The sequence below is a fragment of the Pseudomonas sp. NPDC089395 genome, from assembly GCF_044749525.1.
GTDB lineage: Bacteria > Pseudomonadota > Gammaproteobacteria > Pseudomonadales > Pseudomonadaceae > Aquipseudomonas.
On sequence record NZ_JBIVID010000007.1, the window covers coordinates 283,300 to 340,923 of the forward strand.

Here is a 57,624-nt window from a genome sequence, read left to right on the forward strand (position 1 = left end):
TGCCCTGGGCCATGCTCAGGGCCGAGATGAACAGCACGCTGCCGGCGCCAATACGAAAGGCGTCGGCGGTGATGCCAAAGATGCCGAAGATCACCCGCCCGAACAGGTACAGCAACACGCTGGCGACCAGCGCGGCAAAGGCCACCTTCCAGGCCAGTTGCTTGCGCTCCTTGCTGGAGTGGCCACGGGTCAGGCTGATGAAGCACGACAGCACGAAGAACGGGCTGTAGAGCACGAGCATCTTGAGGTAGACACTGAACAACTCATGGAGCATGAGCGAGATTCCTGGCTGGGCCGTCGGGGGGAGGACTTACCCGTGAAACGGTGGATCCAGCCACTATAGTTCAGGAGGTGTGCAGCGGATCGTCAGCCTTTGCTTCGCGCTGTTTTGCCCAATACTGAATCAGCTCGCGCAGTTGCGACAGCTCCACCGGTTTGGCCATGTGCCCGTCCATGCCGGCCAGCCGTGCGCGCTCTTTGTGTTCTGCCAGGATATGCGCGGTCAGCGCCACCACCGGGGTGCGCTGGCGCTGGTTGGCGGCTTCCCAGTCGCGTAACTGCTGGGTGGCCGAGAACCCGTCGAGTATCGGCATTTCGCAGTCCATCAGCACCAGGTCGTAGCGCCGCGCCTTCATGGCCTGCAAGGCCTCTTCGCCATTGCTGGCGGTGTCCGGTTCGAGGTTCAGCTTGCCCAGCATGCCCCGGATCACCTTGGTCGAGATGCTGTTGTCTTCGGCGACCAGAACGCGGAAATCACCTGGCAGCTCCGTTGCGCATGGCGTGCCCGGCAGGCTTGCCGGCACGGCCTGCTCGCGGCCGCGCTGGGCCAGTTCTTCGGCCAGGGTGGTTTTCAGGGTGTAGCCGGCTACCGGTTTGGCGAGGATGCGTTTGACCCCGGCGTTACGGGCGATGACCTTGCTCGGGGCATTGCTGATGCCGGTGAGCATCACCACCAGGATATCGTGGTTGAGGCTCGGGTCTTCCTTGATCTTGGCGGCCAGTTGCATACCGGTCATGCCTGGCATGTTCTGGTCGAGCAACACGGCGTCGAAGTAGTCGCGCAGGTGCGCCTTGGTCCGCAGCAGCGCGAGGGCTTCCTTGCCAGAAGGCACCGCGCTGACATTCATGCCCCAGGCGCTGCACTGTTGTACCAGCACCTTGCGACAGGTGTCGTTGTCATCCACCACCAGCACCCGCGCATCGCGCAACGGGCCGTCGAGGTCGGCTGGGGGTTGCTCCAGGCGCGAAGGGTCCAGCGGCAGGGTAAGCCACAGGGTGTTGCCCATGCTGGTGCTGCTCTTGATGCCGAATTCACCCTGCATCAGGCCGATCAACTGTTTGGCGATCACCAGGCCGAGGTGGCCGCCGAGTTTGTTGCTGGAAAGGAAGTGGTGGCTGTGCAGCTCGGCCTGCAGCAATGCTTCGCGCTCGGCGGCAGGCAGCGGTTCGCCACTGTCCTGAACGGCGATCCGCAGGCGCGGCACCTCGCCGCGTTGATCCAGTGCAACCACCAGCAGGATCTCGCCGTGGTCGGTGTTCTTCAGCGCATTTTCCAGCAAGCTCGACAAGGCCTGGCGCAGGCGCGTCGGGTCGCCGCTGATGACGCGCGGCACTTGCGGCTGGGTAAAGCTGATCAGCTCGATGTTCTGTTGCTCGGCCTTGGCCCGGAAGATGTTCAGGCAGTCTTCGATCAGGGCGTTGAGGTCGAACTGCACGTCGTCCAGCTCGATCTGGCGCGACTCGAGCTTGGAGATGTCGAGAATCTCGTTGATCAATGTCAGCAGTTCGTTGCCGGCGCTGTGGATGGTTTGCACATAGTCGCGCTGCTTGACTGACAGCGGTGTGCCAAGCAGCAGCTCGGTCATGCCCAGCACCCCGTTCATGGGGGTGCGGATCTCGTGGCTGATCTTGGCCAGGAACTCGGCCTTGGCATTGATTTCGGCATCACTGGCAGCCAGGGCGCGGCTGGCGCTGAAACGTTCTTCGCTCATGCGCCGCAGGCGCTCGCTGACCGCCAGGTTGAGCAGCAGACCGCACGCCACGGTCAGCCCCATGAGGATGCACAGCAGCCAGGGCGTCGAGGTGCGGGTCAGGCCGAGCAGGGCCGGTAGCAGCACCAGGCCGCCCAGGTTGAACACCAGCATGGCGATGGAGAACAGCCGTGCCGGGGCATAGCCTTTGTACCAGTGATAGCTGCTGACCAGCAGCATGGTCATGCTGCCCAAGGCCAGCAGGGCGTAGGTCATCAGGTTGAGCGGCAGAGTGTCGACGAACAGCAGGATCAGCCCGCTGACTGCAGTGACCAGCATTTCGCCATGCAGCAGGCGGTTGAGCCGGGGCGAGTTGCAGGGCGAGAAGAAGTGCTGGGTGAAATACAGGCCCGACAGGCCAGCCAGGACCAGGGTCAGGTAGGCGGCCGGGGTTTGCGCGCTGTGCCACAAGTGCCACCAGGGGCCGCTGAGGTTGAGCAGGATCAGGCCGCTGAGCAGCATCAGGCCATGGTACAGGGCGAGAATCAGGGTGGTGCTGGATCGGCTGTAGAGGAAGCGGATCAGGTTGTGCAGGATCAGCATCAGCAAGCCGCCGAAGAGCATACCGAACAGCAGCGACTCGCTGTGGTCGGAAGCGGCTACGGCCGCAGGCTCCAGGGTGATGGCCGGGCGCAACTGGTGCTCGGAGACCAGGCGCAGGTAGATATCCAGGGTGTGCGTGCTGTTGGGCAGGGGCAGTATGTGGTCGCTGCCGCGCAGGGTCGGGCTGGCGTTGCCGGCCTGGCGGCCATGGCGCAGCTGGCGTAGCAGCTTGTCACCGTCGAGGGCGTACAGGTCCAGATGGGAAAGGTCGGGGGCGAAAATCCGCAGCAGTTGCTCTTGATCGCCCGGCTCCAGGCGGTAATGCAGCCACAATGCCTGTTCCGCAGGGGCGGCATCGAGCTCGCCGAGGGTGATCGGGCTGAACTGGCTGCGATAGCGATCGGAGCGAACGTCGCTCAATTGCAGACTGGCCTGTTCGTCGAGCAAAACGGACCAGCTTCCGCCTTGCTCGGCTGAAGCCGGGAGCAGGCAGAGCAGGGTCAGCAAGCTGACGATCAGGGCTATGGCAATCCGAAGCCGACGCACTACGAGATCCCTTCCTAGCTGATGTGCCGGGTACTAACTATGCGCGGCGCGCCAAGTCGAAGGCAAGGCCCACAGGGGGCCTTGTCGACGAGCCGAACGCCGCACGCACAACGCGTTGCGGCGATCCGCAAAAGCTTACTGCTGGTGTTCACCGCGCTCGCGGGCGATGGCCCGGTAGCCGATGTCGGTACGGTAGAAGCTACCGTTCCAGTTCACTTCCTTGGCCAGGCGGTAAGCCTGCTGCTGAGCGTCGGCAACGGTGCTGCCCATGGCCGTGGCGCAGAGCACGCGGCCGCCGTTGGTGACCACTTGGCCGTCCTTGAGCGAAGTGCCGGCATGGAACACCTTGCCTTCGATCTTGGCCGCTGCATCCAGGCCGCTGATCACGTCGCCCTTGGCGTAGTCGCCCGGGTAGCCGCCGGCTGCCAGCACCACACCCAGGCTCGGGCGTGGGTCCCACTGTGCTTCGACCTTGTCCAGGGCCTTGGCGAAGGCTGCTTCGATCAGCAGCACCAGGCTCGACTCCAGGCGCAGCATGACCGGCTGGGTTTCAGGGTCGCCGAAGCGGCAGTTGAACTCGATGACCTTGGGGTTGCCCGCCTTGTCGATCATCAGGCCGGCGTACAGGAAGCCGGTGTAGACGTTGCCTTCTTCGGCCATGCCGCGCACGGTCGGCCAGATCACCTGGTCCATCACGCGCTGGTGCACGTCGGCGGTGACCACTGGCGCAGGCGAGTAGGCGCCCATGCCACCGGTGTTCGGGCCAGTGTCCTGGTCGCCGACGCGCTTGTGGTCCTGGCTGGTGGCCATGGGCAGCACGTTGTGGCCGTCGACCATGACGATGAAGCTGGCTTCCTCGCCGTCGAGGAACTCTTCGATCACCACGCGCGAGCCGGCTTCACCGAACGCGTTGCCGGCGAGCATGTCACGCACGGCGTCTTCGGCTTCCTGCAGGGTCATGGCGACGATCACGCCCTTGCCTGCGGCCAGGCCATCGGCCTTGATCACGATCGGTGCGCCTTTTTCCTGCAGGTAGGCCAGGGCAGGCTCGATCTCGGTGAAGTTCTGGTAGTCGGCGGTCGGGATCTTGTGGCGAGCCAGGAAGTCCTTGGTGAACGCCTTGGAGCCTTCCAGCTGGGCCGCGCCCTTGGTTGGGCCGAAGCAGTCCAGGCCGCGGCTGCGGAACAGGTCGACCACACCGATGACCAGCGGCGCTTCTGGGCCGACGATGGTCAGGTCGACGTTCTTTTCGGCGAAGTCGGCCAGTTGTTCCAGGGCGGTGACGTCGATGGCAACGTTCTCGCACTTGGCTTCGGTGGCGGTGCCGGCGTTGCCGGGGGCGACGAAGACTTTCTCGACGCGTGGGTCCTGGGCGACTTTCCAGGCCAGGGCGTGCTCACGGCCGCCGCTGCCAATGATCAAAACTTTCATGTCAAAACCTCTGTTTGGCGGTGATCATCGTCCTTGTAGGAGCGGATTTATCCGCGATTGCGGTGGTGAATCCAGCATCGCAATCGCGGATAAATCCGCTCCTACAAGGCCGAGGATCGCCCGGCCATCTTGATTAGTGGCGGAAGTGGCGCATGCCGGTGAAGACCATGGCGATGCCGGCTTCGTCGGCAGCCGCAATGACTTCAGCATCACGCATCGAGCCACCTGGCTGGATCACGGCGCTGATACCCACTTTAGCCGCATTGTCGATGCCGTCACGGAACGGGAAGAACGCGTCCGAGGCCATGACCGCGCCTTGTACCTGCAGGCCAGCATGCTCGGCCTTGATGGCCGCGATGCGTGCGGAGTTGACGCGGCTCATCTGGCCGGCGCCGACGCCGATGGTCTGACGCTGCTTGGCATAGACGATGGCGTTGGACTTGACGAACTTGGCCACTTTCCAGGCGAACACCAGGTCGTGGATCTCTTGCTCGGTCGGCGCACGCTTGGTGACGATCTTCAGGTCATCGGCAGTGATCATGCCGTTATCGCGGCTCTGCACCAGCAGGCCACCGTTGACACGCTTGAAGTCCCAGCCGGCAGCACGCTCGGCTGGCCACTCGCCACATTCCAGCAGGCGCACGTTCTGCTTGGCAGCGACCACGTCGCGAGCAGCCTGGGAGATTTTCGGGGCGATGATCACTTCGACGAACTGGCGATCGACAATGGCCTTGGCCGTTTCGCCATCGAGTTCACGGTTGAAGGCGATGATGCCGCCGAACGCCGACTCGGTGTCGGTGGCGTAGGCCAGGTCGTAGGCCTTGCGGATGCCGCCTTCGTCTTCAGGGACCACGGCCACGCCGCACGGGTTGGCGTGCTTGACGATGACGCAGGCCGGCTTGACGAAGCTCTTCACGCATTCAAGTGCAGCATCGGTGTCGGCCACGTTGTTGAACGACAGCTCTTTGCCCTGCAACTGGATGGCGGTGGAAACGCTGGCTTCGCCTTTCTTGGCTTCGACGTAGAACGCCGCGCTCTGGTGCGGGTTCTCGCCGTAGCGCATTTCCTGGGCTTTGACGAACTGGCTGTTGAAGGTGCGCGGGAACTCGCTGCGGCCTTCGGTCGACAGGGCCTCTTTGGCCTGGTCGATGGTGCCCATGTAGTTGGCGATCATGCCGTCGTAGGCGGCGGTGTGCTCGAACGCCTTGAGCATCAGGTCGAAGCGCTGGGCGTAGGTCAGGCCGCCGGCCTTGAGGCCTTCGAGGACGCTGGCGTAGTCGCTGGCATTGACCACGATGGCCACGTCCTTGTGGTTCTTGGCAGCCGAACGGACCATGGTCGGGCCGCCGATGTCGATATTCTCGATGGCAGTCGGCAGGTCACAGCCAGGCTTGGCGATGGTGGCTTCGAAGGGGTACAGGTTGACGGCGACCAGGTCGATCGGCTTGATGCCGTGCTCGTTCATGATGGCGTCGTCGACACCGCGACGGCCGAGGATGCCGCCGTGGATCTTCGGATGCAGGGTCTTGACCCGGCCATCCATCATTTCGGCGAAGCCAGTGTAGTCGGCCACTTCCACCGCGTTGACGCCGTTGTCCTTGAGCAGCTTGTAGGTGCCGCCGGTGGACAGGATCTCGACACCGAGCTGTTGCAGCTCACGAGCGAATTCGAGGATACCGGTCTTGTCGGAGACGCTGATCAGGGCGCGGCGGACTGGCAGGCGGGTAGTCTGGTCGGTCATTTCGGGTTCCAATAACGCGGTGGAGTCAGCAAAAAAGGCGTTCCTTCGCAGGAGCCGCCTTTTCTGATTGGGATTCTGGCCTTACAACAAGTCGTACTGCTTGAGCTTCTTGCGCAGGGTGCCACGGTTGAGCCCGAGCATCTCGCTGGCTTTGGTCTGGTTGCCCTTCACGTAGTTCATCACGCTTTCGAGCAGGGGCGCCTCGACTTCGGAGAGCACCAGGTTGTACACGTCAGTGACGGTAGCGCCTTCCAGGTGTGCGAAGTAGTTGTGCAGCGCCTTCTCGACGCTGTCGCGAAGGGTCTGGCCCTCTTCGCTAGGCGTATTGAGGTGCTGTTTGAGGTTGGCGTTGTCGCTCACGGGCGTTGTTCCACTCACTAATGTCTCGGTCATCATCGTCATGCGGCCACCCCTTGTTCGTCCTCTGTCTCAAGGCTCTGTCGACGTTCGTTGAAATACCCACGAACGTTGGCGCACTGCGCTTGTGTGTCTTCCAAAGCGTTGAACCGGGAGCGAAACTCCTTGCCGCCGGGTCGTGTTGCCAGGTACCAGCCAACGTGCTTGCGGGCGATACGAACGCCCATCACATCGCCATAGAAGGCGTGCAGCGCGGCCAGGTGCTCCAGCAGGATGCGTTCCACTTCGTCCAGCTTGGCGGCTGGCAAATGCTCGCCGGTCGCCAGGTAATGCGCGATCTCGCGAAAGATCCAGGGACGCCCTTGGGCAGCCCGGCCGATCAGCAGACCGTCGACCCCGGTGGCGTCCAGCACCGCCCGGGCCTTTTCTGGCGAAGTGATATCGCCATTGGCAAAAACCGGGATAGACACCGCCTGTTTGATGGCAGCGATGGTGTCGTATTCGGCTTCGCCTGTGTACAGGTCGGCGCGTGTGCGGCCATGGACCGCCAGCGCCTGGATGCCTGCCTGTTCGGCGATCTTCGCCACGTTCAGGCCGTTCTTGTTCGCCCGGTCCCAGCCGGTACGAATCTTCAGGGTCACCGGGACGTCCACCGCGCCGACAACGGCGTGGAGGATCTCGCTGACCAGTGCTTCATCTCTCAATAAAGCAGAGCCTGCGGCTTTGTTGCAGACTTTTTTCGCCGGGCAGCCCATGTTGATATCGATGATCTGGGCACCCGCTTCGACGTTGGCCCGGGCCGCCGCCGCCATCATCTGCGCGTCACCACCGGCGATCTGTACCGAGCGGGGCTCGGGATCACCTTCGTGGATGCGACGCAGGCTCGACTTGCGGCTGTTCCACAGGCTCATGTCGCTGCTGACCATCTCCGACACCACCATGCCCGCGCCCAGGCGCTGGCAAAGTGTACGGAAAGGCTGGTCCGTGACCCCGGCCATGGGCGCGAGGATCAGGTTGTTGCGTAGTGTGTATTGGCCGATGCGTACCGCCGACATAGGTGTTCCCTGTTGTGGGGCCGAATCATTGGAGTCGAAAAAGGGTTGGCATGATACCCGCTCTCGGTGACCGGATAAAGATGGATTTGGATAAATTCTGAACAGTTGTCGGCTTATGCCGATAGTGCTGCATGCCGCCTGTGCGGGCCTCATCGCCGGCAAGCCGGCTCCCACAGAGCCGGCAGTGCGGCAATGGGTTATTCGGGGGAGCGGAAGCTGAGGCTGTAGTTCACGGCCTTGGGGCCCGGGTCGAGGATGTCCAGGGCAATGTGGATCGGCGTCTGGCTGGGCATTTCGCCACGGCCGGCCAGCTCGCCAGAGAGGTATTCGCTGGGTTTGAAGCGACGGCTGGCGATCAGCTGGCCATTGAGGTCGGCGAAACGCAGCTCCAGCAACGGGAACGGTTGGGCGAAGGGGGCTCGGTTGTAGATGATCGCGTCGACGATCAGTGCGCCCTTGAAATCCGGGTGGCTACGCACCACCAGGTTGCTGCTCTTGATCCGGCCGATATCGACGCGGGTCGGCACTTCGCAGCCAAACACTGGGCACAGCTGCTGGAAGATCGGGCGGTACTGGTCGTGGCGGGCCAGTTCGTCGAAATGGAACCACACGTACTGGAAGGCCAGCAGGCCGGCGGCGAGCAGGGTCAGCACGCCCCACAACAGGCGCTTGCCCCAGTTTGCCTTGGGCTTTTCCCAACCCAGTTGCAACGGGTCGTCGACCACATCGACCAGTGGCTCCTTGCGGGACGGGCGCTCGGCCTTGGCGGCAAAGCCAGGTTCCAGGCGCTCGCCGGGCAGCGGTTCGACAGGGTCGTCGTCACGGGCCGACAGTTGGATATCGATTTCGTCGTCATTACGGGCGCTCAGGCCCTTTTCGTGAATGATCGCGTCATCGTCAGGCAGCGGCTCGGAGAAGTCGCGGGCGTCGTCGTGCTCGGCTGCACGGTGGGCCGCAGGCTCATCCTCTAAGTCCAGGTCGAGGCTGGCGCCCAGCGTCGGCTCGGTGCGGTCCCCGGGTTCTGGCTCGAGTGCCAACAGCTCCTGGTCCATCAGGACCGGCGCGGGCTCGTCCAGCGCTTGCGGCTCGGGGCGATCGTCGGTTGCGGTGCCGAACGGTGCTGCGCCGAGGTGGTCTGCTTGCGGCTCGTCTCGGCGTGCCTGCAGGGCGTCGTCTGCAGCGGCTGAACGGGGTTCGGCGGGCTGGTCGCGACGCTCCAGGCGGGCAAGCTCCTCGTCCAGGTCCAACTCATCCAAGGCCTGGACGGTGGCCGCCCAGTCCTCGGGTTCGACCGGTGGCCGCTCGCTGGGTACAGGGGCGGGCACAGACGGCGCCTCGGCGGGCAGTTGCGCAGGCAACGCAGGTGCGCTGCCGGCCTTGGCACGATTCTGCTCCAGCAACTGTTTTGCCGCATTGAACACCTGCAGGCAGTGGCCGCAGCGCACCACACCGCGCGCTACGCTCAGCTGGTGATGAGTGACGCGAAAGCTGGTCTGGCAATGCGGGCACTGGGTGACGAAACTGTCGGTCATGCGGCAATCCGGGAGCTGTGCAGAGGTTAATTCTAGGCCCGCTTAGCGGCGGCGACCACTGATGCGCACCCAGCCGTCGCGCACGACGATCGGGTCCAGCTCGAAGTCGGCGGCATAGGCCGCGGCCACTTCCTCACCCTGTTCGGCGAGGATGCCCGACAGTGCCAGCAGGCCACCTGGGCGGACCAGGCCGGACAGTTGCGGCGCCAGGGAGACCAAGGGGCCCGCGAGGATGTTGGCGACCAGCACGTCGGCCTGCATTGCTGGCATGTGTTCGGGCAGGTAGAGCGCGAACTTCTCATCCGCGATGCCGTTGCGCTGGGCGTTGTCACGCGAGGCTTCGAGCGCCTGCACGTCGATGTCGGTGCCAACGGCTTCACGGGCGCCGAGCAGCAACGCGGCGATGGCCAGGATGCCCGAGCCGCAGCCGAAGTCCAGCACCTGGGTGCCTTCGAGCTGCTGGCCGTCGAGCCATTCCAGGCACAGCGCGGTGGTCGGGTGGGTGCCGGTGCCGAAGGCCAGACCCGGGTCGAGCAGCAGGTTGACCGCGTCCTTTTCCGGGGCCTCGTGCCAGCTCGGCACGATCCACAGGCGGCGGCCGAAGCGCATCGGCTGGAAGTTGTCCATCCAGCTGCGTTCCCAGTCCTGGTCCTCGATCACCTCGGCATGGTGCTCGGGCAGTTCTGCGCCAGTCAGCAGGCGCAGGTGGGCGAATACGACGTCTGGCACGGCATCGGCTTCGAACAGCGCCAGCAGGTGGGTGTGCGACCACAGCGGGGTGGTGTTGAGGTCGGGCTCGAAGATCGGTTGATCTTCGGCGTCCATGAACGTGACCGAGACGGCGCCCACTTCGAGCAGGGCGTCTTCGTAGGTTTCGGCTTGTTCCGGGCTGATGGCCAGGCGTACTTGCAGCCAAGGCATGGCGGGCACCTTTGGTAAATCGACAGGGGCAGCCCGAGGCTGCGCGAAGGCTGGCAGTTTACGCGAGTGCGGGGCTTTGTGCATGAATTGAGGGGGGGCTGCTTTGCAGCCCAATCGCCGGCAAGCCGGCTCCCACAGATACCCCACCGAACCTGTGGGAGCCGGCTTGCCGGCGATTGGGCCCTGACAGGCAATAAAAAACCCCGGCACTGGGCCGGGGTTTTCATGCATCACGCTAACGCGATCACTCCTGGTTGGCCAGTTTGTGCTCGAGGTAGTGGATGTTGACGCCGCCTTTGCAGAAACCTTCATCACGCACCAGGTCGCGGTGCAGTGGGATGTTGGTCTTGATGCCGTCGACGACGATCTCGTCCAGGGCATTGCGCATGCGCGCCATGGCTTCGTCGCGGTCCTTGCCGTAGGTGATCAGCTTGCCGATCAGCGAGTCGTAGTTCGGCGGAACCGAGTAACCGCTGTACAGGTGCGAATCGACGCGAACACCGTTGCCGCCCGGGGCGTGGAAGTGCTTCACCTTGCCTGGGCTCGGGATGAACTTCTTCGGGTCTTCGGCGTTGATACGGCACTCCAGCGAGTGGCCACGGATCACCACGTCTTCCTGGCGGATCGACAGCTTGTTGCCAGCGGCGATGCTGAGCATCTCCTTGACGATGTCGATACCGGTGACCATTTCCGAGACCGGGTGCTCAACCTGCACGCGGGTGTTCATCTCGATGAAGTAGAAACGGCCGTTCTCGTACAGGAATTCGAAGGTGCCGGCACCGCGGTAGCCGATCTCCACGCACGCATCGACGCAACGCTTGAACACTTCCTGGCGGGCGTTCTCGTCGATGCCCGGGGCAGGTGCTTCTTCCAGTACCTTCTGGTGACGGCGCTGCAGCGAGCAGTCGCGGTCGCCCAGGTGGATGGCGTTGCCCTGGCCGTCGGACAGCACCTGAACTTCCACGTGACGTGGGTTGGTCAGGAACTTCTCCAGGTAGACCATCGGGTTGCCGAAGGCGGCACCGGCTTCGGTACGGGTGAGCTTGGCCGAGGCGATCAGGTCCTCTTCCTTGTGCACCACGCGCATGCCGCGACCACCACCGCCACCGGCGGCCTTGATGATCACCGGGTAGCCGACGTCACGGGCGATCGCCAGGGCGACCTCTTCGTCTTCCGGCAGCGGGCCATCGGAGCCCGGTACGGTCGGAACGCCGGTCTTGATCATCGCGTCCTTGGCCGAAACCTTGTCGCCCATCAGGCGAATGGTGTCGGCTTTCGGGCCGATGAAGGCGAAACCGGACTTCTCCACCTGCTCGGCGAAGTCGGCGTTTTCCGCCAGGAAGCCGTAACCCGGGTGAATGGCGGTGGCGCCTGTCACTTCAGCCGCGGCGATGATCGCCGGGATGTGCAGGTACGATTCCTTGGACGAAGCAGGACCAATGCAGACCGACTCGTCTGCCAGGCCCAGGTGCATCAGTTCGCGGTCGGCCGTGGAGTGCACGGCGACGGTCTTGATGCCCAGCTCTTTGCAGGCACGCAGAATCCGCAGGGCAATTTCCCCACGGTTGGCGATCAGGACTTTTTCCAGCTTCCCAGACATCGTTGGCTCTCCGCGAATCAAACGATGGTGAACAGCGGCTGGTCGAACTCAACCGGCTGACCGTCTTCCACCAGGATGGCGTCGATGACACCGCTGCATTCGCATTCGATGTGGTTCATCATTTTCATCGCTTCGACGATGCACAGGACGTCGCCTTTCTTCACGGTCTGGCCGACTTCAGCGTAGTTCGGCGAGGTCGGCGAAGGCTTGCGGTAGAAGGTACCGACCATTGGCGACTTGATCACGGTGCCACGCAGGGCCGGGGCGGCGGCTTCGGCAGCCGGTGCGGCAGCGGCAGCGGCAGCGACCGGGGCGGCGGCTACAGGGGCAGCCATCGGTGCTGGTGCGTAGAACTGTTGAGCTGCTGGGGTCTTGCTGTGACGGCTGATACGGACCGACTCTTCGCCTTCCTTGATCTCCAGCTCGTCGATGCCAGACTCTTCCAGCAGCTCGATCAGTTTCTTGACTTTACGGATATCCATTAATCATCAACTCCCAAAGGTTCGGTCAGGGGGCGTAATTTAAAAAACGTATCTGAACGTTTCTCTCGAACCTCGGCCCACTCGGGCCAAGGTCTCAATCATCAGGGCTGTGCGTTGGCAGCCAGCTGTTCCAGTGCGGACTCCAGGGCCAGGCGATAACCGCTGGCGCCCAGACCGCAGATCACCCCTACGGCGACATCGGAGAAGTAGGAGTGGTGACGGAACGGTTCGCGTTTGTGCACGTTGGACAGGTGCACTTCGATGAATGGGATGCTCACCGCAAGCAATGCGTCACGTAATGCGACGCTTGTGTGGGTGAAAGCAGCCGGATTGATCAGGATGAAGTCCACACCCTCGTTGCGTGCGGCGTGAATACGGTCGATCAGTTCGTACTCGGCATTGCTCTGCAGGTACTGCAGATGATGGCCAGCGGCGCGGGCGCGCTGCTCCAGGTCCTGGTTGATCTGGGCCAGGGTCACGGCGCCGTAGTGGCCCGGCTCGCGGGTACCGAGCAGGTTCAGGTTGGGGCCATGAAGCACCAGTAGGGTTGCCATCTGCGTATTTCCTTGGATTTGTAGGGCAATTCGACACAGCGCGGCGAGTGTGCCGTAAAGCGACGGCAAGTGTCCAGTTCCCCGCAATAGGCAGCACGATGTCCGAGGTTCGCGCGAAGTATGTGACCAAATGATTAAATCTGGTCACTCATTGGCAGAAATTTCCCGGCACGCGGGAAGTTATAGACGCAGTTTGCCGCGCACGCGCGTAAGAACTTCGGCGAATTCCCCGGCGTTTATCTCGCCAATCACCCGATCAGTGGTCATTTCGCTGCCGTTCGCGGCAAAGAACAACAGCGCGGGTGGGCCGAACAACTGGTAGCGGTCGAGCAGGGTGCGTTGTTCGGCATTGCTCTGGGTGATATCGAAACGCAGTAATTTGAACGCGACCAGCTGGGACTGGACGTGTGGGGCGTTGAGCACTTCGTGCTCGATCACCTTGCAGCTGATGCACCAGTCGGCGTACCAATCCAGCAAAACCGGCTGGCCGTTGGCTTTGGCGTCCGCCAGCGCGGCGTCCAGGGCGGCAGGCGTGGTGATGGTCTGCCAGGCGCTTTCGCGGGCTTCGGCACCACTGTTGGCGCCAGCGACGGCGGGCGGTGGCAGCGGGCGCAGGGGATCGCCCTGGCCATTCAGGGCGCCATACCAGCAGGCCAGGGCGTACACCAGCGAGGCCAGGCCAAGCAGTTGCGCCAGGCGCTGGCGTGGCGTCTTGATCACGAACTCCAGGGCGCCGAGGAACAGCGCCACGCCGGCGGCCAGGAAACCCACCAGCAGCAGGGTCACCGGCCCCGGCAGCACGCGGCTGAGCAGGCCGATGGCAAGGCCCAGCAGCAAGACGCCAATAGCGTTCTTCACGGTGTTCATCCAAGGCCCGCTCTTTGGCAGCCAGGCCGCGCCGCCGGTGGCGACCAGCAGCAGCGGTGCGCCCATGCCCAGGCCCAGGGCGAACAATTTGAGCGCGCCGCCCACGGCGTCGCCACTGGCGCTGATGTACAGCAAGGCACCGGCCAGGGGCGCTGATACGCAGGGCGAAACCAGCAGGCTCGACAACACGCCCAGGATCGCAGCGCCCAGCAGCGAGCCGCCCCGGGTGTGGTTGGCCACGTTTTCCAGGCGATTGCTCAAGGCGTGCGGCAGCTTGAGTTCGAACAGGCCGAACATGGCCAGGGCGAACAGCACGAAGAACAACGCGAAGGGCACCAGCACCCAGGCTGACTGAAGCCGCGCCTGCAGGTTCAGGCCGGCACCGAACAGGCCCATCAGCGCGCCCAGCACGGCGAAACTGGCCGCCATCGGCAGGATGTAGGCCAATGACAGCGACAGACCGCGCAGGCCGCCGACCTGGCCTCGCAAGACCACGCCGGAAAGGATCGGCAGCATCGGCAGCACACAGGGGGTGAAGGTCAGGCCAACCCCGGCGAGGAAGAACAGCAACAACGACTTCCAGTTCCAGACCTGTTCGCCACTGGCCGGCAGTGTGCCAGGCCCTTCGCCGTCGATGCTCAGGCGCTCGGTTTCAGGTGGGTAGCACAGGCCTTTGTCGGCGCAGCCCTGGTAGCCCACCAGCAGGGTGAAGGCGCGGGCGTCGTTGCGCGGCAGTTCGATGTCGAGCATGCCGTGGTAGACCTCGACGTCGCCGAAGAACTCATCGTGCTTGGCTTCGCCCTTGGGGATGTTCGGTGTGCCCAGGGCGACGTCCGCAGGTTCGGTGCGGAACTGGAAGCGGTGGCGGTACAGGTAGTAGCCGTCGGTGGCGACGAAGCGCAACTTGATGGTCTGGGCGTCGGCCTGGACCAGGCTGAGCTTGAAGGCCTCGTGCACCGGCAGGAAGTCGGCACCGTTGGACAGCGAGGCGGCGCCGAGGGTAGCGCTGGGGCGGTTGTCGAGCAGGCCCGTGGCGAAGGCTGGGCTGGCCAGCAGCAGGAACAGCAGGAAAAACAGGCGGCGCATGACGGACTCGCGAGGTGGAACATGCGGGGCATGATAGCGGAGATGAAGGGGGTTGGGAGATTGGGGGGTAGCAGGGCGACACATGGCCGCTGATAGTGTTTCGCCAGTAAGGGCCCTATCGCCGGCAAGCCGGCTCCCACAGGTACCCCACAGATCATGAGAATTGTGGGGTACCTGTGGGAGCCGGCTTGCCGGCGATAGGGCCAGACCTGTCAGACCCTGAACGCGCGAACAGCTCGGTTCAACTCACCACCCAGGCTCAGCAACTGCTCCCCTTGCTCGCGCCCTTCGCCAATACGCTGCAGGTTGTCCTCACCCAGTGCATGAATCCGCTCACTGTGATCGCGAATCTCGCTCACCGCGCCACTCTGCTGCGCCGTGACATCGGCGATGCGTACCGCCGTAACGGCAATTGTGCGAATCGCGCTGACGATGTCATCCAGCGCGCCATCGGCGGCCTGGGCTCGACCGGCAGTCGCTTCGGCATGTTCGAGCTGAGCCCGCATGCCCACCACAGACTCCTTCGCGGCCTGCTGCAGGCGGTCGATGAGCGCCTGGATCTCGCCGGTCGCCCCGGTGGTGCGCTGCGCCAGCGAGCGCACTTCGTCCGCCACCACGGCAAAACCGCGGCCCATCTCGCCGGCGCGAGCGGCTTCGATCGCGGCGTTCAAGGCCAGCAGGTTGGTCTGCTCGGCAATCGAGCGGATCACCGTCAGCACCCCGCCGATGGTCGCCGACTCTTCGGCCAGCTGCTCGATCGTGCGGGCATTGCCCTGTACCTCGTCGACCAGCGTGCGCAGGCCCGACAGGCTCTGCCCGATCACGGCCTGGCCCTGTTCCACGGCGCGGCCGGCGTCGCGGCTGGCGTCGGCTGCGGAACTGGCGTCGCCGGCCACCTGTTGGATGGTCGCCTCCAGTGCGCCCAGGGCATCGCGGATCTGCCCGGTGTCACCGGCCTGGCGTTCGGCGCCTTGGTGCAGGGCGGCGCTCATGCCCGCCAGGGCGTGGCTGCTGCCGGCGACCTGCTCGGCGTTGTGGCGGATGGTGCCGACCAGTTCCACCAGGTAGTGGCGCAGGCGGTTGAGCGATTCCTGGATGTCGTGCAGCTCGCGGTTGGTCCGCCCCAGGGCGATGGGCTGGGCGAAGTCACCTTCGGCCCAGCGCGAAAGGGCCGGGGCAAGGCCGGTCAAGGTGCGTGCCAGGCGCCGCTGCAAGGTGTCGATGAGCAAGGCGATCAGCAGGATCAGGCCGATCATCAGGCCTTGCATGATGCGCACCTCGCTGGCGATTCTGGCGTGTTGGCCACGCACGTGCGGCTCCAGGCCGGCAATGGCCCGTTGCACGGCGTCGAGCCGGTCATGGGTACTGGCGGCCAAGGCGCTTCGCCGCTCGATCTGTTCGCGGGTGCGTTGCAACTCCGCGGGGTAGCGGTTGAGCAGGCTCTGCAGGTCGCGCTTGAGCGCAACCGCGACATCTTCCTGTTGGGTATTGGCCTGGGTTTCCAGGCCCATCATGGCGGCGAAGTCGTCGGCGCTGGATTCGGCTGTACCGGTCACGCCCAGCAACGGCAGGCCGTCGATGACCTGGGCCTGGGCGCGAATCAACTGCAGCTCGCGCTCCACTTCGTCGGCCAGCTCGGCACGGCCGCTGCTGACCAGCTTGTCACGGGCCAGCGAAAGGCGGCCCAGGTGTACGCTGGCATCGATCAGGGGCTGCAGATAGCCGTTGGCAGCAGCGCTGCCGCTGTCGCGAGCATAGCGGGCCAGTTGTTCGAGGTTGGCCCCCAGTTCCCGTTCGGCCTGCAGCAGCAAGGCTTGCGGATCGCCAGCCAGCTTGCCGGCCGCCAGCAGTTCGTTGGCGGTGAAGGCGCTCAGTGTGTCCAGGCCAGGTCGCAACTGGCTGGCCAGTTCGTCAGGCAGCTCGGTCAATGCCGCTTGCAACTGCTGGTTGGCCTCCATGGCCGCGGCGTGGCGCACGGCGTCGCCGTTGCCCAGGTAAGCCTGGATATTGCGTGCGGCCTGGTTCTGAAACTGCTGGGACAGGCTCAGGTAACGCTCCATCAATTGATAGGGCCGTTCCAGGGCACGCTGCGACCACCACAGGGTCGCGCCCAGGGCAATACACACGGTAACCAGCAACAAGGTGTTGAAATTGGTCAGCCACTTCAGGCGCATAGCCGCGAACTTCCTGCGGGGGAGTGGAGGTAGGGGCCTGAAGTTATTGCCATTTCATGACAAGGTGATGACGCTAGTGGCTTGATGCCATATCTGCGCTAAGGCGCCGGCCTCGCGCCGCATGCTTGGCCCGAAACAATGCGGATATTCAGTTCGCGACTCATTGGTCGCTTATGCGTAAGGCGGTGTCTGCTTTATAGTGCTGCGACACGGGCTTGCCGTGGCACCCTGGCGCAGGCCTGTGGTCCAAGCCCTGAACCGTCGTGATTGATTAAGGACAAAGCCATGCTGGACTGGAAAAACCGTGAGGCAAAAGCCGAGCCCCGCGAGCGTGTCGACGGCCGCGGTGCTGCCGCCCGCAGTTACCTTGGCGGCCTCTGGAGCCGTGCCCTGGGGACGCTGATCGGCCTGTATCTGCTGGTCTGCATCGGCCTGGGCTGGTACTGGAGCCAAGAGCCGGAACTGTTCCCGGTGCAACAGAATGCCCAGGCTGCGGCCGAGCGCACGGGCCAGCAGATGGTGGTCGGCTATACCACCCTGGAAACCCTCAAGACCGTGGCCGGCACCTTGCTGAACAAGCCGGGCGGCTATATCTCCAACGACCGTTTCCCGCCAGGGCTGTGGATGGACAACATGCCGAGCTGGGAATACGGCGTGCTGGTCCAGGTGCGTGACCTGTCCCGCGCCCTGCGCAAGGACTTCGCCCGCTCGCAGTCGCAGTCGACCGAGGACGCCGACCTGGCCAAGGCCGAGCCGCGTTTCAACTTCGACAACAAGAGCTGGATCCTGCCATCGAGCGAATCGGAGTTCGAAGAAGGCATCAAGTCGCTGACGCGTTACCAGACCCGCCTTGCCGCTGGCGACAAGGGCGCGATCTTCTACACCCGCGCCGACAACCTGAACAACTGGCTGGGCGATGTCGCCACCCGCCTTGGCTCGCTGTCCCAGCGCCTGTCGGCCAGCGTTGGCCGGGTCAAGCTCAACTCCTCGCTGAAGACCGAGTCGGTGGTCGCCGGCCAGGCCCCGCAGCTGGACGAAGAGCTGGTGGAAACCCCGTGGCTGCAGATCGACAACGTGTTCTACGAGGCCCGTGGCCAGGCCTGGGCGCTGTCGCACCTGCTGCGTGCCATCGAGGTGGACTTCGCCGACGTGCTGGCGAAGAAGAACGCCACGGTCAGCGTGCGTCAGATCATTCGTGAGCTGGAAGCCTCGCAAGAAGCGCTGTGGAGCCCGATGGTGCTCAACGGCAGCGGCTTCGGCATGTGGGCCAACCACTCGCTGGTCATGGCCAACTACATCTCCCGGGCCAACGCCGCGGTCATCGACCTGCGCCAGTTGCTGTCGCAGGGTTGAGCATGACCATCAGCCCCGACGAGGCCGCCCACCGGGCGGCTTCCGACCGCGAACTGGTCGCCTGGGTGGACGAAGCCGATCAGGTGTTGGGCGCGTTGCCCAGGGCTGAGCTGCGCGAGCGGGGCCTGATCGGCCGTTGTACCTTCATTCTGCTGTTCAACAGCGCCGGGCAGCTGTGCGTGCACCGGCGAACCTTGAGCAAGGCGCTGTATCCCGGGTATTGGGATGTGGCTGCCGGCGGCATGGTGACGGCAGGCGAGGGCTATGCCGAATCGGCGGCGCGGGAGCTGGCTGAAGAGCTGGGGATCGACGGCGTGCCGTTGAGGTTCCACGAGCGCTTCTATTTCGACCAGCCGGACAACCGTTTGTGGTGCGCGGTGTATTCGGCGGTTTCCGATGCGCCTTTGCGGCTGCAGCCGGAAGAAGTGATCGAGGCGAAATTCGTCAGCCTTGCCCAGGCAGAAGTCGATAGCCTGGTCCAACCCTATTGCCCGGACTCGTTGGCGGCGTTGCAGCGGTACAAGGCTAGTCTTGGGTAAGTTGGGGCCGCTGTGCGGCCCTTTCGCGACACAAGGCCGCTCCTACAAGCGCAACGCGGACCGTCTGAAGGAGCGACCTTGTGTCGCGAAAGGGCTGCAAAGCAGCCCCAGCGCCATTGAGTCGCAAATCATTCGCAAAATGGCGCAATCCAGTACTTAGCAACGGCGTGATTTATCGTTAAACTGCGCGCCCTTTTCGGGCTGCCGCAGGTCTTGTGGCAGTAGCGCCGCCCCTGCCAGAGTGGGGCTTCGCGGTCGGCTCCCGCCGACCAGTTTTTGTCCTCAGCACCGAGGAACAAAAGTGGCCAAGAAAGCTTCTTCCTTCGCCGCCCTAGGCGGTCTCGTTTACTCCACCGATGCCGGTCGGCACTGTCCTGACTGTGGCCAGCCGGTGGATGCCTGCACCTGCAAGCAGCCAATCATCCCCGAAGGCGATGGCATTGCCCGTGTGCGCCGTGAAAGCAAAGGCCGTGGCGGCAAGACCGTGACGACCGTCACCGGCGTGCCGCTGCCGGCCGACCAGCTCAAGGAGCTGGCCACCACCCTCAAGCGCCGCTGTGGTACCGGCGGTGCGCTGAAGGATGGGGTCATCGAGATCCAGGGCGATCACGTCGAACTGCTGATCGGTGAGCTGACCAAACAGGGTTTCAAGGCAAAAAAATCCGGCGGCTGATGCCTGCCCGCGCTTTTTTGCCCAGCGCTTTCTAAACTCGTTGCCGTGGCCAGGGTCTATCCCTGGACACGGGCGAATCGTCATTTTCAGCTTTTACACTGCAGCCGCCTGCTGGCGGGGCAGTGTCTTCGACTTATCTATAGGGGACTTGAATGTCCGTACGACGCACACGCAAAGACGATGGTAGCCAATGGACCGTGGCCGACAGCCGCAGTGTTTATGGCATCCGCCATTGGGGCGCTGGTTATTTCGCCATCAATGAAGCCGGGCGCGTCGAAGTGCGCCCCAACGGGCCCAATAGCGCACCGATCGACCTGTTCGAACAGGTCGACGAACTGCGCCAGAGCGGCTTGTCGCTGCCGCTGCTGGTGCGCTTCCCCGATATCCTGCAGGACCGCGTGCGCCAGCTGACCGGCGCCTTCGACGCCAACATTGCGCGTCTTGAATATCAGAGCCAGTACACCGCGCTGTACCCGATCAAGGTCAACCAGCAGGAAGCGGTGGTCGAGAACATCATCGCCACGCAGAACGTCTCCATCGGCCTGGAAGCCGGCTCCAAGCCCGAGCTGCTGGCGGTGCTGGCGCTGGCGCCGAAGGGCGGCACCATCGTCTGCAACGGCTACAAGGACCGCGAGTTCATTCGCCTGGCGCTGATGGGCCAGAAACTCGGCCACAACGTGTTCATCGTCATCGAGAAAGAGTCCGAAGTGGCGCTGGTGATCGATGAGGCCGCCGACCTCAAGGTCAAGCCGCAGGTGGGCCTGCGTGTGCGCCTGTCGTCGCTGGCATCGAGCAAGTGGGCCGATACCGGTGGCGAGAAGTCCAAGTTCGGCCTCTCGGCCGCCCAGTTGATCTCGGTGGTGCAGCGCTTCCGCGATGCCGGCCTGGATCAGGGCATCCGCCTGCTGCACTTCCACATGGGCTCGCAGATCGCCAACCTGGCCGACTACCAGCACGGTTTCAAGGAAGCCATCCGCTACTACGGCGAGCTGCGCGCGCTGGGCCTGCCGGTCGACCATATCGACGTGGGCGGTGGCCTGGGCGTGGACTACGACGGCACCCACTCGCGCAATGCCAGTTCGATCAACTACGACATGGATGACTATGCCGGCGTGGTGGTGGGCATGCTCAAGGAGTTCTGCGACGCGCAGGGCCTGCCGCATCCGCACATCTTCTCCGAGAGTGGCCGTTCGCTGACCGCGCACCATGCGATGCTGGTCATCCAGGTGACCGATGTCGAGAAGCACAATGATGAAGTGCCGACCATCGAGAACAAGGAAGCCCTGCCGGAAACCGTGCAATGGCTGGTTGACCTGCTGGGCCCGACCGACATCGAGATGGTCACCGAGACCTACTGGCGCGCCACCCACTACATGGGTGACGTAGCGGCGCAGTACGCCGATGGCAAGATCACCCTGGCCGAAAAGGCCCTGGCCGAGCAGTGCTATTTCGCCGTGTGCCGTCGCCTGCACAACTCGCTGAAGGCCCGCCAGCGCTCGCACCGCCAGGTGCTGGACGAGCTCAACGACAAGCTGGCCGACAAGTACATCTGCAACTTCTCGGTGTTCCAGAGCCTGCCGGATACCTGGGCCATCGGCCAGGTGCTGCCGATCATTCCGCTGCACCGCCTCGACGAAGAGCCGATGCGCCGCGCGGTGCTGCAGGACCTGACCTGCGACTCCGACGGCAAGATCAACCAGTACGTCGACGAGCAGAGCATCGAGACCAGCATGCCGGTGCATGCGGTCAACGAAGGTGAGGATTACCTGCTGGGCGTGTTCCTGGTTGGCGCTTACCAGGAGATTCTCGGCGACATGCACAACCTGTTCGGTGACACCGATTCGGTGAACATCTACCAGAACGCCGATGGCAGCGTGTACCACGCCGGTATCGAGACCCACGACACCATCGAAGACATGCTGCGCTACGTGCACCTGTCGCCGGAGGAGTTGATGACCCACTACCGTGACAAAGTGGCCAGCGCCAAGATCAGCGCGCGTGAGCGAACCCAGTTCCTCGATGCCCTGCGTTTGGGCCTGACCCGCTCCTCGTACCTGTCGTCGTAATCGCCGGGGCCGCTCCTGCACGTTTCCTGTAGGAGCGGCCTTGTGTCGCGAAATGAGGGCGCAGCCCTCACCAGCCCCACACCCGGAAACAGTCCAACCCTCCCCCCAACCCCCCCCGCCAACTACCTTTGAACACATTGCTCAAAGGAAACCGACATGGACAGTCAAGGTAATCATCGCCTGCGCCAGGGCCGCTACTCCGAGCCAGGCAAGCTCTACCTGCTCACCACCGTTACACGCAATCGCGCCCCGTTGTTCAAGCACCTGTTGTTTGCCAGAACAGTCATCCAGCAGCTACGGCTAAGCGACCATCAGGGCAGTTGCCGATCGCTGGCTTGGGTACTGATGCCAGATCATTTGCATTGGTTGATCGAACTCGGGCCGGTGAACCTTGGGGATCTGATGTGTGCCTTCAAATCGCGAAGCAGCTGTGCGCTCTATCGAGCAGGTGCCGATCGGCGGCATATCTGGCAGCCAGGCTTTCATGACCGGGCATTGCGTAGGGAGGAGGATGTGAAAGCTGCTGCGAGATACATTATTGCCAATCCTGTTCGAGCAGGATTGGTGCTGCGTGCTGGTGAGTATCCGCATTGGGATTGTGTGTGGTTGTAAGGACGTAGGTGAGGGCTGCGCCCTCATTTCGCGACACAAGGCCGCTCCTACAGGGGGCGCGCAGTTGCATCAGTGGAGCCACAGATCTTTTTTGTGCAATTGCCATGCAACCCACCCCAGCGTCACCGCCCGCAACGCCATGAACCCAAGGAACGCCAACCACAACCCATGGTTGCCAAACCCGCTCATGGCCCACGCCAGCGGCAGTGCTATCAGCACCGCCAGGAGCATCGCATTGCGCATCTCCCGCGCCCGCGTCGCACCGATGAACAGCCCGTCGAGCAAGTAACTCCACACCGCAATCAATGGCAATACCGCCAGATACGGCAGGTAGGGGTACGCCGCCGCCCGCACGCTGGCGATATCGGTCTGCAGGTCGATGAACAGATGCCCACCCACCAGGAACACCCCGGCAAACCCCAGGCTGGTGATCAACGACCAGCCGCACGCCACCACCAGTGAGCGGCGCAGGGTCTGGCCATCACGCGCACCAATGGCATGCCCGCACAGGGCTTCCACGGCATGCGCCAGGCCATCGAGGGCATAGGCGGTGAGCAGCAGGCCGTTGAGCAGCAGTGCGTTGGCCGCCACCGTGGCCTCGCCCAGGCGTGCGCCCTGCACGGTGATCAGCAGGAACACCAGTTGCAGGGCCAGGCTGCGCAGGAAGATATCGCGGTTGACCGCCAGCAATGGCCGCCAGGCTTGCCAGCGCTTGAGTGCGGCCCAGGCGATTTGCCCGGGGTAGGCGCGCAGGGCGGGGCGGGTCAGGGCCAGGCCGAGCAGGGCGGCACTCCATTCAGCAATCACCGAGGCCCGCGCCGAGCCCAGCACGCCCCAGTCAAGACCCAGGACGAACCACAGGTTCAAAGCGATGTTCAGCAGGTTGGTGGTCAGCAGGATGGCCAACGGTGCTCGCGCATTCTGGGTGCCGAGGAACCAGCCCACCAGCGCGTAGCTGGCCAGCGCCGCCGGCAGGCCGAGCAGGCGGGTATGGAAGAAGGCTTCGGTGGATTGCTGCAACTCGGCACTCGGTTGCATGGCATGCAGCGCCAACTGGCTGAAGGGCAGGGCGAGCAGGCCGATGAGCAGGGCCAGGCCCAGCGCCAGCAACAGGCCTTGCACCAATACCTGACGCAGCGCGGCGCCATCGGCACGCCCTGCCGCCTGGGCGGCGAAGCCGGTGGAGCCCATGCGCAGAAAGCCCATCAGGCCGACCATGAAGGTGAACAGCGTGCCGCCCACGGCCACCGCGCCGAGCTGGTGGGCGTGGGGCAGGTGGCCGATGACCGTGCTGTCGACCAGCGCCACCAGCGGGACCGAGATGTTGGACAGGATCATCGGGGCGGCCAGGGCCCAGACTTTTCGGTGGGTGAGGCGATGGTGCCAGTCGCTGGCAATTTGAGACATGTGAGTTCCTGGGAAAAGCAGGGCCGCTTTGCGCCCCCTTCGGGTTTCCAATTGGCCGCATTGTACCGGCCAGCCATCGGCCATTGCGCTATAGTTGCTGCCCTCAAGCACCGCTGCCAAAGAGTTCCCACTCCATGTTCAACAAAGGATTGTTGCTGGCCTGCGCGCTGGCCTTGCTCAGCGCCTGTGACTCCTCGACACCCGACAAGCCCGCCCCCGCCACACAAACGCAGGCGAGCGCGCCGGCCGAGGCCCCGGCTGCCCGGCACGAAGATCCTACCGTGCTCGCCAAGCGCTTTGAGGGCCGTGAGCTGAGCGTGCTGGATGCCTCGGAAGTGCAGCTCGACGGCGCCAGCACCCTGTCGGTCAGTTTCTCCGTGCCGCTGGACGCCAAGCAGGACTTCGCCAGCAAAGTGCACCTGGTCGACACCGTGAAGGGCAAGGTCGACGGCGCCTGGGAACTCTCCGATAACCAGATGGAACTGCGCCTGCGCCACCTGGAGCCACAGCGCAAACTGGTGCTGACGGTCGACAAAGGCCTGCTGGCGGTCAATGGCAAGCCGCTTGCCAGCGAGTCGGTGACACGCCTGGAAACCCGCGACATGCAGCCCACGGTAGGCTTCGCCAGCCGTGGCTCGCTGCTGCCCACACGCCTGGCCGAAGGCTTGCCGGTGATCGCCCTGAACGTCGACAAGGTCGATGTCGAGTTCTTCCGGGTCAAGCCAGGTAGCCTGTCGGCGTTCCTGGTCAGCTGGGGCCGCAACAGCAGCCTCTACTACTACCAGTCCAAGGAAACCCTGGACATGGCCGAGCTGGTCTACAGCGGTCGCTTCGATCTCAACCCGGCGCGCAACACCCGTGAGACCGTGCTGCTGCCCATCGCCGGGATCAAGCCGCTGCAGGAACCAGGTGTGTACCTGGCGGTGATGCGCGCGTCTGGCACCTATGATTATTCGCAGCCCGCGACCCTGTTCACCCTCAGCGACATCGGCGTGTCCGCCCACCGCTACCGCGACCGCCTCGACGTCTTCGCCCAGGCCCTGGAAGGCGGCAAGGCACTCAATGGCGTCAACCTCGAACTGCATGACGACAAGGGCAAGCTGCTGGCCCAGGCCAGCACCGACGGCGCGGGCCATGCCCAGCTGCCGATCACTGCCAAGGCCGATACCCTGATCGCCACCCAGGGCGTGCATACCACGCTGCTGCGCCTGAATACCGCGGCCTTGGACCTGGCCGAGTTCGACATCACTGGCCCCCAGGCCAACCCGTTGCAGTTCTTCATTTTCGGCCCCCGCGACCTGTATCGCCCCGGTGAGACCGTGCTGCTCAACGGCCTGCTGCGCGACCAGGACGGCAAGCCGGTCAAGGCCCAGCCAGTCAGCGTGGAAGTGCGTCGTCCCGACGAGCAGATCAGTCGCAAGTTCGTCTGGGAGGCCGATGGCAATGGCCTGTACCAGTATCAGCTGCAACTGGCGACGGAGGCCCCGACCGGTCGCTGGCAGCTGTTGCTCGACCTGGGTGGTGGGCGCAAGCAAGTGTACGAGTTCCTCGTCGAAGACTTCCTGCCCGAGCGCCTGGCGCTGGAGCTCAAGGGTAGCAGCACGCCGCTCGCCCCCGAAGACGCCGCGAACATCCAGGTCACCGGCCGTTACCTCTATGGTGCTCCGGCCACGGGCAACCGCCTAAGTGGCCAGGCCTACCTGCGGCCCCTGCGCGAGGCGGTGCCGGCGCTGCCGGGCTATCAGTTCGGCTCGGTCACCGAGGCCGACCTCAACCAGGACCTGGAGCTTGATGAAGTCACCCTCGATCAGGCCGGCAAGGCCGTGGTCGCTATCGAAAGCCACTGGGCCGAGGCCCGCTCGCCGCTGCAATTGACCGTGCAGGCCAGCCTGCAGGAGTCGGGTGGGCGCCCCATCACTCGGCGTCTGGAGCAACCGATCTGGCCCGCCGAGCGCCTGCCCGGTTTGCGGGGCCTGTTCGAGGGCGAGGAAACCGACAGCGACGGGCCGGTGCAATTCGAATTCCTGGTGGCTGACCGTGACGGCCACAAGCTGGCCGCCGACGGCCTCAAGGTGCGCTTGATTCGCGAGCGCCGCGACTACTACTGGAACTACTCGCAGAGCGATGGCTGGAGCTACGCCTACAACGAGAAATTCCTCACCCAGGATGAGCAGACTCTCAACGTCGAGGCCGGTACTACCGCTAAACTCAACTTCCTGGTGGAGTGGGGCCCTTACCGTGTCGAAGTGGAAGACCCACAGACCGGCCTGGTTTCCAGCGAACGCTTCTGGGCCGGTTACCGTGCCCAGGACAACGCCGAAGGCGGCGCGGTGCGGCCAGACCAGGTGAAGCTGGCGCTGGACCAACCGGCCTACGCCGACGGCGCCACCGCCAAAGTGACCGTGACTCCACCCGCGGCCGGCAGCGGTTACCTGATGGTCGAGTCCAGCGAAGGCCCGTTGTGGTGGCAGGAAATCGAGGTGCCCGCCGCAGGCAAGACCTTCGAGGTGCAGCTGGACAAACAATGGGCCCGCCACGACCTGTACCTCAGCGCCCTGGTGATTCGCCCTGGCGAGCGCAAGGCCAACGCCACGCCAAAACGTGCAGTCGGCGTCCTCCACCTGCCCTTGGCCCGCGCCGAGCGCAAGCTGGCGCTGAGCCTGCAGGCACCAGAGAAGATGCGGCCCAAGCAACCGCTGACGGTCAGTTTCAAGGCCGTCAACGCCGATGGCAGTGTGCCCAAGCAGGTGCATGTGCTGCTGTCTGCGGTGGACGTGGGCATCCTCAACATCACCGACTTCAAGACGCCCGACCCCTTCGCCAGCCTGTTCGGCCGCAAGGCCTATGGCGCCGATCAGCTGGACATCTACGGCCAGCTCATCGAAGCCGGCCAGGGCCGCCTGGCCAGCCTGGCGTTCGGTGGCGACGCAGCGATGGCCAAGGGCGGTAAACGGCCGAACACCACGGTGACCATTGTTGCCCAGCAGAGCCTGCCGGTGACCTTGGACGACAAGGGCGAAGGCCAGGCGACAGTCGATATTCCGGACTTCAACGGTGAACTGCGGCTGATGGCCCAGGCCTGGACCGAGGAACATTTCGGCATGGCTGAAGGCAAGACCGTGGTGGCCGCGCCGCTGATCGCCGAGCTTTCCGCACCGCGCTTCCTCGCCGGTGGCGACCAGACCCGCCTGGCGCTGGACCTGGCCAACCTGTCCGGCCGGGCCCAGCAACTGAACGTGGCCATCAGCACCGAAGGCCCGTTGAGCCTGGCGGCGAGTGCCCAGCAAAGCGTGACCCTGGCCGAGGGCCAGCGCACCACGCTGATGATTCCGGTGCAGGCCCAGGGTGGCCTGGGGCAGGGCAAGGTGCAGGTGCGGGTCGATGGCCTGCAGTTGCCGAGTGAGCCGGCCAGTGCCTTCACCCGCGAATGGACCTTGGGCATCCGCCCGGCCTATCCCGCGATGCTCAAGCACTACCGGGTAGCGCTCAAGGAGCAGCCCTGGACGCTGCCAGAAGGTGACCTGGCCGCCTTCGAGCCGGCAGGCCTGGAGGCCAGCCTGGCCCTGTCGAGCCGCCCGCCCTTGAACCTGGCCGAGCAGATTCGCGCCCTCGAAGCCTACCCCTATGGCTGCCTCGAACAGACCGCCAGCGGCCTTTACCCGTCCCTCTACGCCGATGCCGAAAGCCTCGCGCGCCTGGGCATCAAGGGCGAGCCGGCGGCGGTGCGCAAGCGCAAGATCGAGATGGGCATCGAGCACCTGCTGGGCATGCAGCGCTACAACGGCAGCTTTGGCCTGTGGAGTGCCGACAGCGAAGAAGAGTATTGGCTGACCGCCTATGTCACCGACTTCCTTCTGCGCGCTCGCGACCAGGGCTATGGCGTGCCGGCCGAGGCATTGAAGAAGGCCAACGAGCGCCTGCTGCGCTACCTGCAGGAGCGCAACCTGATCGAGGTGGACTACAGCGAGAACGCCGAGCACACCCGTTTTGCCGTGCAGGCCTACGCCGCGCTGGTGCTGGCGCGCAACCAGCAGGCGCCGCTGGGTGCCCTGCGCAGCCTGTTCGATCGGCGTGCCGATGCCCGCTCCGGCCTGCCGCTGGTGCAACTGGCCGTGGCGCTGGACAAGATGGGCGACAAGCCGCGTTCGCAACAAGCCTTGCAGGCGGGCCTGGGCATCAGCCGCAGCAAGGGCTGGATGGCCGACTACGGCAGCAACCTGCGTGACCAGGCGCTGATCCTGGCGCTGCTGCAGGAAAGCAATCTGGCCAGCGACCAGGTCGACCAGCGCCTGTTCGCCCTGTCCGATGAGTTGGCGGCCAACCGCTGGCTCTCGACACAGGAACGCAACGCCTTGTTCCTGGCTGGCCGTGGCTTGCTCGGCAAGCCGGAAGGCCAGTGGAAAGCGCGCCTGGACAGTGCCGGCGAGGTCCGCGAGTTCAGCAATGACGACGCTGGCATGAAGCTCGAAGGCCCGCTGCTGGCCTCGCCTTTGAGCCTGCAGAACCAAAGCGACGCCACGCTCTATCAGCAGCTCACGCTCTCCGGCTACCCACGCCAGGCGCCTGTTGCTGGTGGCAATGGCCTGGAGATTCGCCGCGAGTACCTGGGCATGAATGGCCAGCCACTGGACCTGCAGAACCTGCGCAGCGGCGACCTGGTGCTGGTGCACCTGGCGCTCAAGGCCCAGGAGCGAGTGCCTGATGCACTGGTGGTCGACCTGCTGCCGGCAGGCCTGGAGCTGGAGAACCAGAACCTGGCGCAGAGCGCTGCCAGTCTGGACAACGCCAGCAGCGCAGTGAAGCAATGGCGGGAATCGATGCAGAACGCCAGTGTGGTGCATCAGGAGTTTCGCGATGACCGCTATGTGGCGGCGCTCAAGCTGGACGGCTACGGCACCACCCACCTGCTGTATTTGGCGCGTGCGGTAACGCCGGGCACCTACCGTGTGCCGCCACCGCAAGTGGAGTCGATGTACCGGCCGAACCTGCAGGCGGTGGGGGATGGGCAGGGTGAGATGACGGTGAAGGCGCGATGAGGCTGTAGGAGCGGCCTTGCGTCGCGAAAGGGCCTCGCAGAGGCCCCAAACCAGCGCATGCGGTGCAACAGAAACACCGTGCGCTGGCCTTGCGGCCGCTGCGCGCCCGATCGCGACGCAAGGCCGCTCCTACAATTGGCGGTACAGCCTCAATGGATGACCCAGCTCATCACCCACAAACCCAGCACCAGCCAGATGATCCCGAGGATGATCGAGGCACGCATGAACGCGCGGATCGCCGAATACAGCAGCATCAGGCCGACGATCAGGGCGAGGATGCTGATCAGCGAGGTATCCATGCCCAACGTGCGTGCCAGCCCATCGATGAAGTTGCCCCCGGCATTGGCCAGCAGGTTGAACAGCCCGCTCAAGGCATCGACGATGAAGCGGATCAACGAACCCAAGGCCTGGCCAAGCCACTCGAAAAAACCTTCTACATGCATAGTTGCTTCCTGATGAACAATTCGGCGAGTTGCCGTTCCCAAGCCTTTGGCCATCACCTGGCCAGGTCGGTTCCCGATGCCTAGCTTAGCCCGACCGCGCACCCGCGCGGGCAGGAACCTGCGCACCCTCGCCATCACGCTCATGCTGCTGTGCGCCCTGCTGTGGCTGGCTGACCGCCTGTGGCCACTGCCCATGCCGGCAGACGACTTGGCGCGAGTGGTGCTGGCCGAGGACGGCACGCCGTTGTGGCGCTTCGCCGATGCCGAGGGGGTGTGGCGCTACCCGGTCAGCCCCGACGAGGTTTCGCCGTTCTACCTGCAGGCGCTGCTTACCTACGAGGACCGCTGGTTCTACCATCATCCCGGGGTCAACCCGCTGGCGCTGGCGCGGGCGGCGTGGCTGAACCTGCGCGGTGGGCGCGTGGTGTCGGGCGGCAGCACGCTGTCGATGCAGGTGGCACGCCTGCTCGACCCGCACGACCGAACCCTGGCCGGCAAGTTGCGGCAGCTGTGGCGCACGGCGCAGCTGGAGTGGCACCTGTCCAAGCGCGAGATCCTCCAGCTCTACCTCAACCGTGCCCCGTTCGGCGGCACCTTGCAGGGCGTGGCCGCCGCCAGTTGGGCCTATCTGGGCAAGTCGCCCAAGCACCTGACCGCCGCCGAGGCGGCGCTGCTGGCCGTGCTGCCCCAGGCACCGAGCCGTTTGCGCCCGGACCGTCACCCCGCGCGCGCCCAGCGCGCCCGCGACAAGGTGCTGCAGCGCCTGGCCGAGTACCAGGTATGGCCCGCCCAGCAGATCAGCGAAGCCATCGAAGAGCCGCTGTTGCTGGCGCCCCGTCAGGAACCGGCGCTGGCGCCACTGCTGGCGCGGCGCCTGAACACCCCTGACAGCCCACCGCTGATCCGCACCACGCTGGATGCCGCCTTGCAGCGGCGTCTGGAAGACCTGCTGCTGGGCTGGCGTGCGCGCCTGCCGGAACGCACCTCGGCGGCGATCCTGGTGGTGGATGCGCAGACCATGGCGACGCGGGCCTACCTGGGCTCGATCGACCTCGCCGATGAGCGACGCTTTGGCCACGTCGACATGGTTCGCTCGCTGCGCTCACCGGGTTCGACCCTCAAGCCGTTTCTCTACGGCATGGCCCTGGACGACGGCCTGATCCATTCCGAGTCGCTGCTGCAGGACGTGCCGCGGCGCTATGGCGACTACCGCCCCGGCAACTTCTCGATGGGCTTCAGTGGCCCGGTGTCGGCCAGCTCGGCGCTGGCCCTCTCGCTCAACCTGCCGGCGGTGCAATTGCTCGAAGCCTACGGGCCCAAACGCTTTGCCGCGCAGCTGCGCATGGCCGGCATGCCGTTGGCACTGCCGCCACTGGCCGAACCCAACCTGGCGCTGATTCTGGGCGGCGCCGGTAGCCGCCTGGAGGAACTGGTCGGCGGCTATGCCGCACTGGCCCGGGCCGGCAACAGTGCCCAGGTGCGCCTGCAGCCCCAGGACTCGCTGCTGGAGCGGCGCTTGATGTCGCCAGGTGCCGCGTGGATCATCCGGCGCATCCTCAGCGGCCAGGCGCGGCCGGACCGCGACCCGCATGCCGAGTTGGTGCAACGCCCGCAGCTGGCCTGGAAGACCGGCACCAGCTACGGCTTTCGCGATGCCTGGTCGATCGGCGTCGGCCCGCGCTACCTGATCGGCGTCTGGATCGGCCGGCCCGATGGCACGCCGGTGCCCGGGCAGTTCGGCCTGGGTTCAGCAGCACCCCTGATGCTGCAGGTGCATGACTTGCTGAGCAACCGCGACAGCCAGCGCGGCCTGAGCGTCCCGGTCGAGCGCGTGCCCGACAGCGTTGGCGTGGCGGCGATCTGCTGGCCGTTGGGGCAGCCCATGGCGCGCCAGGACCCCAACTGCCGGCGGCAGCGCTTCGCCTGGACGCTCGACGGGACTACGCCACCGACGCTGCAGGCGGCCGACCAGCCGCTCGGCCTGGGGTTGCGCGAGCGGGTCTGGGTCAATGCCCAGGGGCTGCGGGTGGATGGCAGCTGCTCAGGGGCCAAGCTGCGCGACATCGCCCTCTGGCCGGCGCCTCTGGAGCCCTGGTTGCCGCGTGCCGAGCAGCGTGCGACGCGGCTGCCGGCGGTGGACCGCAACTGCCCGCCGCAGGTCCCGGCCAGCGCGCCTCCGTTGTCGATCGTCGGCGTACGTCCCGGTGACAACCTGCGCCGCCCGGCAAGCAGCACCGAGCCGCTGCAACTGCAGGTGTCGGCCCTTGGCGGCGGTGGTCGGCGCTGGTGGTTCCTCAACGGCCAGCCGTTGGGCGAAACCGAAGGCCAGGGCAGCTTGCTGGTGCGCTTCCAGCAGCTCGGGCAGCACGAGCTGAGTGCGCTGGACGAAAGCGGTGCAACGGCGCGGGTGGCATTCCAGGTGGGTGAGTAGCGTTCGACGTTTGCCGGAGCTGCACCTACGCTTGCTGGTGATGGGTGTGACCGGCGACGCTCCGGTACCCAAGGGATTCTGGAGCACCCTATGCGTCCTCTGGTCGTGCCCCTCATGCTCGTGTCCTGGGCCAACGCGGTTCTTGCCGACCCGTTGCCGGTGTATATCGACAGCCAGCAATACGAACGCCGCCTGCCCAGTGCGAATCTGCCGCTGGAAGCCTATCGCCCTGTTGCGCCGCAGCTGCAACGGGTGGCCGCTGGCGAGCCGGCTTCGATGCCGATGGCCGAGCGACTGGTGCTGCACAAGGTGCGTTTCGAAGGCGGTACGGTCTACCCGTTGAGCGAGCTGCGTGCGCACTATCAGCCGCTGCTGGGCCAATCAATCACCTTGTACGAACTGCAGCGGTTCACCGATCGCCTGACCCAGCGCTACCGCCACGACGGTTTTCCCCTGTCGTTCGCCTACTTGCCGCAGCAGGATCTTGCCGATGGCCGCGCCCACGTGGTGCTGGTGGAAGGCTATATCCGCGACGTCCAGATCGTGGGTGATATCGGCCCCGCGGCGGACTACTTCGCGCAGTTGGCCGAGCGGCTGAAAACCGAGCGGCCACTGACCGACGCTACGCTCCAGCGCACCCTTGGCCTGATGCAGCGTGTTCCAGGCGTCACCGTGCAGGCCGAGGTGGTCCCGGGTGAAGACGCCGAGGGGGCGGCACGGCTTACCCTGCGTGCATCGCGCAAGCCATTTGCAGCAGCTGTGACCGTGAATGACGGCAGCCGTGACGATCTGCAGGCGCTGTTCACGGTCTCCAGCAATGCGCAGACGCGTCTTGCCGAGCAGTTGACCGCACGTTTCTTGCTGCCGCCGGGTGATGACCAAGCGCATTACCAACGGCTTGACTACAGCCAGTACCTGGACGCCCAGGGTAGCCAGTTGCTGCTTTCGGCTGCGCGCTATCGCAGCGAACCCGGCACCCGTGTACGCCTGGACAACGGTACCGACCTGAGCCAACGCATCGAGAGCGAGCGCTATGCGCTCGGCTTCGCACAGCCGATGATCGTTGCCGCGAATGAATGGATGAACGTGACTGGGCGTTTCTATTCGGTCAGTGAGCACATCGATGAAAGGCGCGGTGGCCAGCGCGAATACGACACCTATGTACGTGCCCTGTCATTCGAGGGCGACTGGCGCCAGGCCGAGCCACGGCGCCTGCGCATGGTCAGTGCCGGGGTCTATCAGGGCCTGGATTACCTGGGCGCGCGCAGCGATGCCGACTACGACCTGGACTTCCTGCGCTTTCGACTGGCAGGGTTGCAGGGCGACACCTTGCTGGAAAACTGGCAGGGCGTTGTCTCGGGTGCGCTGTACTGGAGTGATGAGCGGCTGCCCGAGAGCGAGCGGGCGGTGTTCGGTGGGCAGCATTTCGGTCGCGGCTACCCGCGCGACCAGGCCGCAGGGGACAAGGGCTGGGGCGTGGCCTACGAGCTCAACTACAGTATCCGGCCACGCACGGGTTGGCCGCCTGTGTTGCAGCCCTATGCGCTCCTCGACGCCGCCAAGGCCTGGTACAACGGCGGGCCATTCGAGGATGCCAACATGAGTTCGGTGGCAATGGGGGTGCGGTTATCGGACGGCCGCACTGGCAGTGTTGCGCTGGAAGTGGTCAAACCGCTGGCAGATGTGGCGCTGGACAGCATGAGCCGAGCGCCGCGCGTGATGTTGAGCATTACCTATCAGATGCAATGAGGCCCACCGCGACGTGGGTCAGTGCGTGATGAAACGCTGGTGCACCGGCGACGAACTCGGCGTCAGCGCCAGGGCCAGTTGCGTGCGGTTGTGCATGTGGGTCAGGCGCAGCACCTGCGAGACGTACAGTTTGACGGTGTTCTCGGTGATGCCCAGCTCGCAGGCAATCTGATAGTTGGTCTTGCCCTTGCTCACCAGCCGGGCCACCTCCAGTTGGCGGGGCGACAGCTTCTCGAACGCAGCGGGTAGCTCGCCTTCAGGCTCCTCGGCATCGGTGGCTCGCCGGTGAACGCCCTGGCCGCGGGCTTTTTCGAGATCCTGGTAAAGCTCGTCGATGGAGCCCGCCAGGTCCTGCAGGCGCTGATTGAGGTTGCCCAGGTCCTGGAAGCTGGCCCTGCGTTCGAGCAGGATCTGCTCCTGGCGGCGCAGGCCTTCGAGCAGTTCGTCGAGGTTCATGGGTTTCTGGTAATAGTCGGCAAAGCCCTCGCGCAAGGCGCGGATCACGTCCTGCTTGTCGGCGCGGCCGGTGAGCATGATCGCTTCGAACATGCGTTGGCGCCCGGGAACCTCCTTCAACGCGCGAACCAGTTCGATGCCATCGCGTTCGGGCATGTCCAGGTCGCACAGCACCAGGCCGATGGCTTCGTCGGCGATGTAACGCTCGATGGCTTGGTCGGTTGAAAAGGCGGCAACGCAGGGGTGGCCCTGGCTTTCGAGAAACTCGCACAACTGCTCGACGATCACTTCCTGATCATCGACGACCAGGACTTTCACCCCACTTGATGTCTTGTTCACGATCAAACTCCCTGTTCGTATATGGCCCAGCTCCCGGACCAGACGCTCTGGCAGCTTAAAAATAGCCGCTGCAAGCGATTCTGTACAAGGCATGTACAAGCTATCGGACCGCAGGGATGATCATTGGATCCATACAGCGGTAAGCAGAAAGCCGGCGAGCACGTAGGGGACGAAGGCCTGTTTGTCGCCCATCTGCTCGGTCAGGGTCTGCAGGCGCTTCTTCACCTTGGGGTTGAGCAGGGTCCACAGACGCCTGCGCGTTGCCAGCCACAGCAGCAGGCTGACACCCGCCCCGATGAAGGTACCGAGCACATATTGCGGGCTGGTGGCCAAGGCCAGGGCACCCATCAGCTTGACGTCGTCGGCGCCGAAGCGGCCGAGCATGTAGCCGGGCAGGGTCAGTAGCATGACGATGGCCAAGGCCCAGCCGGCCTCGCTGGCGTCGGCGCCGATCCAGCTGTGGCCGGTGACGAACAGCCAGACCAGGGCGCAGGCGGCGACACCCAGTGTCAGCACGTTGGCGATCTGGCGTTCGCGGATATCTTGTTCAGAGCACAAGGCAAGCCACATCAGGAGAACAATGCTTTGCATTGGCAGTCCTTATTCGTTGAACACCGCTACCCGTTCAGTCAGGTTTCCTAGTCAGGGTAGACGCGAACTGACGAACGGGCTATGCCATGGCTATTTCTTGCTGCCCGGTGGGTAATGGCTCAACACTTCGGCCACGGTGTTGTGGATCGCGCTGTTGCGCTCCTCCGGGCTCGGTGGATAGTTGTTCATGATCTGCTCGGCACTGCCGCGCCAGACCAGCTTGCCGTCATGGCCATCGAACATGTCGACCTGGATGGTCGCCACCTTGTAGTCGACGCTGCGGGTCTCGTTGTACATCGGCCCGCCCCAGTAGCCACCCCAATAGCCACCCCAGCCGCCCCCGTAGTTGGTGGTGATCTGTTGCTGGCGTTGCTCGACGATCAGGTAGGCACGCACCTTGAGGTCGGCCGGGCTATTGCCTTGGGCCGGGCGCAGGCCGCGCTGGTCGAGCTGATAGTCGACCGCCTGACGGATGCGCTGTTCGGTCAGATCGCTCTTGATGCGCGGATCATCCGGGCGGTATTGCAGGCCCGGCTCCTGCCACGCCCAGCTGCGGTACGCGGCAAAGTCGCGGCTGGCGTCGTAGTCCTGCTGGACGTTGTGGCTTGAGCAGGCGGCGAGCAGCAACGCGAACGACAGTAGAACAAGGCGGCGCAACATGATGGTTCTCCATTGAACATTAACTGGGAGGATAGCCGCTGAGCGCTTTGTGCACCGATTCGCGCAAGGCGCTTTCGCGCTCGCGCGGCGAGCTCTGGTCGCTGCCGCTTTCGGCGCTCGCGCTCCACACCGGCTCGCCGTTACGGGCATCGAACAGGTCGATGCGCACCACCATCACTTCGACCTCGTAGGTGCGCACGATCGGCACGCTGGCATAGGCGCCGTAGCCGTTGTTGTAGCCACCGATGCCGACGCTGCCATAGGGACGCGGGCCATAGTAGGGGCCGTAATAAGGGTCGTAGTAGTCGTAGTCGCGTACCTGGCGCAGGCGCCGCTCAAGGCGCATGTCGGCACTGACCAGCAGGTCGCCGGTGCTACCCCTGGCGGGGCGCAGTCCATGCTGGTCGAGCGCACCGCTGACGGCGTCGGCCAGTTGACCCGGGTCGGCGTCGGCGTTGCCGGTGGGCAACTGGCCGTCGCGCCAGCTCCAGCTGCGGTAACGTCCATAGTCCCGCGCAGGTGCCGGGTAGGCACTGGCGTCGAAGGTGCTGGCCGCTTGCGCGGGGGCCGGTGGCAGCGGGCGGCTGCTGGCGACGTAGGGGTTGCTCGCCTGGCAAGCGGCCAAGGCGAGCGGCAGCATGGCCAGGCACAACGGACGGTACGGCATTTCTTCCTCCCGGCGGGCGGGTCAGCGGGGGCGGCACATCCAGTGCAGGTAGCGGCCGAGCCCGGCGAAACCTGGGTGACGGCGGTGGGCCAGTTCCATTTCCAGCAGGTCGAGCAGCTCGGCCTTGTCCTGGAATTCCTTGGGCATGTAGTCGTGGAACACCCGCACGCCGCTCTCGCTTTCGACGTGCCACATGGATTCAAGTTGCGCCTTGAGCTCCCGTGGATCAAGCGGTTTTTGCGGGGTCAGGCTCTGCTTTTCACCCTGCAGGCGGTTGCTGCGCAGCTTGCGGAAATGGCCCTTGAGCAGGTTGCGGTAGACCAGCGCATCACGGTTGTAGAAGGCCAGCGACAGCCAGCCACCGGTGGCGGTCAACTGGTGCAGCACCGGCAGGATGCTTTCCGGCTCGGCCAGCCATTCGAGCACGGCGTGGCACAGCACCAGGTCGTAGGGTTCGGTGAGCTGGCCGAGCAGATCCTGCCACGGCGCCTGGATGAAGGTGGCGGGCTGGCCGGCTTCGGCAAAGCGCGCGCGGGCGCCTTCGAGCATCGGCGCGGCCGGTTCGGCCAGGGTCACGTGGTGGCCGCGCTGGGCCAGCCAGAGCGCCATGTGGCCGAGCCCGGCACCAATGTCGAGCACCCGCAGCGGGCGGTCGGGCAGGGCTTCGGCCAGGTCGGCCTGGAGCACGGCCAGGCGGATTGCGCCCTTGGCGCCGCCGTAGATCTTTTCGGCGAAACGGGTGGCCAGCTCATCGAAGTGACGGTCGTTCATCGGGCGAAGCGCCTCTCGCTGTCGGCAAGCTTGGCCCGAACCACTTGCTCCATGTCCAGGCCCAGTTCACTGCACAGCAGCAACAGGTAGAGGATCACGTCACCGACCTCCTGGCCGGCATGGGCGAGCTGATCAGCAGGCAGCTGGCGCGATTGCTCCTCGCTCAGCCACTGGAAGATTTCCACCAGCTCGGCCATTTCCACGCTGGCAGCCATGGCCAGGTTCTTCGGGCTGTGGAAGCCGCGCCAGTCGTTGTTGTCGCGGATCCGGTGCAGGCGTTCGGTGAGTTCTTGCAGGTTCATCGGGGGTCTCCTAATGCCGCATAGCTTCGGCGCAGGCCCGATGCAAATCAAGTGGATTCGAGGCGCTAGAGCGTTTCCCAGCGCCCGACCATGTGCACCAGCTCGCCATGCCCATCGAGCCGCAGTTCACCTGCAGGGCCTGCCACGCTGGCACTGAGCACCACCTCCGACGGCAGGCGCACGGGTTTGCGGAAATCCACCTCGAACGCGTATCGGCTGTTGGGCAGGTGGGTACGCAGCGCCGCCAGTGCCATGGCCTTGCTCCACATGCCATGGGCGATCGCCTTGGGAAAACCGAACAACCGCGCGCTGGCCGCACTCAGGTGGATCGGGTTGTAGTCGCCGCAGACCTTGGCGTAGCGCCGGCCGATATCACTGTCGGCATACCAGCGGGTGGCTTCCGGCAAGGGCTCAGGCACCTTGTCTTCGCTGGCGTCGGGCTGGCCATCGAGGTGCAGGCCACGCACCAACATGCGGCTGGTCTCGCGCCAGAGTAGGCCGAGCGCATCTTCGGCTTCGGTGACCAGGTCGAAGGTGCCGCCCTTGGCATGCGCCTGCAGGTTGTCGGCGAACACTGCAAAGCGCAGCCCGTCGATGCCGCCCAATGGGCGCAGCACCTCGATGCGATTGTGCAGGTGAACCAGGCCGAGCAAGGGGAACGGGAAGTCGTGGGCTGTCAGCAGCTGCAGCTGCAGCGTGAAGGCCATCACGTGCGGGTAAGTGCCAGGCAGTCGCCCATCGTCGGTGAAGTGACAGAGCCGGCGATAGGCGGACAGGTTGTCGGGCTGCACGCGAATGAAGCTGCGCAGGCCAGCGGTCGGTAGCGTGCTGCCGCTGATCTTGCGCTTGCTCGCCGCGCGCAGGTAAAGGCTGGCGCGTGAGTCGGGGCTGTGCAGGTCGTGCCATTGTCGGTTCATGCTCATGCCCCCATCAATGCCTGGCCGCAAACCCGCAGCACTTGCCCGTTGACCGCGCCGGACCCTGGTTGGCTGAGCCAGGCGATGGCTTCGGCGACATCCTGTGGGCGTCCGCCCTGGCCCAGCGAGCTCAAGCGCCGCCCGGCCTCGCGCAGGCCCATGGGCATGGCGGCGGTCATGTGCGTCTCGATGAAACCGGGGGCCACTGCGTTGATGCTGCCGCCACGTTCGGCGAGCTTCGGCGCCCAGGCCTGGGCGAAGCCGATCAGCCCGGCTTTGCTGGCCGCGTAGTTGGCCTGGCCACGGTTGCCGGCGATGCCGCTGACCGAAGCCAGCAGGGTGATGCGTGCGTGCGCGCCCAGCGCGCCCCCTTCATGAAGCGCCTGGGTCAATACCAGCGGGGCCTTGAGGTTGACCGCCATGACCGCGTCCCAGTATTCCGGGGTCATGTTGGCCAGGGTCTTGTCGCGGGTGATGCCGGCGTTGTGCACGACGATATCGATGCCGCCGGGCAGGGCTTCGAGCAGCTGCGCGGCGGCGTCGCCGGCGCAGATGTCCAGGCCCAGGGCCTTGCCGCCCAGGCGGGCGGCCAGGGCGTCGAGGTCCTGTTGCGCCTGCGGCACGTCCAGCAGCATGACCTCGGCACCGTCGCGGGCCAGGGTTTCGGCGATGGCAGCGCCAATGCCTCGCGCCGCGCCGGTGACCAGCGCCCGCCGGCCCGCCAGCGGCCGGGTCCAGTCTTCGACCTGCTCGGAGCAGGGTTCAAGGCGCAGCACCTGTCCGGAAATGAATGCGCTCTTGGGCGAAAGGAAGAAGCGCAAGGCCCCTTCGAGCTGGTTTTCGGCACCGTTGGCGATGTAGAGCAGCTGCGCCGTGGCGCCGTTGCGAAGCTCTTTGGCCAGTGAACGGCTGAAGCCCTCCAGGGCACGCTGGGCAACGCTGGCCAGTGGGTCGTCGAACTGCTCTGGCGCACGCCCGAGGATTACCACATGGGCGCAGGCGGCCAGGCTGCGCAGCAAGGGCTGGAAGAACTCGCGCAATTGCTTCAGCGCGTCGCTGTCGGACAGGTGGCTGGCATCGAACACCACGGCCTTGATCTTCGGCCCCAGGCCGGCGACCCAGGCGGGGGCCTGCAAGCCTTCGTCATTGAAGCTGTAGCATTCGTCGGTCAGGCGCGGGGCGATGGCTTCGACGGTGTTCGCCAACGGCCCGCCGCCCAGCACCAGCGCGCCCTCTACAGGGCGCAGGCGGCCCGCCTGCCAGCGCTCCAGCGGCGCCGGGCGCGGCAGGCCAAGGGCATCGACCAGGCGACGGCCGAGGTTGGAGTTGGCAAAGCCGATATAGCGGTCGCTCATGTGCGGGACTCCCTGAAGGCAAGCTTGCAAGTGTGGACCAACTTTGTGGCAAGGTCGTTCGAATGCGGCAAAAACACCTAGGCTGTACGGACCGAATGGTTTCAGGAGGAATCCACGCATGCGTTCACTTCGCCGGGTCGCGATCCTGGGCGGCAACCGAATTCCCTTCGCCCGCTCCAATGGCGCTTACGCCACTGCCAGCAACCAGGCGATGCTCACCGTCACTCTCGAGGGCCTGATCGAGCGTTATCGACTGCATGGTCTGCGTTTGGGCGAGGTGGTGGCGGGCGCGGTGCTCAAGCACTCGCGCGACATGAGCCTGACACGCGAATGCGTGCTCGGGTCGCGCCTGTCGCCACAGACGCCTGCCTACGACATCCAGCAGGCCTGTGGCACTGGCCTTGAGGCCGCGCTGCTGGTGGCCAACAAGATTGCCCTGGGGCAGATCGACAGCGGCATCGCGGGGGGCGTGGACACCACTTCCGATGCGCCGATCGCGGTCAATGAGGGGCTGCGTCGCATCCTGCTGCAAGCCAACCGCGGCAAGAGCCTTGGCGAGCGGCTCAAGCCATTCCTGCAACTGCGCCCTGGCCACCTGAAGCCCGAGCTGCCGCGCAACGGCGAGCCACGCACCGGGCTGTCGATGGGCGAGCACTGCGAACGCATGGCGCAGACCTGGCAGATCGACCGCGCCGCACAAGATGAATTGGCCCTGCTCAGCCACCAGCGGTTGGCGGCGTCCTACACCGACGGCTGGCAGGACGACCTGGTGACGCCGTTCCTGGGGTTGGCGCGCGACAACAACCTGCGGCCAGACCTGAGCCTTGAGCAACTCGGCAAGCTCAAGCCGGCGTTCGACCACAGTGGCCTGGGCACGCTGACCGCGGGCAACTCCACGCCGCTGACCGATGGTGCTTCGCTGGTGCTGTTGGGCTCGCCGGAGTGGGCCCAGGCGCAAGGGCTGGAGGTGCTGGCCTACCTGGTCGATGGCGAAACGGCGGCGGTGGATTTCGTCAAAGGCCAGGAAGGGCTGTTGATGGCGCCGGTCTACGCCGTGCCGCGCCTGCTGGCGCGCAATGGCCTGAGCCTGCAGGACTTCGATTACTACGAGATTCACGAGGCCTTCGCAGCTCAGGTGTTGTGCACCCTCAAGGCTTGGGAGGATGCCGAGTACTGCCGCACGCGTCTGGGGCTGGAGGCACCGCTAGGGGCCATCGACCGCAGCAAGCTCAACGTCAAGGGCAGCTCGCTGGCGGCCGGGCATCCGTTTGCCGCGACCGGGGGGCGGATCCTGGCCAATCTAGCCAAGCTGCTGGCCAAGGCGGGCAAGGGGCGCGGGTTGATTTCGATCTGCGCGGCGGGGGGGCAGGGTGTGACGATGATTGTCGAGCGTTGAGAACGCGTCGCCCCATTCGCGGGACAAGCCCGCTCCCACAGGCACTCCACTGAACCTGAGAACAGTGAAATAGCTGTGGGAGCGGGCTTGTCCCGCGAAATGAACGACACCGATACCACAGGTGTTAGGCTTGTCTGGTCAGAACTATAAGAAACCGCCATGCCGAGCATCGGACACCCCCGCGCCATCCCTGCCCTGGACCACCTGCCCAGGCCGCTTTATGCCCGTGCCGAAAGCCTGGGCGCTGGCTCCTGGACCACCTGCCACCGCCATGACTGGGTACAGTTTTCCTATGCCATCAGCGGCGTACTGGGCGTGTACACCCGCGACGGTAGCTACTTCGCCCCGCCGCAGTGGGGCGTGTGGATTCCGGCCGATGCCGAACATGAAGTGGTAACGACCGGGCAGGCCGAAATGCGCAGCCTGTATATCCGCCGCGATGCCTGCGCGTGGGCGCCGACGCAGTGCCGGGTACTGGAAGTAACGCCCCTGGCGCGGGAGCTGATCAAGCAGTTTTGCCTGTACCCGGCGCATTACCCGGAAGGTGACAGTGTCGAAGCGCGCCTGGTGGCGGTGCTGCTCGACCAGCTGCGCAGGCTGCCCGAAGTGGGCTTCTCGCTGCCGCTGCCCCGTCATCCGGGATTGCTGGCGCTGTGCAATGGCCTGATCGCTGCGCCGGACCAGGTGCAGACGTTGCAGCAGTGGGCGCTGCAGTTGGGGTGTTCGGAGAAGACCTTGATGCGCTTGTTCCAGCGCGAAACTGGGTTGAGCTTTCGCAATTGGCGGCAGAGGATGCGGTTGTTGTCGTCGCTGGCATTGCTGGAGGCGGGGGAGAGTGTGACCGACGCGGCGCTGGGGTGTGGCTATGACTCGACCTCGGCTTATATCGCGGCTTTCAAGCAGTTGTTTGGGGCCACGCCGGGGGAGTTGAAATTGTAGGGTGCCTGTAGCGGCCCTATCGCCGGCAAGCCGGCTCCCACAGGTAACCCACATGTCTTGAGGCTTGTGTTGTACCTGTGGGAGCCGGCTTGCCGGCGATAGGGCCAGTACAGGTTGCCGATCAGGTGCGGAACCGCCGCACCAGCGAATCCAGCTCGTTGGACAACCCAGCCAGGCTCTCCGAATCCTGCCGCGCCGCCTGGGCCAACTCGGCCACCAACTGCGCATCGCCATGAATCTGGCTGATATGGCGGTTGATGTCCTCGGCCACCTGGTGCTGTTCCTCCGCCGCCGTGGCGATCTGGGTGTTCATGTCGCGAATGATGTCCACCGACTCGCGGATCTGGCCAAAGCTGTCGCGGGCCAGGCCAATGCGGCTGACGGACTGCTGGGACACCTCAAGGCTCGCATGCATCTGCTCGGCCACCTCGGCGGTGCGGCTGGCCAGGTTGCCGAGCAGGCCATCGATTTCGGCGGTCGAGTCGGCGGTGCGCTTGGCCAGGGCCCGCACCTCGTCGGCCACCACGGCAAAGCCGCGGCCTTGTTCGCCGGCCCTGGCGGCCTCGATCGCGGCGTTCAACGCCAGCAGGTTGGTCTGCTCGGCAATCGAACGGATGGTGCCGAGGATCGACTGAATGGCGTTGCTGTCACGCTCCAGTTGCTGGATCGACTGCGCCGACTGTTCGATCTCCTGGCTCAGGCGGTCGACACTGTGCACCGCCGCATCGATCTGTTGCTGGCCTTCGCGAGCTTGTTGCTGGCCACTGTCGGCCGATTGCGCAGCCTGACTGCAGGAGCGCGCGACCTCGTTGGCGGTGGCGACCATTTCGTGGAAGGCGGTGGACACCATGTCCACGGCTTCGCGCTGGCGCCCGGCGGCCTCGGCCATGTCGCTGGACACCCGGGTCGAGCTGCTGGAGGTGCTGAGAATCTTGCTGGCGGCCGAGCCGATGTGCTGGATCAGGCTACGGATGGCGCCAAGGAACTGGTTGAACCAGCTGGCCAGCTGCGCGGTTTCGTCCCGGCCGCGTACATCGAGGTTGCGGGTCAGGTCGCCTTCACCCTGGGCAATGTCTTCCAGGCCGCTGGTGACGCTGTTGATCGGGCGCACGATGAGCTTGGCGAAGGCGGCGCCGACCACGGCGAACAGCGCTGCCAGCACCAGTGCGATGGTGCCGATGAGCCAGGTCAGGCGGGTGGTGGTCTGCATCACTTCGCCTTGCTGAATCAGGCCGATGAAGGTCCAGCCGAGCTTCTCGTCGGGGTAGACGTTGGCCATGTAGCGCACCCCGCCCAGGTCGACTTCGACCAGGCCCTTGCCGGCCTTGGCCAGCTCGGCGTAGCCGTCACCGAAGCTCGCCAGTTGCTTGAAGTTGTGGCTGGCGTCGCGCGGGTCGACCATCACGTTGCCGTTGTTTTCCATGAGGATCAAATAGCCACTTTCGCCCAGCTTGATCTGCTGAACGATCTCGGTCAGGCCCTTGAGCGACACGTCGATGTTGACCACGCCACCGGGGTTGCCGAGCTGATTGGCCACGGCGCGCACGGTACTGACCAGCACCGCATCATCGCCCGCCCAGTAGTACGGGGCCGTGCGCAGGGTCTTGCCGGGGTTGGCCATGGCCGTCTGGTACCAGGGGCGGGTACGCGGGTCGTAGTTGCTCATGCTCGGGTCGCCCGGCCAGAACGCGTAGCCGCCGTCCTTCAGGCCATAGGACACGTAGGCATAGTCCGAGTGGCTGTTGGCCAGGCGGGTGAACAGTTCGAACAGCGCTTTGTCGTGTTCACCGGGGGCGATTTGCGCGGCATCGGCACTGATGTGCTTCTTGATGTCGGCGCCCGCGCCGGTGACCTCTGGCAGGCTGGCCAGGTAGTCGACGTTCTGGGTGATGCCCTGGAAGAACAGATTCATGGCATTGCTGACCTGGCGGATCTCGCGGCTGCTGCTGTCGAGGAATCCATCGCGGGCTTCGCCGCGCAGGTTGATGACCACCAGGGTGGCCACGAGGACGATGGGCAAGGCGGCGATGACCGCGAATGCCCAGGTCAGTTTCTGTTTGATGTTCATCGACGCTCCCGGAGATTGTTTTTATCGACACGCGATGCTCAGGGCATCGGCAGCGTCCGGGATTTTTTGAGCGCAAATGCCCGTATTTATTGGGCGAAGCCGCATTTGGCGACTATTCGGTCGGGTTCAGGCTAATATGGCATACCAATTTCTTGGCCACCTGGCCAAACACATCAATGGCAGCACTCGCCGCCGTTGGCCAGGTCCTTGAGAATCGGGCAGTCGGGCCGGTCGTTGCCCTGGCAGTGGGCGGCCAGTTCACTCAAGGTATCGCGCAAGCTGATCAACTCCTCGATGCGCCGGTTCAGCTCATCGATATGCTGCACGGCCAGTGCCTTGACGTCGGCACTGGCGCGCTGGCGGTCCTGCCACAGGGTCAGCAGCTTGCCCACTTCCTCCAGGGAAAAGCCCAGGTCGCGGGAGCGCTTGATGAACGCCAGGCTGTGCAGGTCCTGCGGCTGGTACAGGCGGTAGCCGCTGTCGCTGCGGGTGGCCGGCTTGAGCAGGCCGATGGACTCGTAGTAGCGGATCATCTTGGTGCTGAGCCCGCTGCGGCGGGCGGCCTGGCCGATGTTCATGGGGCCTCCTGCGAGGTGCTGGTGGGTTTCCAGGTTTTCAGCCACAAGGCATTGCTCACCACGCTGACGCTGGACAGGGCCATGGCGGCGCCCGCCAGCACCGGGTTCAGGTAACCCATTGCGGCCAGGGGAATACCAATCAGGTTATAGATGAATGCCCAGAACAGGTTCTGGCGAATTTTCGCGTAGGTCTTGCGGCTGATTTCCAATGCGGCGGGTACCAGGCGCGGATCGCCGCGCATCAGCGTGATGCCGGCGGCCTGCATGGCCACGTCGGTGCCGCCGCCCATGGCGATGCCGATATCCGCGGCGGCCAGGGCCGGGGCATCGTTGATGCCATCGCCGACCATCGCCACCACGCCGTCCTGTTTCAACGCGGCCACGGTGGCGGCCTTGTCGGCAGGCAGCACTTCGGCATACACGTCGTCGATGCCGAGGCGGTCGGCCACCACCTTCGCACTGCCGCGGTTGTCGCCGGTCAGCAGATGGCTGCTGATGTGTTGTTCATGCAAGGTGCTGATCGCTTGCTCGGCACCGGGCTTGAGGCTGTCGCCGAAGGCGAACAGGCCCAGCAAACGGGGCTGTGCGCCACGTTCGATGAGCCACGACAGGGTGCGGCCTTCGGCTTCCCAGGCCTGCGCCATGGCGGCTAGCGCACCGGGTTGCAGGCCGCTTTCGTCGAGCAGGCGGCGATTGCCCAGGGCCAGTTCGCGCCCTTCCACCCGCCCGGCGATGCCGCGACCCGTGAGCGACTGACTGTCGGCCACCGGCGGAACGTCGAGGCCTTGCTCGGCGCAGGCTTGCAGAACCGCTTTGGCCAGTGGGTGCTCGCTGCCACGTTGCAAGGCACCGGCCAGACGGTGCAGCTCGGCGCCGTCGCCGGCCAGCGCCTGGCTGTGCACGACCCGTGGGCTGCCCGAGGTGAGCGTGCCGGTCTTGTCGAACACCACACGGTTCACAGCATGGGCGCGCTCCAGGGCTTCGGCGTCCTTGATCAGGATGCCGTGGCGCGCGGCGACGCCGGTGCCGGCCATGATCGCGGCTGGCGTGGCCAGGCCCAGGGCACAGGGGCAGGCAATCACAAGGACGGCGACCGCGTTGATCAGCGCGGTCTCCAGCGGTGCACCGGCCAGCCACCAGCCGACCAGGGTGAGCATCGCCAGCACCAGTACCGCAGGGACGAACACCTGGCTGACCCGGTCAACCAGCTTCTGGATCGGCGCCTTGGCCGCCTGGGCGTCTTCGACCAGGCGGATGATGCGGGCCAGCACGGTTTCAGTGCCCACGGCCTGGGTACGCACCAGCAGCCGGCCTTCACCGTTGATGGCGCCGCCGGTGACGCTGTCACCGGGTTGCTTGGGCACGGGCAGGCTCTCACCGCTGATCAAGGCTTCGTCGGCATGGCTGCTGCCTTCCACCACTTCACCATCCACCGGGAAGCGTTCGCCAGGTTTGACCAGCACCAGGTCACCGAGGCGCAGTTGAGCGATCGCCACGTCCTCTTCACGGCCATCGACCAGGCGCACGGCGCGCTCGGGGCGCAGGGCTTCCAGCGCGCGGATGGCGCTGGCGGTCTGGCGTTTGGCGCGGCTTTCCAGGTATTTGCCGAGCAGCACCAGGGCGATCACCACTGCCGAGGCTTCGAAATAAAGGTGAGGTTCGCTGCCAGCAGTGGCTTGCGCCCATTGGTACAGGCTCAGGCCATAACCGGCGCTGGTGCCCAAGGCCACCAGCAGGTCCATGTTGCCGGCACCGGCACGCACCGCCTTGTAGGCCGCCACATAGAAGCGTGAGCCAAGGATGAACTGCACCGGCGTGGCCAGCAGGAACTGCGCCCAGGCAGGCAACATCCAGTGCAGGCCGAACGGTTGCACCAGCATCGGCAGCACCAGGGGCAGCGCCAGCAGCAGGGCGACGCCGACCGCCAGGCGTTCCTTGCGCAGGCGACGTTGGGCAGCCTGCTGATCATCCTGGCGCGCCTGTGGCAGGCTGGCGCTGTAGCCGGCTTTCTCGACGGCGGCGATCAACTGCTGGTCATCGAGGGCCTGGAGCACTTCGAGGTGGGCGCGTTCACTGGCCAGATTGACGCTGACCTGCTCGACCCCCGGCAATTTGCCCAGGGCCCGTTCGACCCGGCCAACACAGCTGGCGCAGGTCATGCCGCCGATCTGCAGCTCTACGGTGCGGGTCGGCACGCCATACCCTGCGTCGCGCACGGCGTCGACCAGGGCTGGCAGGCTGCCGGCCGGCGCCTGGACGCGGGCCTGTTCGGTGGCGAGGTTGACGCTGACCTGTTCGGCGCCGCTGACTTTGCGCAGGGCGCGCTCGACACGGCCAGCACAACTGGCGCAGGTCATGCCGGAAATCGGCAAGTCGAAAGTGGTGGATGCTGACATGGCTTTCCTCCTTGGACAGGCCTCCAGCATCAACCTTGCCATGCAGGGAAGGTCAATAGCCCAGGCCGGCTCGCTTCAACTCAAGCCCATTGTGGCCCATGGCAATGCGGTATTTGTTGATCTGGCCCGCCTGCAAGGTCAGCCGCGTGCTGCGCTGGTCCTCGATGCCTGGCGCGCAACCGGGCATTTGCCCCGGCAGCAGGCGCAAGCGTACATCGACCGGGCCCGGCGGCAGGTTGAAGGAGGCCGATTGTTCCTGGAACACTCGCCCGGACAGCTGATCGTTGAGGTAGATGCCGATTTCGCAGCTGGTGGATACTTCCAGGCGCTCCCGGGAAATGATCAGTACGCTGTAGTCCGAGTTGCCCTCGGCGCTGGCCGGCGGCACCGCGGCTAGCGCGCCCAATAGCCCGACAACGCTCACTGCTGCCCTGAACATGAAGAATCTCCTGCTTGCCTGAATCATCAAAGGCGCAGCTTGGCCGAGGAGCGCGCGGATTTCCACCCCGGCCGTTCGCCGCAGAACTTGACCTTGCCCCGATGGCAAGCTTGAAACTGCGCAAAACCCACAAGGAGGCAACACCCATGCAAGTGTTCAACGTACAAGGCATGACCTGCGGCCATTGCGTGAAAGCGGTGACCCGCGCCGTCCAGGAGCAGGATGCGAAGGCGCAGGTGGAAGTCGACCTGGCTGCCAAGCAAGTGCGCGTGAAGAGTGTGCTGATGGTCGAGCAGGTGCTGGCAGCCATTCGGGAAGAGGGCTATCAGGCCGAGGTAGCGTGAAGCCGCCCTGCTGATTTGTAGCAAATGTTTTCATACTGATGGGGTCCACTGCAGGTAGACTTACGCGCTTGCTTAGCCTGCTATGGATTCCTGATGAACCTGCGAATGGTGCTGATCCTGGGCGCACTGAGTGCGTTCGGGCCCCTGGCGATCGACTTCTACCTGCCCGCCTTCCCGGCCATGGCGCAGGCGTTCGCCACCGACGAGAAACATGTACAGGCCACGCTGGCTGCGTACTTCCTCGGTTTGTCGCTCGGCCAACTGGCCTATGGGCCGGTGGCCGATCGCTTCGGCCGACGTAAGCCACTGCTGTTCGGCGTGGGGCTGTTCACCCTGGCGTCGTTGGCCTGCGCCTACGCGCCCAACCTCGATACGCTGATCGTGGCGCGCTTCGTTCAGGCCTTGGGCGGCTGTGCCGGCATGGTGCTGTCGCGGGCCATCGTCAGTGATAAATGCGACCCGGTGGCCTCGGCCAAGGTGTTCTCGCAACTGATGCTGGTGATGGGGCTGGCGCCGATCCTTGCGCCGATGCTGGGTGGGGTGCTGGTGAACCTGTCCGGTTGGCAATCGATCTTCCTCGCCTTGAGCCTGTTCAGCGCGTTCTGCCTGTTTGCAGTGGGCCTGGGCCTGCCAGAGAGCTTGCCGGCGCACATGCCGCGCCAGCCGCTGTCGGGGGCGCTGCGTCAATACTCGCGACTGCTGGCCGATCGCGTGTTCATCGGGCATGCCTTGACCGGAGGCATCGCCATTGCCGGGATGTTTGCCTACATCGCTGGTTCACCTTTCGTATTCATCAAGCTCTATGGCGTACCCGCAGAGCATTACGGCTGGCTGTTCGGCACCAACGCGGCGGGTTTCATTCTGGTGGCGCAAGTCAACGCACGTCTGCTGGCCAAGCGTGGCCCGGCATTCCTGCTGGTGCGGGCGGTGTGGTTCTACCTGGCGGCGGGGTTGGTTCTGCTTGGCGTGGCAGCGTTGCGCCCGGCGCAGTTGTGGCCACTGCTGGTGCCACTGTTCGTCTGCATTGCCAGCCTTGGCTGCATCATTCCCAATGCCTCGGCCTGCGCCATGAGTGGCCAGGGGGCCCGGGCAGGCAGCGCCTCGGCATTGATGGGCTGCTTGCAGTTCAGCGTCGCCGCCGGTGCGGCGGCGTTGGTCAGCGTCCTGCACGATGGCAGTGCGGTGCCCATGACACTGGTGATCAGCCTGTGCGGGGCACTGGTGGTCAGTGTCGCGCTACTGACCCGGGGTTTGCAGGCCAAGCGTCCGGCATGAGCGGATGAGGGGCCTGTAAACGGGTCTCGAGGGTTGCGACAAAGGCGCGTGCTTCGGCCTCGCTGCGAAAGCCCACCACATGCTGGTCGAGGCATACCTGCCAAGGGCAATTGGGGTTGCGGTTCGACGCACTGACGACAATCTTCATCGCGGCATACCTCCGAATAGGGGGGAGAGCGGATCAAGTGTAGCGCTGCGGCAACCCTGCGCCATGGCTTGCGGGAGTGTTCTGACTGGCGGTCGCTGCACGGGTTAATGCAATGCTTCGAAGTGTGTAGAAGGTTCGCTTTAATTTGCGTTATTTGGGGAAGCAAGGTGTCGGCAGACTCCCTTGGGTGCATAGGGCCATTCTTCCTCATGGCCTGTTTCTTCCTTGCTAAACAGCAGCTTCCTTCACTACAGGGCTTTAGCGCCCCAACCACCGGGCTGCGCGGGGGGCTGAAGGGTTGCCATACCCTAATTCACTTTGACACCTCTGAACGCGCATGCCTGCGGGAGCGGTCGTGCGTGCGGCTTATACTGCGCCCGGGGCTGGCGTCGGCAAGGCGTTTGCTTGTCGCGGCTGGCACCCGCCGAGAGGTGTAATCGGCGTTGCCAGGGTTGGCCATTGGAAATCAGATGTGATTGGCAGGGAGTAACAGGACATGAATGCAGTCAGCAGTATCAGCCAGATTGCCGGCCTGATGGCCGACCCCAAGCGTAGCGCGATGTTATGGGCGCTGATCGATGGCACGCCGCGGCCGACCGATGAATTGGCGATGATGACCGGGTTGACCTCATCCTCTGCCTGCGCGCACCTGTCGCTTTTGTCTTCGGCAGGTTTGCTCAGGCTCGAAGCGCGTGGCCGCAAGCGCTACTTCAGACTTGCCACGCCCCAGGTGGGGGCGGCGGTCGAAGCGCTGGCCAGTGTGCAGCTTGGCTGTGACGGCCAGCAGCGGGCGGCACCGGTACAGATGCCGATGTCGATGCGCAGGGCGCGTCGTTGTGGTGACCATATGGGGGGCGAGCTGGCCGCTGAGTTGTATCACCGCCTGGTGGTCGCAGGTTGGCTCGAGAGCAGCGACCGTCAACCGATGGTCAGCGATGAGGGACGGGAAGAGCTGGCGCGCATCGGGGTGTATATCGATGCCCTGGCGCCGCGCCAGCAGCGTGGATGCGTGATCTGCCACTGCAGCGACCAAGGTCCGCACCTGGGCGGTAGCCTTGGGCAGGCATTGCTTACGCTGTTTCTGCAATCTGGCTGGATCCGCGAGCCAGGGGGGACACGGGCAATGCAGATTTCCGCCGAAGGCATTCAGCAGATCAACCGCATTGCCCGGGTCACAACGCTGCAGGTGGGCTGAGCACCCACGCAGACGCGTCAGACCAGACGCGCGTCCAGGCTGTTCTGGGCCAGGCGGCGGGCCTGGTCTTCGGTCATGCCCAGGTGAGTGTGCAAGGCATGGAAGTTCTCGGTGACGTAACCACCGAAGTAGGCCGGGTCATCCGAGTTCACTGTCACCTTCACACCGCGCTCGAGCATGTCGAGGATGTTGTGCTGGCTCATGTGATCGAACACGCAGAGCTTGGTGTTCGACAATGGGCACACGGTGAGGGGAATCTGCTCGTCGATGATGCGCTGCATCAGGCGCTCGTCTTCGATGGCGCGTACACCATGGTCGATGCGCTTGATCTTGAGCAGGTCGAGGGCTTCCCAGATGTACTCGGGCGGGCCTTCTTCGCCGGCATGGGCAACTGCGACGAAGCCCTCGCTGCGGGCACGGTCGAACACGCGCTGGAACTTGCTGGGCGGGTGGCCCATTTCGGAGCTGTCCAGGCCAACGGCGATGAACGCGTCGCGGAAGGGCAAGGCCTGGTCGAGGGTCTTGTGTGCCTCGTCTTCGCTGAGGTGACGCAGGAAGCTCAGGATCAGGCCGCTGCTGATGCCCAGTTGTTCACGGCCGTCCTTGAGCGCGTGGTTGATGCCGTTGAGCACGACCTCGAACGGGATGCCGCGATCGGTGTGGGTCTGCGGGTCGAAGAAGGGCTCGGTGTGAATGACGTTCTGTGCCTTGCAGCGCTGCAGGTAGGCCCAGGTCAGGTCATAGAAGTCCTGCTCGGTGCGCAGTACGTCCGCGCCTTGGTAATAGAGGTCGAGGAATTCCTGCAGGTTGTTGAAGGCGTAGGCGCTGCGCAGGGTTTCGACGTCGTTCCAGGGCAGGGCAATCTTGTTGCGCTCGGCCAGGGCGAACAGCAGCTCAGGTTCAAGCGAACCTTCGAGGTGCAGGTGCAGTTCGGCCTTGGGCAGGGCGTTCAACCAGTCATACATGGGGTGGTGATCTCAATCAGGTACGGTTGCCGCCATTCTACAGGCCCTGGCCAGGCATTGCGCTTGGCCAGGCCGGTATTGCGCCAACCGGTGATCGGGTTGGACTCACCAGATGAGGGGCTCACCCTTGTAGTTGATGAAGCGCAGGCCGCCCTTGCCACTCTGAGCCTTGACCTGTTCGAGCATGCCACGGGTACTGGTGAGCACGTCGATCTCGGCGTTCTCGCCACCCATGTCGGTTTTCACCCAGCCCGGGTGCATGGCCAGTACACAGAGGTCAGGGCGCTGCAGGTCGACCACGAAGCTGTTGATCATCGAATTCAGGGCGGCCTTGCTGGCTTTGTACAGGCACACCTCGCCACCGTCGGGGATGGTCACGCTGCCCAGGATCGAGCTCATGAATGCCAGTACGCCGCTGCCTTGGCGTACCTGGCCGGCAAGTCGACGCGCGACGCGGATCGGCGCCACCGCGTTAGTCATGAACAGGGCGCCGATGTCCTCTGGCTGCACCGTCTCCAGGTCTTGTGGCAGGGGGCCCATGACGCCGGCGTTGATGAACACCAGGTCGAACACTTCACCTTGCAGGCGTTGCTTCAGGCCATCGAGCTGGGCAGTGTCGTTCATTTCCAGCTGTTCGATGCGTACCCCAGGAACCTCGCCCAGCGCGCCGGGCTTTTGTGGGTCACGGACCGTGGCGGTGATGTTCCAGCCGTCTTCGTTCAGCCGCTGCACCAAGCCCAGGCCAAGCCCGCGAGAGGCGCCGATGATGAGGGCAGTTCTTGAGTTAGCCATAGGAACATTCCTTTATCGGTGTGGGAAAAAGGAAATGAGCATACTGCAGGCACGCCTCATGTGCCTGGATTAAAGGGTGATTAAAAAATGATCAATGACAGATGGCCGTGCGCCGGCGGGCGCTTGGCTTGTTGGCTAACGGGTTATCCACAGGCTGATCCACAGTAAATGTGTGCAAGCGCGACTGACACCGCTGTGAAATACGCCTGACGCATTGTGGATAACACTTGACAGCTCAGGTGTTTACAGCTGTCATCAAACGGTGATCAAAATATGCTCAATCCTTTGCAGGCCTTGAGTGGCAAGGGTTACAGCTGAGTGCCCCAAGCTTATCCACAAGCCGGCCCACAGTTGTTGTGCGCAACCTTCAGCGTGCTTCGAGAAGGATTCGACCGCGGCTGAGGTCTGCCAGTTGCTGTTGCAAGGCGGCCAGGTGGGCTTCGCCAACGGCAATCTGCAGGTCAACGCCATTGGCGGTGAACTGCTCGTCCAGCACCAGGCCATCCACTTCTGCCAGGCGCAGTTTCACCAGCGCCAGTTCGCTGAAGCTGCAACTGCAGGCAAATTCGCTGCGCTGTACCAACAGCCGCTTCGGTGCCTGTTGCAGGCATTTGTTGGCCCCTCCGCCATACGCCCGTGCAAGGCCACCGGTACCCAGCTGGATGCCGCCGTACCAACGGATGACCAGCACCACCACCTGGTCGCAGTCCTGCGCCTCGATGGCGGCCAGGATGGGTCGGCCAGCCGTGCCACCCGGTTCGCCATCGTCACTGCTGCGATACTGTGCGCCTAGCTTCCAGGCCCAGCAGTTGTGGGTGGCGGCCAGGTCGCTATGGCGTTCGATGAAGCTCATCGCCTCGGTGGCACTGCTTATAGGGCCGGCGAGGGTAATGAAGCGGCTCTTGCGGATTTCCTCGCGAAACTCGCAGAGGTCGAGCAGGGTAGAAGGCATATATAGACGTCAGGCGCTCGGCGCGATGCCGCATCCCTTGAGAATGATGTGGATAAGATTGCTGCTCGCGTCTTCCATGTCCTGCTTGGTCAGGCGGCTGCGGCCGGTGACCTGGCAGATCTGGGTGGCGAAGTCGGCATAGTGCTGGGTGCTGCCCCACAGCAGAAAGATCAGGTGCACCGGGTCGACCGGGTCCATCTTGCCTGCGTCGATCCAGGCCTGGAATACCGCGGCGCGGCCTCGGAACCATTCACGGTAGTCGGCGCTGAAGTATTCGCTCAGGCAGGTGCCGCCGCTGATGACCTCCATGGCGAAGATCCGCGAGGCTTGCGGGTTGCGCCGAGAGAATTCCATCTTGGTGCGGATGTACTGGCTGAGCGCTGCACCCGGGTCGTCTTCAACGCTCAAGGCGTTGAAGGTGCTGTCCCACAGCTCGATGATGTTGCTCAATACGGCGATGTAAAGGCCGAGCTTGTTGGTGAAGTAGTAATGCAGGTTGGCCTTGGGCAAGCCGGCCTTCAGCGCGATGGTGTTCATGCTGGTGCCCTTGAAACCATGACGGGCGAATTCGTCTTCGGCGGCCTGGATGATGGCCTGTTCGTTCTTCTGGCGGATGCGGCCGGCGGGCTTGCCCGAGGCGGAAAGGCGATGCGCAGGGACTTCTAGGGTCATGGACGATTCCGTACAGGTGTGTGGCAACGGATGTCGGACAAGATTACCTGCCTGTGCGCAAGTGACAAGCATTAGCGGCAGAAGCAGGCATCAGCGTGTCGCAGCCAGGCTTTCAAGGAAGCTTTCCAGTACCAGATTCGGCCTGCGTCCTTTGCGCGTGACCCAGCTCAGGCTCAGATCGTAGAAGCGCTGGGCGGGCTTGAGTGCGCGCAGGCGGCCTTGCTGGACCCAGAACGTGGCGTAATGGTCGGGCAGGTAGCCAATGTAGCGCCCCGTCAGGATCAGAAACGCCATGCCTTCGCGGTCAGAGGCACTGGCGGTGCAGTTCAGGGCCTGGTAATGGGCCTGGATATCGGCGGGCAGGCGGAAGGTAGGGGCGATCGCTTCCTGGTCGTTGAGGCGATCATCGTCGATCTGCTGGTCGTCGGCATAGAACAACGGGTGACCAACGGCGCAGTAGAGCAGTGAGCGTTCGCTGTACAAGGGTTGGTATTCAAGGCCGGAAAGCGGGCTGGTCTGTGGCACCACGCCAACATGCAGGCTGCCGTCGAGCACCCCTTGTTCGACCTGGCTGGGGGCGATCATGCGGATCTGGATTCGCACGTCAGGCCCGCGGTCCTTGAGCTCGGCCAAGGCATGGGTAATGCGCATGTGCGGCAGGGTCACCAGGTTATCGGTCAGGCCGATGTTGAGCTCGCCCCGCAAGTGCTGATGCAGGCCGTTGACTTCAGTGCGGAAGGTTTCCAGCGCGCTCAGCAGTTGCAGTGCCGAATGGTAGACCTCGCGGCCTTCCTCGGTCAGCGAGAAGCCGGCGCGGCCACGCTGGCAAAGGCGCAGGCCGAGGCGCTGCTCCAGGTCGTTCATCTGCTGACTGATAGCGGAACGGCCTATGCCAAGCACGTTCTCCGCCGCTGAGAAGCCGCCGCATTCGACAACGCTTCGGTAGATTTTCAGCAGGCGGATATCGAAATCGCTGACCTGTGCGAGAGGGTCGGGGCGTCGGCTCATAAGTTTAGTCTTACGCTACCTGAAGATTAGAAATGTAGGCTTTTTCAGACTTTATCCGCGTGCGAATTTAGCTGCAACAACATCCATCGTTGCCTAATCGTCTTTCGAGGAACCGCCGATGAACATGCCCGAAACCGCCACCGTCGGTATCGCCAGCCAGCTGAAGCTGGATGCCCACTGGATGCCCTACACCGCCAACCGCAACTTCCACCGCGACCCACGCCTGATCGTGGCGGCCGAAGGCAGCTACCTGATCGATGACAAAGGGCGCAGGATCTTCGACGCCCTGTCCGGTCTGTGGACCTGCGGCGCCGGGCATACCCGCAAGGAGATCACCGAGGCGGTCGCACGCCAGATCGGTACCCTGGATTACTCGCCGGCCTTCCAGTTCGGCCACCCGCTGTCGTTCCAGCTGGCCGAGAAGATCACCGAGCTGACCCCTGGTGACCTGAACCATGTGTTCTATACCAACTCCGGTTCCGAGTGCGCCGACACCGCGCTGAAGATGGTCCGCGCCTACTGGCGCCTGAAAGGTCAGGCCACCAAGACCAAGATCATCGGCCGTGCCCGTGGTTACCACGGCGTGAACATCGCCGGCACCAGCCTGGGCGGCGTCAACGGCAACCGCAAGATGTTCGGCCAGCTGCTGGATGTCGACCACCTGCCTCACACCGTGCTGCCAGTCAACGCGTTCTCCAAGGGCATGCCGGAAGAGGGCGGTATCGCCCTGGCCGACGAAATGCTCAAGCTCATCGAGCTGCACGATGCTTCAAACATTGCAGCCGTGATCGTCGAGCCGCTGGCGGGTTCTGCCGGTGTGCTGCCGCCGCCGAAGGGCTACCTGAAGCGCCTTCGCGAAATCTGCACCCAGCACAATATCCTGCTGATCTTCGACGAAGTGATCACCGGTTTCGGCCGCATGGGCGCGATGACCGGCGCCGAGGCCTTCGGTGTGACCCCTGACCTGATGTGCATCGCCAAGCAGGTGACCAACGGCGCCATCCCGATGGGCGCGGTGATCGCCAGCACCGAGATCTACCAGACCTTCATGAATCAGCCGACCCCGGAATATGCCGTCGAATTCCCCCACGGCTATACCTACTCGGCACACCCGGTAGCCTGCGCCGCCGGTATCGCCGCGCTCGACCTGCTGCAGAAGGAAAACCTGGTGCAGTCGGCCGCCGAGCTGGCGCCGAACTTCGAGAAGCTGCTGCACGGCGTGAAGGGCACCAAGAACATCGTCGACATCCGCAACTACGGCCTGGCCGGCGCGATCCAGATCGCCGCCCGTGACGGTGACGCCATCGTCCGTCCGTATGAGGCTGCGATGAAGCTGTGGCAGGCTGGCTTCTACGTACGCTTCGGCGGCGACACCCTGCAGTTCGGCCCAACCTTCAATACCCAGCCGCAGGAACTGGACCGCCTGTTTGACGCGGTCGGTGAAACCCTGAACAAGATCGACTGATCTTTCCGATTTTGACGCAAGGCGCGCGAGCTGATCGCGCGCTGGCCTCTACCTTCTTTATCTGGAGTTTTGCATGAGCATCGTTCAGCACCTGATCCACGGCGAGCTGGTTACCAAGGGTGAGCGCACCGCCGATGTCTTCAACCCGTCCACTGGCCAGGCGGTCCGCAAGGTCGAGCTGGCAAGCCGCGCTACCGTGCAGGAAGCGATCGACTCCGCCAAGGCTGCTTTCCCGGCCTGGCGCAACACCCCACCGGCCAAACGCGCCCAGGTGATGTTCCGCTTCAAGCAGCTGCTGGAGCAGAACGAAGCCAAGATTTCGCAGATGATCAGCGAAGAGCACGGCAAGACCGTGGAAGACGCTGCCGGCGAACTCAAGCGTGGTATCGAGAACGTCGAATTTGCCTGCGCAGCACCCGAAGTGCTGAAAGGTGAGTACAGCCGTAACGTAGGTCCGAACATCGATGCCTGGTCGGACTTCCAGCCGCTGGGCGTGGTAGCTGGCATTACCCCGTTCAACTTCCCGGCGATGGTTCCGCTGTGGATGTACCCGCTGGCCATCGCTTGCGGTAACGCGTTCATCTTGAAGCCGTCCGAGCGTGACCCGAGCTCGACCCTGTTCATCGCCCAACTGCTGCTGGAGGCTGGCCTGCCAAAAGGCATCCTCAACGTAGTACACGGCGACAAGGAAGCGGTGGACGCACTGATCGAGGCGCCGGAAGTGAAGGCCCTGAGCTTTGTGGGTTCTACCCCGATTGCCGAATACATCTATGCCGAAGGTACCAAGCGCGGCAAGCGTGTGCAGGCCCTGGGTGGCGCCAAGAACCATGCCGTGCTGATGCCTGATGCCGACCTGGACAACGCCGTCAGTGCACTGATGGGTGCGGCCTACGGTTCGTGCGGCGAGCGTTGCATGGCCATTTCGGTCGCAGTGTGTGTCGGCGACCAGGTTGCCGATGCGCTGATTGCCAAGCTGGAGCCGCAGATCAAGGCGCTGAAGATCGGTGCCGGTACTTCCTGTGGCCTGGACATGGGGCCGCTGGTTACTGCCGCTGCCCGTGACAAAGTGGTTGGCTATATTGATGACGGTGTTGCTGCAGGTGCCAAGTTGGTGGTGGATGGCCGCGGCTTCCGTGTAGCAGGTAATGAAGATGGATACTTCGTCGGTGGCACCCTGTTCGACAAGGTGACTCCAGAGATGCGTATCTATAAAGAAGAGATCTTTGGCCCAGTGCTGTGCGTAGTGCGCGTCAACAGCCTGGAGCAGGCCATGCAACTGATCAACGATCACGAGTACGGTAACGGCACCTGCATCTTCACCCGTGACGGTGAGGCGGCGCGCCTGTTCTGCGATGAGATCGAAGTGGGCATGGTAGGTGTGAACGTGCCGCTGCCGGTGCCGGTGGCTTATCACAGCTTCGGTGGCTGGAAGCGTTCGCTGTTCGGTGACCTGCATGCCTATGGCCCGGATGGTGTGCGCTTCTATACCCGTCGCAAGGCAATTACTCAGCGCTGGCCGCAGCGTGCGAGCCATGAAGCGTCGCAGTTTGCGTTCCCTAGCTTGTAAGGGTGAGAAGTGAAGCGGGGAGGCCGATAGGCCTCCCCGCTTTGTTTTTCAGCGATATTGAAGTTTCTTGGAATTAAGCCTTGACGGGCTCTCGAATCCCCTTATAATGCGCCCCACTTCCAGCGTAGTCGGAACGAAA

At 64.3% G+C, this 57,624-nt stretch carries 48 protein-coding genes and 1 pseudogene (1 of these 49 only partly in view); 15 read left to right on the forward strand and 34 right to left on the reverse strand.

The features are described 5' to 3' along the window. The 13 genes from ACIPZG_RS17390 to ACIPZG_RS17450 all read right to left on the reverse strand — a co-directional run. Positions 1–274, reverse strand: partial view of a MarC family protein gene (locus ACIPZG_RS17390; protein ID WP_400715660.1) — the start only. The gene continues 323 nt to the left of window position 1, outside the view; the window shows 274 of its 597 coding nt (coding positions 1–274); it begins with the start codon at positions 272–274; its stop codon lies beyond the left edge, outside the window. A 70-nt stretch (positions 275–344) separates the two neighbouring features. Next, complete coding sequence (locus ACIPZG_RS17395) at positions 345–3,119, reverse strand: response regulator (protein ID WP_400715662.1); 2,775 nt, start codon at positions 3,117–3,119, stop codon at positions 345–347. Positions 3,120–3,254: 135 nt separating this feature from the next. Next, complete coding sequence (purD, locus tag ACIPZG_RS17400; protein ID WP_400715664.1) at positions 3,255–4,550, reverse strand: phosphoribosylamine--glycine ligase; 1,296 nt, start codon at positions 4,548–4,550, stop codon at positions 3,255–3,257. 133 nt (positions 4,551–4,683) lie between these two features. Beyond that, entirely contained in the window at positions 4,684–6,291 is a 1,608-nt protein-coding gene (gene purH / locus ACIPZG_RS17405) for a bifunctional phosphoribosylaminoimidazolecarboxamide formyltransferase/IMP cyclohydrolase (protein ID WP_400640383.1), read from the reverse strand. Between the two features lie 81 nt (positions 6,292–6,372). Further along, the gene (gene fis, locus ACIPZG_RS17410) at positions 6,373–6,693 is read right to left on the reverse strand and encodes a DNA-binding transcriptional regulator Fis (RefSeq protein ID WP_008093076.1); all 321 of its coding nucleotides are present in this window, start codon (positions 6,691–6,693) and stop codon (positions 6,373–6,375) included. After that, positions 6,690–7,703, reverse strand: coding sequence for a tRNA dihydrouridine synthase DusB (gene dusB / locus ACIPZG_RS17415; protein ID WP_008093077.1), 1,014 nt, complete (start codon positions 7,701–7,703; stop codon positions 6,690–6,692). The genes fis and dusB overlap by 4 nt, the downstream gene beginning before the upstream one ends. Before the next feature lie 197 nt (positions 7,704–7,900). Continuing rightward, positions 7,901–9,235 (reverse strand): DUF3426 domain-containing protein, encoded by a 1,335-nt coding sequence (locus ACIPZG_RS17420; RefSeq protein WP_400715665.1) that lies wholly within the window; start codon positions 9,233–9,235, stop codon positions 7,901–7,903. A gap of 42 nt (positions 9,236–9,277) precedes the next feature. Further along, positions 9,278–10,156, reverse strand: coding sequence for a 50S ribosomal protein L11 methyltransferase (prmA, locus tag ACIPZG_RS17425; RefSeq protein ID WP_400715667.1), 879 nt, complete (start codon positions 10,154–10,156; stop codon positions 9,278–9,280). Positions 10,157–10,400: 244 nt separating this feature from the next. After that, positions 10,401–11,756: an acetyl-CoA carboxylase biotin carboxylase subunit gene (accC, locus tag ACIPZG_RS17430; protein WP_400715669.1), complete on the reverse strand. Its 1,356-nt coding sequence runs from the start codon at positions 11,754–11,756 to the stop codon at positions 10,401–10,403. 17 nt (positions 11,757–11,773) lie between these two features. Beyond that, positions 11,774–12,238: an acetyl-CoA carboxylase biotin carboxyl carrier protein gene (accB, locus tag ACIPZG_RS17435; protein WP_400715671.1), complete on the reverse strand. Its 465-nt coding sequence runs from the start codon at positions 12,236–12,238 to the stop codon at positions 11,774–11,776. Between the two features lie 101 nt (positions 12,239–12,339). Continuing rightward, the gene (aroQ, locus tag ACIPZG_RS17440) at positions 12,340–12,792 is read right to left on the reverse strand and encodes a type II 3-dehydroquinate dehydratase (protein WP_008093086.1); all 453 of its coding nucleotides are present in this window, start codon (positions 12,790–12,792) and stop codon (positions 12,340–12,342) included. 180 nt (positions 12,793–12,972) lie between these two features. Then, the gene (locus ACIPZG_RS17445; RefSeq protein ID WP_400715673.1) at positions 12,973–14,745 is read right to left on the reverse strand and encodes a protein-disulfide reductase DsbD; all 1,773 of its coding nucleotides are present in this window, start codon (positions 14,743–14,745) and stop codon (positions 12,973–12,975) included. Between the two features lie 212 nt (positions 14,746–14,957). Next, on the reverse strand, positions 14,958–16,919 hold the full coding sequence (locus ACIPZG_RS17450; RefSeq protein WP_400715675.1) for a methyl-accepting chemotaxis protein: 1,962 nt from the start codon (positions 16,917–16,919) through the stop codon (positions 14,958–14,960). Between the two features lie 285 nt (positions 16,920–17,204). Here ACIPZG_RS17450 and ACIPZG_RS17455 point away from each other — a divergent pair, with 285 nt between their 5' ends. From ACIPZG_RS17455 to ACIPZG_RS17475, 5 genes are all read left to right on the forward strand, one after another. Then, complete coding sequence (locus ACIPZG_RS17455) at positions 17,205–18,272, forward strand: DUF2333 family protein (RefSeq protein WP_400715677.1); 1,068 nt, start codon at positions 17,205–17,207, stop codon at positions 18,270–18,272. Positions 18,273–18,274: 2 nt separating this feature from the next. Next, positions 18,275–18,811, forward strand: a complete 537-nt coding sequence (locus ACIPZG_RS17460; RefSeq protein WP_400715679.1) for an NUDIX hydrolase — start codon at positions 18,275–18,277, stop codon at positions 18,809–18,811. A 301-nt stretch (positions 18,812–19,112) separates the two neighbouring features. Further along, a complete protein-coding gene (locus ACIPZG_RS17465) occupies positions 19,113–19,484 on the forward strand; it encodes a translation initiation factor Sui1 (protein ID WP_400640391.1) in 372 nt (123 codons plus the stop codon). Between the two features lie 152 nt (positions 19,485–19,636). Then, positions 19,637–21,550 (forward strand): arginine decarboxylase, encoded by a 1,914-nt coding sequence (gene speA, locus ACIPZG_RS17470; RefSeq protein ID WP_008093097.1) that lies wholly within the window; start codon positions 19,637–19,639, stop codon positions 21,548–21,550. Between the two features lie 156 nt (positions 21,551–21,706). Further along, complete coding sequence (locus tag ACIPZG_RS17475) at positions 21,707–22,162, forward strand: REP-associated tyrosine transposase (RefSeq protein WP_400715681.1); 456 nt, start codon at positions 21,707–21,709, stop codon at positions 22,160–22,162. A gap of 69 nt (positions 22,163–22,231) precedes the next feature. On the opposite strand, the gene ACIPZG_RS17480 is transcribed toward ACIPZG_RS17475, so the two are convergent. Continuing rightward, complete coding sequence (locus ACIPZG_RS17480; protein WP_400715682.1) at positions 22,232–23,569, reverse strand: MATE family efflux transporter; 1,338 nt, start codon at positions 23,567–23,569, stop codon at positions 22,232–22,234. Between the two features lie 134 nt (positions 23,570–23,703). Between ACIPZG_RS17480 and ACIPZG_RS17485 the strand changes: the two genes are divergently transcribed. Continuing rightward, the gene (locus ACIPZG_RS17485; protein ID WP_400715684.1) at positions 23,704–28,605 is read left to right on the forward strand and encodes an alpha-2-macroglobulin family protein; all 4,902 of its coding nucleotides are present in this window, start codon (positions 23,704–23,706) and stop codon (positions 28,603–28,605) included. 149 nt (positions 28,606–28,754) lie between these two features. Here ACIPZG_RS17485 and ACIPZG_RS17490 read toward each other — a convergent pair whose 3' ends face one another. Next, on the reverse strand, positions 28,755–29,048 hold the full coding sequence (locus ACIPZG_RS17490) for a hypothetical protein (RefSeq protein ID WP_008093106.1): 294 nt from the start codon (positions 29,046–29,048) through the stop codon (positions 28,755–28,757). Positions 29,049–29,124: 76 nt separating this feature from the next. On the opposite strand from ACIPZG_RS17490, the gene pbpC reads away from it, so the two are divergent. Then, complete coding sequence (pbpC, locus tag ACIPZG_RS17495) at positions 29,125–31,479, forward strand: peptidoglycan glycosyltransferase PbpC (RefSeq protein WP_400715686.1); 2,355 nt, start codon at positions 29,125–29,127, stop codon at positions 31,477–31,479. A 90-nt stretch (positions 31,480–31,569) separates the two neighbouring features. Next, positions 31,570–33,228 (forward strand): ShlB/FhaC/HecB family hemolysin secretion/activation protein, encoded by a 1,659-nt coding sequence (locus ACIPZG_RS17500; protein WP_400715688.1) that lies wholly within the window; start codon positions 31,570–31,572, stop codon positions 33,226–33,228. 18 nt (positions 33,229–33,246) lie between these two features. Here the strand turns inward: ACIPZG_RS17500 and ACIPZG_RS17505 are convergent, their stop codons facing one another. From ACIPZG_RS17505 to ACIPZG_RS17540, 8 genes are all read right to left on the reverse strand, one after another. Next, complete coding sequence (locus ACIPZG_RS17505; RefSeq protein WP_400715690.1) at positions 33,247–34,023, reverse strand: response regulator transcription factor; 777 nt, start codon at positions 34,021–34,023, stop codon at positions 33,247–33,249. Between the two features lie 120 nt (positions 34,024–34,143). After that, entirely contained in the window at positions 34,144–34,614 is a 471-nt protein-coding gene (locus ACIPZG_RS17510; RefSeq protein WP_008093114.1) for an A24 family peptidase, read from the reverse strand. 90 nt (positions 34,615–34,704) lie between these two features. Next, positions 34,705–35,274, reverse strand: coding sequence for a DUF4136 domain-containing protein (locus tag ACIPZG_RS17515; protein ID WP_400715692.1), 570 nt, complete (start codon positions 35,272–35,274; stop codon positions 34,705–34,707). Positions 35,275–35,293: 19 nt separating this feature from the next. Continuing rightward, positions 35,294–35,941: a DUF4136 domain-containing protein gene (locus ACIPZG_RS17520; RefSeq protein ID WP_400715694.1), complete on the reverse strand. Its 648-nt coding sequence runs from the start codon at positions 35,939–35,941 to the stop codon at positions 35,294–35,296. Positions 35,942–35,962: 21 nt separating this feature from the next. Then, positions 35,963–36,712, reverse strand: a complete 750-nt coding sequence (locus ACIPZG_RS17525; RefSeq protein WP_008093119.1) for a methyltransferase domain-containing protein — start codon at positions 36,710–36,712, stop codon at positions 35,963–35,965. Continuing rightward, the gene (locus tag ACIPZG_RS17530) at positions 36,709–37,014 is read right to left on the reverse strand and encodes a MazG-like family protein (RefSeq protein ID WP_008093121.1); all 306 of its coding nucleotides are present in this window, start codon (positions 37,012–37,014) and stop codon (positions 36,709–36,711) included. Before ACIPZG_RS17530 ends, ACIPZG_RS17525 begins: the two co-directional genes overlap by 4 nt. Before the next feature lie 65 nt (positions 37,015–37,079). Continuing rightward, the gene (locus ACIPZG_RS17535; RefSeq protein WP_400715696.1) at positions 37,080–37,931 is read right to left on the reverse strand and encodes a MaoC family dehydratase; all 852 of its coding nucleotides are present in this window, start codon (positions 37,929–37,931) and stop codon (positions 37,080–37,082) included. 2 nt (positions 37,932–37,933) lie between these two features. Further along, complete coding sequence (locus tag ACIPZG_RS17540) at positions 37,934–39,286, reverse strand: 3-oxoacyl-ACP reductase (protein WP_400715698.1); 1,353 nt, start codon at positions 39,284–39,286, stop codon at positions 37,934–37,936. A 118-nt stretch (positions 39,287–39,404) separates the two neighbouring features. Here ACIPZG_RS17540 and ACIPZG_RS17545 point away from each other — a divergent pair, with 118 nt between their 5' ends. Beyond that, a complete protein-coding gene (locus ACIPZG_RS17545; protein ID WP_400715700.1) occupies positions 39,405–40,682 on the forward strand; it encodes an acetyl-CoA C-acetyltransferase in 1,278 nt (425 codons plus the stop codon). A gap of 159 nt (positions 40,683–40,841) precedes the next feature. Continuing rightward, positions 40,842–41,621 carry an AraC family transcriptional regulator gene (locus tag ACIPZG_RS17550; RefSeq protein ID WP_400640403.1) on the forward strand — a complete coding sequence of 260 codons (780 nt, stop codon included), beginning with the start codon at positions 40,842–40,844 and terminating at the stop codon, positions 41,619–41,621. Between the two features lie 121 nt (positions 41,622–41,742). Here ACIPZG_RS17550 and ACIPZG_RS17555 read toward each other — a convergent pair whose 3' ends face one another. From ACIPZG_RS17555 to ACIPZG_RS17575, 5 genes and pseudogenes are all read right to left on the reverse strand, one after another. Further along, a complete protein-coding gene (locus ACIPZG_RS17555; protein WP_371871994.1) occupies positions 41,743–42,510 on the reverse strand; it encodes a methyl-accepting chemotaxis protein in 768 nt (255 codons plus the stop codon). Between the two features lie 90 nt (positions 42,511–42,600). After that, a pseudogene (locus ACIPZG_RS17560) lies at positions 42,601–43,689 on the reverse strand (cache domain-containing protein); the annotation flags it as partial. A 173-nt stretch (positions 43,690–43,862) separates the two neighbouring features. After that, on the reverse strand, positions 43,863–44,267 hold the full coding sequence (cueR, locus tag ACIPZG_RS17565; protein ID WP_400715702.1) for a Cu(I)-responsive transcriptional regulator: 405 nt from the start codon (positions 44,265–44,267) through the stop codon (positions 43,863–43,865). Next, positions 44,264–46,663: a heavy metal translocating P-type ATPase gene (locus ACIPZG_RS17570; RefSeq protein WP_400715704.1), complete on the reverse strand. Its 2,400-nt coding sequence runs from the start codon at positions 46,661–46,663 to the stop codon at positions 44,264–44,266. The genes cueR and ACIPZG_RS17570 overlap by 4 nt, the downstream gene beginning before the upstream one ends. Positions 46,664–46,715: 52 nt before the next feature. Then, positions 46,716–47,102 carry a hypothetical protein gene (locus tag ACIPZG_RS17575; protein ID WP_008095773.1) on the reverse strand — a complete coding sequence of 129 codons (387 nt, stop codon included), beginning with the start codon at positions 47,100–47,102 and terminating at the stop codon, positions 46,716–46,718. Between the two features lie 146 nt (positions 47,103–47,248). Here ACIPZG_RS17575 and ACIPZG_RS17580 point away from each other — a divergent pair, with 146 nt between their 5' ends. Next, on the forward strand, positions 47,249–47,446 hold the full coding sequence (locus ACIPZG_RS17580) for a heavy-metal-associated domain-containing protein (protein WP_400640406.1): 198 nt from the start codon (positions 47,249–47,251) through the stop codon (positions 47,444–47,446). Between the two features lie 93 nt (positions 47,447–47,539). Continuing rightward, a complete protein-coding gene (locus ACIPZG_RS17585) occupies positions 47,540–48,721 on the forward strand; it encodes a multidrug effflux MFS transporter (protein WP_400715706.1) in 1,182 nt (393 codons plus the stop codon). On the opposite strand, the gene ACIPZG_RS17590 is transcribed toward ACIPZG_RS17585, so the two are convergent. Then, positions 48,672–48,869, reverse strand: coding sequence for a hypothetical protein (locus ACIPZG_RS17590; RefSeq protein ID WP_400715708.1), 198 nt, complete (start codon positions 48,867–48,869; stop codon positions 48,672–48,674). The genes ACIPZG_RS17585 and ACIPZG_RS17590 overlap by 50 nt on opposite strands. A 496-nt stretch (positions 48,870–49,365) precedes the next feature. Between ACIPZG_RS17590 and ACIPZG_RS17595 the strand changes: the two genes are divergently transcribed. Continuing rightward, positions 49,366–50,064, forward strand: a complete 699-nt coding sequence (locus ACIPZG_RS17595) for a transcriptional regulator (protein WP_400715710.1) — start codon at positions 49,366–49,368, stop codon at positions 50,062–50,064. 17 nt (positions 50,065–50,081) lie between these two features. Here the strand turns inward: ACIPZG_RS17595 and ACIPZG_RS17600 are convergent, their stop codons facing one another. From ACIPZG_RS17600 to ACIPZG_RS17620, 5 genes are all read right to left on the reverse strand, one after another. Continuing rightward, complete coding sequence (locus ACIPZG_RS17600) at positions 50,082–51,029, reverse strand: adenosine deaminase (RefSeq protein ID WP_400640410.1); 948 nt, start codon at positions 51,027–51,029, stop codon at positions 50,082–50,084. A gap of 105 nt (positions 51,030–51,134) precedes the next feature. After that, a complete protein-coding gene (locus ACIPZG_RS17605; protein ID WP_008095779.1) occupies positions 51,135–51,821 on the reverse strand; it encodes an SDR family oxidoreductase in 687 nt (228 codons plus the stop codon). A gap of 367 nt (positions 51,822–52,188) precedes the next feature. Continuing rightward, entirely contained in the window at positions 52,189–52,773 is a 585-nt protein-coding gene (locus ACIPZG_RS17610) for an IMPACT family protein (RefSeq protein WP_400715712.1), read from the reverse strand. Between the two features lie 9 nt (positions 52,774–52,782). Then, complete coding sequence (locus tag ACIPZG_RS17615; protein WP_016395140.1) at positions 52,783–53,445, reverse strand: TetR/AcrR family transcriptional regulator; 663 nt, start codon at positions 53,443–53,445, stop codon at positions 52,783–52,785. A 90-nt stretch (positions 53,446–53,535) separates the two neighbouring features. After that, positions 53,536–54,453 (reverse strand): LysR family transcriptional regulator, encoded by a 918-nt coding sequence (locus ACIPZG_RS17620; RefSeq protein ID WP_008095783.1) that lies wholly within the window; start codon positions 54,451–54,453, stop codon positions 53,536–53,538. A 118-nt stretch (positions 54,454–54,571) separates the two neighbouring features. On the opposite strand from ACIPZG_RS17620, the gene ACIPZG_RS17625 reads away from it, so the two are divergent. Together ACIPZG_RS17625 and ACIPZG_RS17630 are read left to right on the forward strand one after the other, a co-directional pair. Beyond that, entirely contained in the window at positions 54,572–55,918 is a 1,347-nt protein-coding gene (locus ACIPZG_RS17625) for an aspartate aminotransferase family protein (protein ID WP_400715714.1), read from the forward strand. 73 nt (positions 55,919–55,991) lie between these two features. Further along, positions 55,992–57,485, forward strand: a complete 1,494-nt coding sequence (locus ACIPZG_RS17630; RefSeq protein ID WP_008095787.1) for a CoA-acylating methylmalonate-semialdehyde dehydrogenase — start codon at positions 55,992–55,994, stop codon at positions 57,483–57,485. The last annotated feature ends 139 nt before the right edge of the window (positions 57,486–57,624 follow it).

Coding starts and splice junctions, on each gene's coding strand:
- purD (WP_400715664.1), bottom strand. CDS start 4,550: ATGAAAGTTTTGATCATTGGCAGCGGCGGCCGTGAGCACGCCCTGGCC.
- purH (WP_400640383.1), bottom strand. CDS start 6,291: ATGACCGACCAGACTACCCGCCTGCCAGTCCGCCGCGCCCTGATCAGC.
- fis (WP_008093076.1), bottom strand. CDS start 6,693: ATGACGATGATGACCGAGACATTAGTGAGTGGAACAACGCCCGTGAGC.
- dusB (WP_008093077.1), bottom strand. CDS start 7,703: ATGTCGGCGGTACGCATCGGCCAATACACACTACGCAACAACCTGATC.
- ACIPZG_RS17420 (WP_400715665.1), bottom strand. CDS start 9,235: ATGACCGACAGTTTCGTCACCCAGTGCCCGCATTGCCAGACCAGCTTT.
- prmA (WP_400715667.1), bottom strand. CDS start 10,156: ATGCCTTGGCTGCAAGTACGCCTGGCCATCAGCCCGGAACAAGCCGAA.
- accC (WP_400715669.1), bottom strand. CDS start 11,756: ATGTCTGGGAAGCTGGAAAAAGTCCTGATCGCCAACCGTGGGGAAATT.
- accB (WP_400715671.1), bottom strand. CDS start 12,238: ATGGATATCCGTAAAGTCAAGAAACTGATCGAGCTGCTGGAAGAGTCT.
- aroQ (WP_008093086.1), bottom strand. CDS start 12,792: ATGGCAACCCTACTGGTGCTTCATGGCCCCAACCTGAACCTGCTCGGT.
- ACIPZG_RS17445 (WP_400715673.1), bottom strand. CDS start 14,745: ATGCGCCGCCTGTTTTTCCTGCTGTTCCTGCTGCTGGCCAGCCCAGCC.
- ACIPZG_RS17450 (WP_400715675.1), bottom strand. CDS start 16,919: ATGCGCCTGAAGTGGCTGACCAATTTCAACACCTTGTTGCTGGTTACC.
- ACIPZG_RS17455 (WP_400715677.1), top strand. CDS start 17,205: ATGCTGGACTGGAAAAACCGTGAGGCAAAAGCCGAGCCCCGCGAGCGT.
- ACIPZG_RS17460 (WP_400715679.1), top strand. CDS start 18,275: ATGACCATCAGCCCCGACGAGGCCGCCCACCGGGCGGCTTCCGACCGC.
- speA (WP_008093097.1), top strand. CDS start 19,637: ATGTCCGTACGACGCACACGCAAAGACGATGGTAGCCAATGGACCGTG.
- ACIPZG_RS17475 (WP_400715681.1), top strand. CDS start 21,707: ATGGACAGTCAAGGTAATCATCGCCTGCGCCAGGGCCGCTACTCCGAG.
- ACIPZG_RS17480 (WP_400715682.1), bottom strand. CDS start 23,569: ATGTCTCAAATTGCCAGCGACTGGCACCATCGCCTCACCCACCGAAAA.
- ACIPZG_RS17485 (WP_400715684.1), top strand. CDS start 23,704: ATGTTCAACAAAGGATTGTTGCTGGCCTGCGCGCTGGCCTTGCTCAGC.
- ACIPZG_RS17490 (WP_008093106.1), bottom strand. CDS start 29,048: ATGCATGTAGAAGGTTTTTTCGAGTGGCTTGGCCAGGCCTTGGGTTCG.
- pbpC (WP_400715686.1), top strand. CDS start 29,125: ATGCCTAGCTTAGCCCGACCGCGCACCCGCGCGGGCAGGAACCTGCGC.
- ACIPZG_RS17500 (WP_400715688.1), top strand. CDS start 31,570: ATGCGTCCTCTGGTCGTGCCCCTCATGCTCGTGTCCTGGGCCAACGCG.
- ACIPZG_RS17510 (WP_008093114.1), bottom strand. CDS start 34,614: ATGCAAAGCATTGTTCTCCTGATGTGGCTTGCCTTGTGCTCTGAACAA.
- ACIPZG_RS17515 (WP_400715692.1), bottom strand. CDS start 35,274: ATGTTGCGCCGCCTTGTTCTACTGTCGTTCGCGTTGCTGCTCGCCGCC.
- ACIPZG_RS17520 (WP_400715694.1), bottom strand. CDS start 35,941: ATGCCGTACCGTCCGTTGTGCCTGGCCATGCTGCCGCTCGCCTTGGCC.
- ACIPZG_RS17525 (WP_008093119.1), bottom strand. CDS start 36,712: ATGAACGACCGTCACTTCGATGAGCTGGCCACCCGTTTCGCCGAAAAG.
- ACIPZG_RS17530 (WP_008093121.1), bottom strand. CDS start 37,014: ATGAACCTGCAAGAACTCACCGAACGCCTGCACCGGATCCGCGACAAC.
- ACIPZG_RS17535 (WP_400715696.1), bottom strand. CDS start 37,931: ATGAACCGACAATGGCACGACCTGCACAGCCCCGACTCACGCGCCAGC.
- ACIPZG_RS17540 (WP_400715698.1), bottom strand. CDS start 39,286: ATGAGCGACCGCTATATCGGCTTTGCCAACTCCAACCTCGGCCGTCGC.
- ACIPZG_RS17545 (WP_400715700.1), top strand. CDS start 39,405: ATGCGTTCACTTCGCCGGGTCGCGATCCTGGGCGGCAACCGAATTCCC.
- ACIPZG_RS17550 (WP_400640403.1), top strand. CDS start 40,842: ATGCCGAGCATCGGACACCCCCGCGCCATCCCTGCCCTGGACCACCTG.
- ACIPZG_RS17555 (WP_371871994.1), bottom strand. CDS start 42,510: ATGGCCGAGGCCGCCGGGCGCCAGCGCGAAGCCGTGGACATGGTGTCC.
- cueR (WP_400715702.1), bottom strand. CDS start 44,267: ATGAACATCGGCCAGGCCGCCCGCCGCAGCGGGCTCAGCACCAAGATG.
- ACIPZG_RS17570 (WP_400715704.1), bottom strand. CDS start 46,663: ATGTCAGCATCCACCACTTTCGACTTGCCGATTTCCGGCATGACCTGC.
- ACIPZG_RS17575 (WP_008095773.1), bottom strand. CDS start 47,102: ATGTTCAGGGCAGCAGTGAGCGTTGTCGGGCTATTGGGCGCGCTAGCC.
- ACIPZG_RS17580 (WP_400640406.1), top strand. CDS start 47,249: ATGCAAGTGTTCAACGTACAAGGCATGACCTGCGGCCATTGCGTGAAA.
- ACIPZG_RS17585 (WP_400715706.1), top strand. CDS start 47,540: ATGAACCTGCGAATGGTGCTGATCCTGGGCGCACTGAGTGCGTTCGGG.
- ACIPZG_RS17590 (WP_400715708.1), bottom strand. CDS start 48,869: ATGAAGATTGTCGTCAGTGCGTCGAACCGCAACCCCAATTGCCCTTGG.
- ACIPZG_RS17595 (WP_400715710.1), top strand. CDS start 49,366: ATGAATGCAGTCAGCAGTATCAGCCAGATTGCCGGCCTGATGGCCGAC.
- ACIPZG_RS17600 (WP_400640410.1), bottom strand. CDS start 51,029: ATGTATGACTGGTTGAACGCCCTGCCCAAGGCCGAACTGCACCTGCAC.
- ACIPZG_RS17605 (WP_008095779.1), bottom strand. CDS start 51,821: ATGGCTAACTCAAGAACTGCCCTCATCATCGGCGCCTCTCGCGGGCTT.
- ACIPZG_RS17610 (WP_400715712.1), bottom strand. CDS start 52,773: ATGCCTTCTACCCTGCTCGACCTCTGCGAGTTTCGCGAGGAAATCCGC.
- ACIPZG_RS17615 (WP_016395140.1), bottom strand. CDS start 53,445: ATGACCCTAGAAGTCCCTGCGCATCGCCTTTCCGCCTCGGGCAAGCCC.
- ACIPZG_RS17620 (WP_008095783.1), bottom strand. CDS start 54,453: ATGAGCCGACGCCCCGACCCTCTCGCACAGGTCAGCGATTTCGATATC.
- ACIPZG_RS17625 (WP_400715714.1), top strand. CDS start 54,572: ATGAACATGCCCGAAACCGCCACCGTCGGTATCGCCAGCCAGCTGAAG.
- ACIPZG_RS17630 (WP_008095787.1), top strand. CDS start 55,992: ATGAGCATCGTTCAGCACCTGATCCACGGCGAGCTGGTTACCAAGGGT.